The 54,856-nt window shown below is 71.2% G+C and carries 59 protein-coding genes and 4 pseudogenes (1 of these 63 cut by a window edge); 46 read left to right on the top strand and 17 right to left on the bottom strand.

Going from position 1 to position 54,856, the window contains the following annotated elements:
* From ACFVT2_RS24545 to ACFVT2_RS24525, 5 genes are all read left to right on the top strand, one after another.
* Positions 1-73, top strand: partial view of a nitroreductase gene (locus tag ACFVT2_RS24545; protein WP_390021433.1) — the final stretch only. Its footprint begins 629 nt before the window's first position; the window shows 73 of its 702 coding nt (coding positions 630-702); the start codon falls outside the window, past its left edge; its stop codon occupies positions 71-73.
* 419 nt (positions 74-492) lie between these two features.
* Positions 493-1,077: a TMEM165/GDT1 family protein gene (locus ACFVT2_RS24540; RefSeq protein ID WP_390021366.1), complete on the top strand. Its 585-nt coding sequence runs from the start codon at positions 493-495 to the stop codon at positions 1,075-1,077.
* A gap of 333 nt (positions 1,078-1,410) precedes the next feature.
* A complete protein-coding gene (locus ACFVT2_RS24535; RefSeq protein WP_390021431.1) occupies positions 1,411-1,776 on the top strand; it encodes a glyoxalase in 366 nt (121 codons plus the stop codon).
* 175 nt (positions 1,777-1,951) lie between these two features.
* Entirely contained in the window at positions 1,952-2,467 is a 516-nt protein-coding gene (locus ACFVT2_RS24530) for a sigma-70 family RNA polymerase sigma factor (RefSeq protein ID WP_390021365.1), read from the top strand.
* A 45-nt stretch (positions 2,468-2,512) separates the two neighbouring features.
* Positions 2,513-2,812 (top strand): anti-sigma factor, encoded by a 300-nt coding sequence (locus tag ACFVT2_RS24525; protein WP_390021363.1) that lies wholly within the window; start codon positions 2,513-2,515, stop codon positions 2,810-2,812.
* Between the two features lie 85 nt (positions 2,813-2,897).
* Here ACFVT2_RS24525 and ACFVT2_RS24520 read toward each other — a convergent pair whose 3' ends face one another.
* Positions 2,898-3,338 carry a nitroreductase/quinone reductase family protein gene (locus ACFVT2_RS24520; RefSeq protein WP_390021362.1) on the bottom strand — a complete coding sequence of 147 codons (441 nt, stop codon included), beginning with the start codon at positions 3,336-3,338 and terminating at the stop codon, positions 2,898-2,900.
* A 311-nt stretch (positions 3,339-3,649) separates the two neighbouring features.
* Here ACFVT2_RS24520 and ACFVT2_RS24515 point away from each other — a divergent pair, with 311 nt between their 5' ends.
* Complete coding sequence (locus ACFVT2_RS24515; RefSeq protein ID WP_390021361.1) at positions 3,650-4,489, top strand: TetR/AcrR family transcriptional regulator; 840 nt, start codon at positions 3,650-3,652, stop codon at positions 4,487-4,489.
* Positions 4,490-4,880: 391 nt separating this feature from the next.
* Here ACFVT2_RS24515 and ACFVT2_RS24510 read toward each other — a convergent pair whose 3' ends face one another.
* Both ACFVT2_RS24510 and ACFVT2_RS24505 read right to left on the bottom strand, forming a co-directional pair.
* Entirely contained in the window at positions 4,881-5,390 is a 510-nt protein-coding gene (locus ACFVT2_RS24510) for a DUF1269 domain-containing protein (protein ID WP_390021359.1), read from the bottom strand.
* A gap of 568 nt (positions 5,391-5,958) precedes the next feature.
* Positions 5,959-6,753 (bottom strand): TSUP family transporter, encoded by a 795-nt coding sequence (locus ACFVT2_RS24505; protein WP_390021358.1) that lies wholly within the window; start codon positions 6,751-6,753, stop codon positions 5,959-5,961.
* 108 nt (positions 6,754-6,861) lie between these two features.
* Between ACFVT2_RS24505 and ACFVT2_RS24500 the strand changes: the two genes are divergently transcribed.
* Positions 6,862-7,665 carry an AraC family transcriptional regulator gene (locus ACFVT2_RS24500; RefSeq protein ID WP_390021356.1) on the top strand — a complete coding sequence of 268 codons (804 nt, stop codon included), beginning with the start codon at positions 6,862-6,864 and terminating at the stop codon, positions 7,663-7,665.
* 33 nt (positions 7,666-7,698) lie between these two features.
* Here the strand turns inward: ACFVT2_RS24500 and ACFVT2_RS24495 are convergent, their stop codons facing one another.
* On the bottom strand, positions 7,699-7,995 hold the full coding sequence (locus ACFVT2_RS24495) for a hypothetical protein (RefSeq protein WP_390021354.1): 297 nt from the start codon (positions 7,993-7,995) through the stop codon (positions 7,699-7,701).
* A gap of 386 nt (positions 7,996-8,381) precedes the next feature.
* Between ACFVT2_RS24495 and ACFVT2_RS24490 the strand changes: the two genes are divergently transcribed.
* Positions 8,382-8,615, top strand: coding sequence for a hypothetical protein (locus ACFVT2_RS24490; RefSeq protein WP_390021353.1), 234 nt, complete (start codon positions 8,382-8,384; stop codon positions 8,613-8,615).
* 88 nt (positions 8,616-8,703) lie between these two features.
* Here ACFVT2_RS24490 and ACFVT2_RS24485 read toward each other — a convergent pair whose 3' ends face one another.
* Positions 8,704-10,095 (bottom strand): MFS transporter, encoded by a 1,392-nt coding sequence (locus tag ACFVT2_RS24485; RefSeq protein ID WP_390021352.1) that lies wholly within the window; start codon positions 10,093-10,095, stop codon positions 8,704-8,706.
* A gap of 198 nt (positions 10,096-10,293) precedes the next feature.
* Between ACFVT2_RS24485 and ACFVT2_RS24480 the strand changes: the two genes are divergently transcribed.
* The 11 genes from ACFVT2_RS24480 to ACFVT2_RS24430 all read left to right on the top strand — a co-directional run bounded on the left by ACFVT2_RS24480 (position 10,294) and on the right by ACFVT2_RS24430 (position 20,358).
* Positions 10,294-11,778 carry an aldehyde dehydrogenase gene (locus ACFVT2_RS24480; RefSeq protein ID WP_390021350.1) on the top strand — a complete coding sequence of 495 codons (1,485 nt, stop codon included), beginning with the start codon at positions 10,294-10,296 and terminating at the stop codon, positions 11,776-11,778.
* Positions 11,779-11,844: 66 nt separating this feature from the next.
* Positions 11,845-12,777: a VOC family protein gene (locus ACFVT2_RS24475; RefSeq protein ID WP_390021349.1), complete on the top strand. Its 933-nt coding sequence runs from the start codon at positions 11,845-11,847 to the stop codon at positions 12,775-12,777.
* Entirely contained in the window at positions 12,774-13,583 is an 810-nt protein-coding gene (locus ACFVT2_RS24470) for an aspartate dehydrogenase domain-containing protein (RefSeq protein WP_390021347.1), read from the top strand. The genes ACFVT2_RS24475 and ACFVT2_RS24470 overlap by 4 nt, the downstream gene beginning before the upstream one ends.
* Positions 13,580-14,362: an alpha/beta fold hydrolase gene (locus tag ACFVT2_RS24465; RefSeq protein ID WP_390021346.1), complete on the top strand. Its 783-nt coding sequence runs from the start codon at positions 13,580-13,582 to the stop codon at positions 14,360-14,362. Before ACFVT2_RS24470 ends, ACFVT2_RS24465 begins: the two co-directional genes overlap by 4 nt.
* A 9-nt stretch (positions 14,363-14,371) precedes the next feature.
* Positions 14,372-14,893: a cupin domain-containing protein gene (locus tag ACFVT2_RS24460; RefSeq protein ID WP_390021345.1), complete on the top strand. Its 522-nt coding sequence runs from the start codon at positions 14,372-14,374 to the stop codon at positions 14,891-14,893.
* Positions 14,886-15,650, top strand: coding sequence for a 3-oxoacyl-ACP reductase family protein (locus ACFVT2_RS24455; RefSeq protein WP_390021343.1), 765 nt, complete (start codon positions 14,886-14,888; stop codon positions 15,648-15,650). Before ACFVT2_RS24460 ends, ACFVT2_RS24455 begins: the two co-directional genes overlap by 8 nt.
* Positions 15,651-15,683: 33 nt before the next feature.
* Complete coding sequence (locus tag ACFVT2_RS24450; protein ID WP_390021341.1) at positions 15,684-16,466, top strand: SDR family oxidoreductase; 783 nt, start codon at positions 15,684-15,686, stop codon at positions 16,464-16,466.
* Between the two features lie 9 nt (positions 16,467-16,475).
* Entirely contained in the window at positions 16,476-18,101 is a 1,626-nt protein-coding gene (locus tag ACFVT2_RS24445; protein WP_390021340.1) for a thiamine pyrophosphate-binding protein, read from the top strand.
* A gap of 13 nt (positions 18,102-18,114) precedes the next feature.
* A complete protein-coding gene (locus ACFVT2_RS24440) occupies positions 18,115-19,050 on the top strand; it encodes a PDR/VanB family oxidoreductase (protein WP_390021339.1) in 936 nt (311 codons plus the stop codon).
* A 52-nt stretch (positions 19,051-19,102) separates the two neighbouring features.
* Positions 19,103-19,330, top strand: coding sequence for a recombinase-like helix-turn-helix domain-containing protein (locus ACFVT2_RS24435; RefSeq protein WP_390021338.1), 228 nt, complete (start codon positions 19,103-19,105; stop codon positions 19,328-19,330).
* Positions 19,331-19,332: 2 nt separating this feature from the next.
* Positions 19,333-20,358: a Rieske 2Fe-2S domain-containing protein gene (locus ACFVT2_RS24430; protein ID WP_390021336.1), complete on the top strand. Its 1,026-nt coding sequence runs from the start codon at positions 19,333-19,335 to the stop codon at positions 20,356-20,358.
* A 15-nt stretch (positions 20,359-20,373) separates the two neighbouring features.
* On the opposite strand, the gene ACFVT2_RS24425 is transcribed toward ACFVT2_RS24430, so the two are convergent.
* Positions 20,374-20,907 carry a MarR family winged helix-turn-helix transcriptional regulator gene (locus ACFVT2_RS24425; RefSeq protein WP_390021334.1) on the bottom strand — a complete coding sequence of 178 codons (534 nt, stop codon included), beginning with the start codon at positions 20,905-20,907 and terminating at the stop codon, positions 20,374-20,376.
* 611 nt (positions 20,908-21,518) lie between these two features.
* Between ACFVT2_RS24425 and crcB the strand changes: the two genes are divergently transcribed.
* The 7 genes from crcB to ACFVT2_RS24390 all read left to right on the top strand — a co-directional run bounded on the left by crcB (position 21,519) and on the right by ACFVT2_RS24390 (position 27,936).
* Positions 21,519-21,893 (top strand): fluoride efflux transporter CrcB, encoded by a 375-nt coding sequence (crcB, locus tag ACFVT2_RS24420; RefSeq protein WP_390021332.1) that lies wholly within the window; start codon positions 21,519-21,521, stop codon positions 21,891-21,893.
* A 47-nt stretch (positions 21,894-21,940) separates the two neighbouring features.
* Positions 21,941-22,384, top strand: a complete 444-nt coding sequence (locus ACFVT2_RS24415) for a helix-turn-helix transcriptional regulator (protein ID WP_390021330.1) — start codon at positions 21,941-21,943, stop codon at positions 22,382-22,384.
* A 10-nt stretch (positions 22,385-22,394) separates the two neighbouring features.
* Positions 22,395-22,805, top strand: a complete 411-nt coding sequence (locus ACFVT2_RS24410; protein WP_390021329.1) for a VOC family protein — start codon at positions 22,395-22,397, stop codon at positions 22,803-22,805.
* 214 nt (positions 22,806-23,019) lie between these two features.
* Positions 23,020-25,401, top strand: coding sequence for an ATP-binding cassette domain-containing protein (locus tag ACFVT2_RS24405; RefSeq protein WP_390021328.1), 2,382 nt, complete (start codon positions 23,020-23,022; stop codon positions 25,399-25,401).
* 149 nt (positions 25,402-25,550) lie between these two features.
* Positions 25,551-26,918 carry a rhodanese-like domain-containing protein gene (locus ACFVT2_RS24400; protein WP_390021327.1) on the top strand — a complete coding sequence of 456 codons (1,368 nt, stop codon included), beginning with the start codon at positions 25,551-25,553 and terminating at the stop codon, positions 26,916-26,918.
* A gap of 53 nt (positions 26,919-26,971) precedes the next feature.
* A complete protein-coding gene (locus ACFVT2_RS24395; RefSeq protein WP_390021326.1) occupies positions 26,972-27,193 on the top strand; it encodes a hypothetical protein in 222 nt (73 codons plus the stop codon).
* The gene (locus ACFVT2_RS24390; RefSeq protein ID WP_390021325.1) at positions 27,190-27,936 is read left to right on the top strand and encodes a sulfite exporter TauE/SafE family protein; all 747 of its coding nucleotides are present in this window, start codon (positions 27,190-27,192) and stop codon (positions 27,934-27,936) included. The genes ACFVT2_RS24395 and ACFVT2_RS24390 overlap by 4 nt, the downstream gene beginning before the upstream one ends.
* 21 nt (positions 27,937-27,957) lie before the next feature.
* Here the strand turns inward: ACFVT2_RS24390 and ACFVT2_RS24385 are convergent, their stop codons facing one another.
* Positions 27,958-28,245 carry a metal-sensitive transcriptional regulator gene (locus tag ACFVT2_RS24385; protein ID WP_390021429.1) on the bottom strand — a complete coding sequence of 96 codons (288 nt, stop codon included), beginning with the start codon at positions 28,243-28,245 and terminating at the stop codon, positions 27,958-27,960.
* Between the two features lie 80 nt (positions 28,246-28,325).
* On the opposite strand from ACFVT2_RS24385, the gene ACFVT2_RS24380 reads away from it, so the two are divergent.
* Positions 28,326-28,904, top strand: a complete 579-nt coding sequence (locus tag ACFVT2_RS24380; protein ID WP_390021323.1) for a rhodanese-like domain-containing protein — start codon at positions 28,326-28,328, stop codon at positions 28,902-28,904.
* Between the two features lie 157 nt (positions 28,905-29,061).
* Here the strand turns inward: ACFVT2_RS24380 and ACFVT2_RS24375 are convergent, their stop codons facing one another.
* Complete coding sequence (locus ACFVT2_RS24375) at positions 29,062-29,514, bottom strand: winged helix-turn-helix transcriptional regulator (RefSeq protein ID WP_390021322.1); 453 nt, start codon at positions 29,512-29,514, stop codon at positions 29,062-29,064.
* 96 nt (positions 29,515-29,610) lie between these two features.
* Here ACFVT2_RS24375 and ACFVT2_RS24370 point away from each other — a divergent pair, with 96 nt between their 5' ends.
* Positions 29,611-30,879 carry an MFS transporter gene (locus ACFVT2_RS24370; protein WP_390021321.1) on the top strand — a complete coding sequence of 423 codons (1,269 nt, stop codon included), beginning with the start codon at positions 29,611-29,613 and terminating at the stop codon, positions 30,877-30,879.
* A 367-nt stretch (positions 30,880-31,246) separates the two neighbouring features.
* On the opposite strand, the gene ACFVT2_RS24365 is transcribed toward ACFVT2_RS24370, so the two are convergent.
* Positions 31,247-32,404 carry an MFS transporter gene (locus ACFVT2_RS24365; protein ID WP_390021320.1) on the bottom strand — a complete coding sequence of 386 codons (1,158 nt, stop codon included), beginning with the start codon at positions 32,402-32,404 and terminating at the stop codon, positions 31,247-31,249.
* Positions 32,404-32,721, bottom strand: a pseudogene (locus ACFVT2_RS24360) (PT domain-containing protein); the annotation flags it as partial. The gene ACFVT2_RS24365 and the pseudogene ACFVT2_RS24360, both read right to left, overlap by 1 nt.
* A gap of 95 nt (positions 32,722-32,816) precedes the next feature.
* Here ACFVT2_RS24360 and ACFVT2_RS24355 point away from each other — a divergent pair.
* Complete coding sequence (locus ACFVT2_RS24355; protein WP_390021318.1) at positions 32,817-33,722, top strand: LysR family transcriptional regulator; 906 nt, start codon at positions 32,817-32,819, stop codon at positions 33,720-33,722.
* 425 nt (positions 33,723-34,147) lie between these two features.
* Here ACFVT2_RS24355 and ACFVT2_RS24350 read toward each other — a convergent pair whose 3' ends face one another.
* Positions 34,148-34,387, bottom strand: a complete 240-nt coding sequence (locus tag ACFVT2_RS24350) for a hypothetical protein (protein ID WP_390021316.1) — start codon at positions 34,385-34,387, stop codon at positions 34,148-34,150.
* A gap of 427 nt (positions 34,388-34,814) precedes the next feature.
* Positions 34,815-35,051 (bottom strand): WD40 repeat domain-containing protein, encoded by a 237-nt coding sequence (locus tag ACFVT2_RS24345; protein WP_390021428.1) that lies wholly within the window; start codon positions 35,049-35,051, stop codon positions 34,815-34,817.
* A gap of 231 nt (positions 35,052-35,282) precedes the next feature.
* Between ACFVT2_RS24345 and ACFVT2_RS24340 the strand changes: the two genes are divergently transcribed.
* From ACFVT2_RS24340 to ACFVT2_RS24330, 3 genes and pseudogenes are all read left to right on the top strand, one after another.
* Positions 35,283-35,591: a hypothetical protein gene (locus ACFVT2_RS24340; RefSeq protein ID WP_390021315.1), complete on the top strand. Its 309-nt coding sequence runs from the start codon at positions 35,283-35,285 to the stop codon at positions 35,589-35,591.
* A 287-nt stretch (positions 35,592-35,878) separates the two neighbouring features.
* Positions 35,879-36,325, top strand: a pseudogene (locus ACFVT2_RS24335) (family 43 glycosylhydrolase); the annotation flags it as partial.
* A gap of 160 nt (positions 36,326-36,485) precedes the next feature.
* Complete coding sequence (locus ACFVT2_RS24330; RefSeq protein ID WP_390021439.1) at positions 36,486-36,758, top strand: hypothetical protein; 273 nt, start codon at positions 36,486-36,488, stop codon at positions 36,756-36,758.
* Between the two features lie 102 nt (positions 36,759-36,860).
* Here the strand turns inward: ACFVT2_RS24330 and ACFVT2_RS24325 are convergent, their stop codons facing one another.
* Both ACFVT2_RS24325 and ACFVT2_RS24320 read right to left on the bottom strand, forming a co-directional pair.
* Positions 36,861-37,055 (bottom strand): hypothetical protein, encoded by a 195-nt coding sequence (locus tag ACFVT2_RS24325; protein ID WP_390021314.1) that lies wholly within the window; start codon positions 37,053-37,055, stop codon positions 36,861-36,863.
* 296 nt (positions 37,056-37,351) lie between these two features.
* Positions 37,352-37,555, bottom strand: a pseudogene (locus ACFVT2_RS24320) (chlorophyllase); the annotation flags it as partial.
* Here ACFVT2_RS24320 and ACFVT2_RS24315 point away from each other — a divergent pair.
* The 12 genes and pseudogenes from ACFVT2_RS24315 to ACFVT2_RS24260 all read left to right on the top strand — a co-directional run.
* A pseudogene (locus ACFVT2_RS24315) lies at positions 37,543-37,839 on the top strand (TetR family transcriptional regulator); the annotation flags it as partial. The pseudogenes ACFVT2_RS24320 and ACFVT2_RS24315 overlap by 13 nt on opposite strands.
* A 550-nt stretch (positions 37,840-38,389) precedes the next feature.
* Positions 38,390-38,782: a hypothetical protein gene (locus ACFVT2_RS24310; RefSeq protein WP_390021312.1), complete on the top strand. Its 393-nt coding sequence runs from the start codon at positions 38,390-38,392 to the stop codon at positions 38,780-38,782.
* A gap of 74 nt (positions 38,783-38,856) precedes the next feature.
* On the top strand, positions 38,857-39,171 hold the full coding sequence (locus ACFVT2_RS24305) for a hypothetical protein (protein ID WP_390021311.1): 315 nt from the start codon (positions 38,857-38,859) through the stop codon (positions 39,169-39,171).
* Positions 39,172-39,202: 31 nt separating this feature from the next.
* Complete coding sequence (locus tag ACFVT2_RS24300; RefSeq protein ID WP_390021310.1) at positions 39,203-41,413, top strand: DNA/RNA non-specific endonuclease; 2,211 nt, start codon at positions 39,203-39,205, stop codon at positions 41,411-41,413.
* Between the two features lie 346 nt (positions 41,414-41,759).
* A complete protein-coding gene (locus ACFVT2_RS24295; RefSeq protein WP_390021308.1) occupies positions 41,760-42,536 on the top strand; it encodes a class I SAM-dependent methyltransferase in 777 nt (258 codons plus the stop codon).
* Between the two features lie 356 nt (positions 42,537-42,892).
* Positions 42,893-43,717, top strand: a complete 825-nt coding sequence (locus ACFVT2_RS24290) for a HipA family kinase (protein WP_390021427.1) — start codon at positions 42,893-42,895, stop codon at positions 43,715-43,717.
* Positions 43,714-44,109 (top strand): DUF3037 domain-containing protein, encoded by a 396-nt coding sequence (locus ACFVT2_RS24285; protein ID WP_390021307.1) that lies wholly within the window; start codon positions 43,714-43,716, stop codon positions 44,107-44,109. Before ACFVT2_RS24290 ends, ACFVT2_RS24285 begins: the two co-directional genes overlap by 4 nt.
* A gap of 219 nt (positions 44,110-44,328) precedes the next feature.
* On the top strand, positions 44,329-45,090 hold the full coding sequence (gene fabG, locus ACFVT2_RS24280; protein WP_390021305.1) for a 3-oxoacyl-ACP reductase FabG: 762 nt from the start codon (positions 44,329-44,331) through the stop codon (positions 45,088-45,090).
* Positions 45,091-45,133: 43 nt separating this feature from the next.
* On the top strand, positions 45,134-45,904 hold the full coding sequence (locus ACFVT2_RS24275) for an SDR family oxidoreductase (protein ID WP_390021304.1): 771 nt from the start codon (positions 45,134-45,136) through the stop codon (positions 45,902-45,904).
* Positions 45,905-46,043: 139 nt separating this feature from the next.
* Positions 46,044-47,006: an aldo/keto reductase gene (locus tag ACFVT2_RS24270; RefSeq protein WP_390021302.1), complete on the top strand. Its 963-nt coding sequence runs from the start codon at positions 46,044-46,046 to the stop codon at positions 47,004-47,006.
* A gap of 79 nt (positions 47,007-47,085) precedes the next feature.
* Positions 47,086-47,799, top strand: a complete 714-nt coding sequence (locus tag ACFVT2_RS24265) for a uracil-DNA glycosylase (RefSeq protein WP_390021300.1) — start codon at positions 47,086-47,088, stop codon at positions 47,797-47,799.
* A gap of 68 nt (positions 47,800-47,867) precedes the next feature.
* Positions 47,868-48,434, top strand: coding sequence for a hypothetical protein (locus tag ACFVT2_RS24260; RefSeq protein ID WP_390021299.1), 567 nt, complete (start codon positions 47,868-47,870; stop codon positions 48,432-48,434).
* A gap of 79 nt (positions 48,435-48,513) precedes the next feature.
* Here the strand turns inward: ACFVT2_RS24260 and ACFVT2_RS24255 are convergent, their stop codons facing one another.
* Positions 48,514-49,134: a TetR/AcrR family transcriptional regulator gene (locus ACFVT2_RS24255; protein ID WP_390021298.1), complete on the bottom strand. Its 621-nt coding sequence runs from the start codon at positions 49,132-49,134 to the stop codon at positions 48,514-48,516.
* Between the two features lie 159 nt (positions 49,135-49,293).
* Here ACFVT2_RS24255 and ACFVT2_RS24250 point away from each other — a divergent pair, with 159 nt between their 5' ends.
* A complete protein-coding gene (locus ACFVT2_RS24250) occupies positions 49,294-50,505 on the top strand; it encodes an FAD-dependent monooxygenase (protein WP_390021297.1) in 1,212 nt (403 codons plus the stop codon).
* 73 nt (positions 50,506-50,578) lie between these two features.
* A complete protein-coding gene (locus ACFVT2_RS24245; protein WP_390021295.1) occupies positions 50,579-51,502 on the top strand; it encodes a Gfo/Idh/MocA family protein in 924 nt (307 codons plus the stop codon).
* Positions 51,503-51,599: 97 nt separating this feature from the next.
* On the opposite strand, the gene ACFVT2_RS24240 is transcribed toward ACFVT2_RS24245, so the two are convergent.
* Entirely contained in the window at positions 51,600-52,808 is a 1,209-nt protein-coding gene (locus ACFVT2_RS24240) for a PP2C family protein-serine/threonine phosphatase (protein ID WP_390021294.1), read from the bottom strand.
* 254 nt (positions 52,809-53,062) lie between these two features.
* Positions 53,063-54,640 carry an apolipoprotein N-acyltransferase gene (gene lnt / locus ACFVT2_RS24235; RefSeq protein WP_390021292.1) on the bottom strand — a complete coding sequence of 526 codons (1,578 nt, stop codon included), beginning with the start codon at positions 54,638-54,640 and terminating at the stop codon, positions 53,063-53,065.
* Between the last annotated feature and the right edge of the window lie 216 nt (positions 54,641-54,856).

Below are 54,856 nucleotides of genomic sequence, written 5' to 3'. Positions count from 1 at the left end.
CGCCGCCGCGCCGGTGAACCAGGTCATCGCCGAACGCGCCGCACTGGAGGCGACCACGACATTCCACGGCTAGGCCGTGTTACTGGGGGCCGGCCGGTCGCCGGGGGCGTGGCTGCGTGCCGGCCGCGTCGGGTCGTCCTGCCCACCGGATCGCCTTCGCTGCCCTGCGCCCGGAGGATCGTCCGGACCCGGAGTGACGGGGGCCACCCGGCACTCGCTTTATCTCCCCAATGCCTACCGTTTACCCTGGTCGGCGGCGAAGGGGAGTAGTCCCGAAACACCGCTGGTCGACACACTGGACGCTCCACGGGGCATCCCGGCCACCGGGCCGGCCGCAGATAACGGGTCGGTGGACGAGACCTTCGGCCACGGCATGACCTGGCCCGCACAGACGGTGCGGGCTGCACCATCATGCCGGGCCGGAAGGGTTCTCCCGTCACCTCGCTGGGTGCCGTACGAGCCGACGGCCCGGCCCCAGCAGAAAGCACCCGGATGACTCTCGACCCCCTGGCGATCGTCACCGCCTTCGGGCTGATCTTCCTCGCCGAACTCCCCGACAAGACCATGTTCGCCTCGCTGGCCATGGGCACCCGCATGCGTCCGCTGTACGTGTGGTTCGGCACCTCCACCGCGTTCATCGTGCACGTCGCCATCGCCGTCGGCGCCGGCAGCCTGATCGGGCTGCTGCCCACCGTCGCGGTCAAGCTCGTCTCCGCCGCCCTGTTCGCCTTCGGTGCCTTTGTCCTGCTGCGCAGCGGAGGCGACGACGATGATGACGAAGCGGGCACCAAGACCGTCACGGGGTTCTGGCCCGTGTACACCACCGCCTTCATGGCCGTCTTCATCAGCGAGTGGGGCGACCTCACGCAGATCACCACCGCCAACCTCGCCGCCGCCAACGGTTGGCTGCCCACCGCCATCGGCTCTGCCGCCGCCCTGATGTCCGTCTCCGCGCTCGCGCTGCTCGTGGGTCGGTTCATCGCCAAGCGCGTCCCGCTGAAGACCGTGCAGCGCGTCGGCGGTGTCTGTATGGCCGCCCTGGCGATCTGGACCCTCGTCGAAGCCTTCACCAGCTGATGTGAGACGAACCGGGGGAGGGCTCCAGTCCGTGCCCAACGGCCTGCTCCCCCGGGCGCAGCGCTGATGCGGTGCGGTGGTGTGGTGTGGGTGGTGTGGTGCGTTGATGGGGTGGTGCGGTGGTGCGGTGACCTTGGTGGTGGTTGGGGCTTGGTGAGGGTGGTGCGGATGGCCGCCGTGATCCGGGTCGTGTCGTGTCGTGTCGTGTCCGTGCGGGATGTCGCGCGTTCCTGTGCCAGGTCGACGCCCTTGCCAGGTCCAACCGACCTCATTATCTTGACGTCAAGATTTCGTGGAGGGGGAGACGTGGCTCAGGAGAATCTCGGATATGCCTTGGGTGGCCTGCATCATGTGCAGCTTGCGATTCCTCCAGGCGCGGAAGGACTCTGCCGCGAGTTCTGGGGCGGCGTTCTCGGCATGACGGAGCTTGAGAAACCGCCAACGCTGGCGGCTCGCGGCGGGTGTTGGTTCCGCGGGGGCGGCCTGGAGGTCCATCTGGGAGTCGAGGAGGACTTCCGCCCGAACCGGAAGGCGCATCCCGGGATCCTCGTGACCTCGCTCCAGTCCCTCGCCAAGCGGCTGGAAGCCCACGGAGTGAGCGTCACCTGGGACGACGACTTCCCCGGGCACCATCGCTTCTACGCGTGCGACAAGTTGGGGAACCGGCTGGAGTTCCTCGAACCTGTTCGCGGGTGCTGACGGTGCAGCCGGATCGAGGCTGCCGCCCGCTCGACGGGCGTGAGGGTGCCGCGACGATCCGCAGTGCCGGGTGAGGGCGCCGTTGGTACGTGCCCCGGGCCGTGACGCGGACGGAACAGTCCGTGTGGTCCGATCCGCGGTCGTCCGCGCTCCGAATCAGGGGCTTGAGCGCACGGTGGAAGGCACTGACGTACGGGCGCTTGGCGCGTTGTGCGGCTTGGTGGCCGGCACCGTCGTGGGCCTGGTGCGGCGGGTGGTCCGGGGGCCGGCGCAGTCCGGGCAGGTTGCCCAGGAGGTCCTCATCGACATCTGGCGCTCGGCGGCCCGTTTCGGCGCCCGGCGGGGCAGCGCCCTGGGACGGATCATGACGCTCGCCCAACGGCGCGCGGTGGACCGCGTCCGCTCGGCGCAGGCGGCCGCAGACCGCGAGCGCCGGGCCGGCCTGGGGAAGTACACCGCCCCTCTCGACGAGGCCAGTGAACAGGTCGAGCGGCGTCTGGAACGCGAGCAGGTCCGCCGGTGCCTGGAACAACTGACGGAATTGAAGCGGGAGTCGGTGACCCTCGCCTACTACCGGGGATACACCTACCGGGAGACCGTCGACCTGCTCGGCGCTGCCCTCGGGACCGTCAAGACCCGGCTGCGCGACAGGCTGATCCGGCTTCCTGACTGCCTGGCGGTGGCCGCATGAGCACCGTGGATCTGCACACGCTGACCGGTGCCTACGCGCTCGGCCGTGCGGCCTTCGCCTATCACCGGTTGCCCAACTGCCCAACTGCCCAGCGGCAGGGTCTATCAGCTCTGGTACAGCCGCAACGGCTGGATGGTGCCCGCGGGACTCGTCGAGACCGGCCGGGCTTCCGGCGCGATGCTGCTGACCGGTGGCGTGGGCGGCGCGGACGGCGTAGGGGTGACGGCCGAACCCCACGGCGGTTCCACCCGGCCGACCAGCGCCTCGCTGGCGCTGCTCTCCGTCCAGGGCTTGTCCGACCGTGATCCACCGGGCCGGCCCTGGGTGAGGGCGCCAGGGCATTGAGGCGCCGGGGCGTTGAGCATCGCGCGGTGTTGCCGAAGGGGAGCCCGTGCTCGGTCAGTTGCCTGGTCGATTGCCCGGTCAGTGCTCAGGACTCGGTGATCCGGAAGACGGGGTGGCGGGGGGCTGCGGCGATGAACTCCTCGTTGGTGGAGTCCGCGGTGAGGCCGCCGAAGTACGACTTCACCTCCCAGCCCCAGCGATCGAGGTAGGTGCGCAGCAACTCCGGGGTCTCGGCGGGCGGCAGCTCGACCGCGATGAAGGGGCGGGAGCGGCGGCCGACACGGAGTTCGCCGCCGCCGGCCGCCCGCATGTTGCGCACCCACTCGGATTCGCCGCGCGTCGAGACGAGGTAGCGGGAGCCCTCGTACGCCATGGGGTTGACCGGTACGCGGCGCCATTCGCCGCTCTTGCGGCCGCGGACGGCGAGGTCGGCGGAGCCGGCGAGGCTGATACCGCGACGGGCGAGCCAGCCGATCGTGCCGTTGAGTCGGGCGGCGAGACGGCGCGGCTTCAGGTAGTGGGACATGGGGGCCTCGGTTTCGGTGTGGTGGTGGGCGGGGTTGCCGCGGGGCGGGGCTGGGCTGGTGTCGTGCACGGCGCGGTGACCGGTGAGTGCTCGGCAGGGGTTGCATGTGGTGCTGCCAGCCGGACTGCGGACCGGCGGACCGGCGGACCGGCGGACCTGTGGATCTACGGACCTGAGGACCTGCGGGATCGGTGTTCTGGGTCGAGAGCGATGCTCTCGCTTAGGAGCAGTGTGCACGTGGATGGCGAACAAAAGCAAGAGCAGTGCTCTCGTTTTTGTTCGGCGCTCTGCGGGCTGTCACACTGCTCTTCATGACAGTGATTCGAGGAGCCAGGGAACGGGCCCGCAGTGAAATCACCGAGGCCATCAAGGACGAGGCGCGCAAACAGCTCGCTGCCGAGGGGGCCGCCAAGCTCTCCCTTCGGGCCGTCGCACGAGCGCTCGGCATGGCCTCATCCGCGCTCTATCGCTACTTCCCCAGCCGAGATGACCTGCTCACCGCCTTGATCGTCGACGCCTACAACGCGCTCGGCGCGGCCGCCGAGCATGCCCGTGACGCCCACCCCGCACCCGCCGCCGCGCCGCCCGCCGCCACCCTCCGGACCGAGAGCCGGACCGAGAGCCAGCCCGAGAGTCGGCGTGAGAGCCGGACCGCGGGCACCGGACACAGCGCTGCCCGCGCTCGCGCCGCCGAGCGTGCCACCGCCCAGTGGTGCGCCATCTGCACGGCGGTGCGCGACTGGGCCCTGGCTCATCCGCACGAGTACGCGCTGATTTACGGATCGCCCGTCCCCGGCTATCACGCGCCGCGCACGACGACGGAGCCCGCCGCCCGAGTCGGGCTCACGCTCATCGGTGTCGCCCGGGACGCGTACGCAGCCGGCCTGCTGAAGGAGCCCGCGGAGCCGTTGCCCGATGCAGTGGTGGCCGATGCGCTGACGCTCGGCGCGGAACTGGGCGTCGAGCTGCCGCCCGCCGTAGTGGCCCGTCTGGTCGGGGCTTGGGCGCAGCTCTTCGGCTTGCTGAGTTTCGAGCTCTTCGGCCAGTTCAACCGGGTCGTCGAGGCCCGCAGCGCCTTCTTCGAGCAGGCCGTACTCCAACTCGCCAGCAGCGTCGGCCTCACCGCCCCAGGCCGCGACACCTCGGCCTGAACCATCGTCACCCACCGACTGGCGACCACCGTCGGCCGAGGGCACTTTGGCGGCGCAGCGCCGGCTTTCTTGCTGGTTCGGTGCTGACTGAGAGTCCAGAGTCCACGTCCTCGCGTTGGACCCGTCCGTCCGCCACGGGCGCCGAGTGCGTCCCGGCCGTCATACGTCATGCCGCAGCGGGCTCGATGGCTCCGGGTGCCGGCTGCGACCCGGGCGGACGGTGTCCTCCTCGACTGGTTCGAGGGGCGTCGATCTGGAGTCGATCGCCGAGGCGACCGGGGGTGAGCCCCATGCGGACGTGGCGATTGTGGCGATCGTGCTGCCTGTTCGGACGGCGGAGTGCCGTGGAGTGTTGTGCCTGGGAGCGGAGTGCCTGGGAGTGCAGTGCCTGTCAGGCTGCCTGCGGGCTCCGCCCGACGAGTTGCTGCGTCAGTTCGTGTTCGTCGGATTGCGACAGTGACGTCTTCAGTACCGTTCCGCCCAACGGCTTGAGGGCGGCGGCGAACTGGTCCTCCCTGAGCTTTGTGGTCATGACGACGACGGCGGCCTTGCCCGGTTCGAGCAACTCATGGGCGCGGTCGCGGAACCGCTTGTCGAGACCGGACTGGCTCAGCTTGCCTGCCAGTCCGCCCAGAGCGGCGCCCAGCAGCCCGATGGCCGGCATGAGGAACAGCATGCCGATGACCAGTCCCCACAGTGCTCCCGCGGTGGCCGAGGTGGCGACGGCTCGGCGCGGGATGTCGTCGTGCGTGTCGACGTATGTGTGTCCGTTGGCGTCGGAGGTGACCACGGCCAAGCCGGTGAGGGTGACGACGTGCTGGCGTTCGAGGTCCTGGATGCGTCTTTCGGCCTGCCTGGCCTTCTCCGCGTTCTCGTACCCGATGATGATCAAGTCTGACATGGGTGCCTCCCTCGCCTCAGAAGGCGACCGGCTCACGAGTGACCGGACACGTCATGCGGTGTCGGTGCCTGGCGTCTACGGTCGGGCGTGCTCGCCTCCTCCCTCTTCAAGCTAGACCCCGCGTACCACCGTGTGCACTTCATGCGCGAGGCGTAGACCGCCGAGAACCATCTGTGTCGGCCTCGCCTTGCGGTTCTTCCGTGGAGTAGGGAATACCGATTCGTCGAGTCAGCCGGGAGAGGGTGCGTTCGATAGCCCGACGGTGCCGTCCCCATCGCGGCGAACCCTCACCACAGCAGCGAACCCGCACCACATAGGAAAGCCAACCCCTCACCACATAGGGCGTGGTCTTAGGACGCAGATGCTCGAAGAGCGGGCCATCGAGTTGTACAAGCTGGTCAGCCTGCTCCCCGTACCTGAGCGGGTGAGTGGGTGAGCAGGCCGACCACGTTGGCCGTGCCGCTGGTTGGTCCGCCTCCCGAGCGGTGTCGGCGGGCCGCTCCCAGGCGGCCTATCGGATCGGACAGGTCGTGCTTGGGCGCGTAAACAACCCTGCGGGTCAATCCATCTAGCCCGACAGCAGCATTGCCACCCCCACCAAGGCGAGCAGTCCGACGTAGGTGCGGGCGTAGATCCGGTCGGGGATTCGTGGTGGGCGCCGTCGTAGTACCGCGATCACCGGCAAGGCCCCCACGAGCAGGGCCGCGGCGGCGCCGAGGTCGATGAGACCCATCAGGTGCACGTGCGCGTCGCCGGCGGTCGGGAGCGCGGCGCCGCCCAGGGAGACCACGGTGGCCGGGAGCGCGATGGCCAGGGTGAGGGGGTTGGCCAGCGCGGTTGCCACCTGCATCGGGTGCCCGGCCCGCCGTACCGCGGGCACGGTCATGACGCTGCCGCCGACGCCGAGGAAGGCCGCGACCGCCCCGATGGGTGCGCCGAGCAGGGCCGGTAGCGGCCGCGGTACGGCGGGGGCTGCCTCGGCCTGTGCGCGCGGGCGCAGGAAACCGGGGCGTACGAGCAGGTCGACGACGGTGAGTGCCACGTACCCGATGAACGCCCAGCGGACCAGGGCGGCCGGGGCGAGGCGGGTGGCGAGCGCGCCGGCCGCGGCGCCGGCCGCCAGGAGGAGGAGCAGCCGGCCGCTGCCGCGGAGGGCGGCGAGCACCCGCCGCGGTGTGACGGCCGTGGCGAACCCCGCGTTCACCACCATCACCAGGGCCGAGGTGGCCGTCGCCACCCGCATCGCGTCCGTGCCGAGCGCGGCGTCCGCCCACACCACCACCGGGACCGCGACGAATCCGCCGCCGAACCCGAACAACACGGTGGTCACCCCGGTGAGGAGTCCGATTCCGATCAATGCCATAACGTCCACGGGACCACCCCACCAGCTCCACCGGCCTTCTCGCATGCGAAGGTCGGCACCAAACCTTCGAGTCTCGGCCACTGTGCATCCGGCCATTACCGTGGCCGGGTGAAGAACGTCTCCTTGGACGCCGTCGACCACGTCGACCGGGCGGTCCTCCCGATCGGCACCGACTACCCATCCGGCCACGTACTGGACTGGCACGAGCACCGACGCGCGCAGTTCCTGTACGGCGCCACCGGTGTCATGGTCGTCGACACCGCGGAGGGCACCTGGACCGTTCCGCCCGAGCGTGCCGTGCTGATTCCGGCCGCCACTCAGCACCGGGTCCGCATGTTGGGGGTGAGCACCCGGAGCCTGTACATCGAGCCGGACGCCGTCCCCTGGTGGCCCGCCACCTGCACGGTCGTGGACGTGCCGGCACTGCTGCGGGAACTGCTCCTGAGCGCCGTCGAGTTCGAGGTCGACTACGCCCTGTCCGGGCGGGAGGGGTGCATCGCCACGCTCCTCCTGCACGAGATCGCCGCGCGTACCCCCCTCCCGTTCCACGTCGCGATCCCTTCCTCCGCCGATCTGGCGGCGCTCTGCCGCGGCTACCTGGCCGCCCCGGACGTCGGCGTCACCAACGCGGTGTGGGCCGGCCGGGTGGCCATGAGCGAACGGGCCTTCACCCGTCGCTTCCGTGCGGAGACCGGCGAGAGTCCCGCCGTCTGGCGTGGCCGCGCCCGCCTGCTCGCGGCCGTTCCGCTGCTGCGCACCGCGTCCGTCAGCGAGGTCGCCGGCCGCCTCGGCTACGCCTCTCCGGCCGCGTTCACCGCCGCCTTCACCCGCGCGTTCGGCCTGCCGCCGTCCCGCTTCACCGCGGCCCACCGGGACGGCGATCCCAGCCGCACCCGCCGTCCCGCGCCCTGACCCCCGGACGTCGCGCGGTTCCCGTGCCCGGTGTCACACCAGTGCCAGCGCGGTCACGAACGGCACCGGAAGCAATCCGGCCGCGCCGAGCCACCACCCCAACCGCCCGCCCCGCCGCAGCGGCAACAGCACATCCACGACCGCCACCAGCACCAGCAGGAGCAGCCCCGACACCGCCAGCAGGAACATCACCACATCCGCGTGATCGATGGTGCTGTAGTTGCAGTTGGCGAGCCCGGGCCGGGCTGCCTCGGCCACCGTCCGGCAGTCCATCGGCAGGTACTCGATCACCAGCCACCGCGCCAGGAAGAGCGGGACCATCACAGGCACTCCGAGGAGCAGATTCACCAGGGCCGGCCACCACAGGCCACCCCGCACCTTCCGGCCCTCACCGCTTCGCACATCCGTCCCCGCCACAGTCACCGCCGCCCCTCCATGCCTGGCACTCCCTCCAGTGGATCATCCTGCATTCCGCCCGCGCACCTGACCACCAGCCAACCCATCGGCCCGGCGCGCGGCCTGTTCGCCTGCTTGCCGGAACGACGCCACGCGCACGCCAGACCGGCCGATCGCGACGAACTCCGCCGTCGGATCGACCAGTTGGTGGCCAGGCACCACAAGGACTGGGACGCGGAGGTGCCGCAGGGGGTGCAGGCCCTGGGGCGCCGGTACGGCTTCGCCACTACGGTCGGCGTCGAAACCACGGTCGGCGTCGAATGGATCGAAGGGGCCTCCGCGCCCTGGTGGGCTTCGAGCAGCTCGCCACACTCGACCTCCGGTACAACCGGATCGGCGCGGACGGAGCCGGGGCCCTGCTCGCTGCCCCGTTCACCGGTTCGCTCAAGCGCCTGCTGCTGTACCGCGAGGACGTATCCGACGGCGGCGTACGGAAGTTGGCGCACGCCGCCCACCTGCCCACCGCCCTGCGCGGCTTCTGGAGGAGCGTGTGAGCACAGCACTCCGCGACCGGTTCGTCGCCCTGTCGACCGGCGTGGTTCAGGCGTTGAGATCCAGGCGTTGAGGTTCAGCCGTTGAGGTTCAGGCGTTGAGTTCTTCCAGGGTTCTGCCCTTCGTTTCGACGGCGAACAGGGCGATCACCGCGCCCACCGCGGCCAGGCACGCCAGCTGGGCGAAGACCAGCGTCAGGCTGCCGCCGGCCCCCAGGATCGTGCCGACGACGATCGGTCCGAGGATGACGCCGGCCCGGTTCCAGAGTCCGCCGAAGGCGGCGCCCTTGGCGCGGTTGCGCGTCGGGTACAGCTCGGGGGAGTAGAGGTAGAGGCCGGCGTTGATCGCGTAGACGAAGAACGTCGTGCCGGACGCGAACACCGCGACCTGAGCGCCGGAGACGGCTCCGGCCAGTGCGAGGGTCGCCAGTGCCAGTGCGGTGCCGCCGAACGCGGCGACCAGGGCCGGGCGCCGGCCGATGCGGTCGATCACGAGCGCGACCACCAGCGTGCCGAGCAGGCCGGTGACATTGCTGAGCAGCGTGTAGACCAGCGCGGTGGTCAGGTCCAGGCCGAAGTTCTTGGTGTAGAGGGACGGCAGCCAGGTGGAGATACCGTGATTGACGTAGTAGGCGGCGAACCAGAGGCCCGAGACGACTACGGTGCGGCGCAGGTAGCGCCCCTGGAACAGTTCGCGTAGGCGCCCCTGGCCGACCTCGCCGGTGGTGGCCGCGGCCGCCGGGGTGGCGGTGGCCGGTTCCGGCAGGGGTGCGGCGGTGGCCCGTGCCACCTCCGCCTCGATCCGGACGAGGACCTCTTCGGCCTCTGCCGTCCGCCCGCGCGCCAGGAGCCAGCGCGGGGATTCGGCGACCTGCCGGGGGAGGACGCCGGCGAGCAGTGCCGGCAGTGCGCCGATCACGAACATCGCCCGCCAGCCGAGGTGCGGCACCACCCACACGGCGACCAGGGATGCGGCGGCCAGGCCGGCCGGGAAGATCATCTCGTAGAGCAGGACGAAGCGGCCGCGCCGGTCCGAGCGTGCGATCTCGTTGATGTAGGTGGCGGCGACGGGGACGACGCCGCCGATGCCCAGGCCCTGGACGAACCGGAAGAGCGCGAACGTCCCGATGCCGTGGGCGAGGGCGACGGCGAGGCTGGCGAGTGCGGTGACGGCGACGCCCAGTGCGACGGTCCGCACCCGGCCGATCCGGTCGCCCAGCGAGCCGGCCGCCAGGGCGCCCAGGAGCATGCCGATCGAGCCGGCGGTCACGGCGAAGGTGGCCTGGCCGGTGGTCAGGTGCCAGTCCCGTACCAGGACGGGGAGTGCGGAGGCGGCCATCAGCTGGTCGAACGCCTCGAAGAAGGTGACGGCGCCGATCAGGCAGCGGACCTTGACGTGCCAGCGGGAGTGGGGCAGTCGTTCGAGCCGTGCGGCGATTGATCCCGCTGGTCCCGCGGCGGGCCGGCCGGCCACAGTCGTCATGGAGGGGTTCCTTCCGCGAACAGAGAAGTTGCGGAGACAGTAGGAACAGTTGCCTAAGCGGTCAATGGTTAAGCGCAAAGTTATTTTCCGGTGCCGTGGGTCTTGCCCGCGAGATATTTAAGCCCTTAGGTTTCTAGCGCTCGGAGTCGCCAGCGCTCGGAGCGACACCCATCCGCCGACCGGTCCGGGAGGTCCGTCGTGCCGCGTTTCTCCACCGACATCCTGATCGGAGGGCAGTGGCGCCCCGGTGCGGGCGCCCCGCTGACGACCGTGGACCCGGCCACCGGCCAGGTCCTCGCCGTCCTCCGCGCGGCCTCGGTGGAGGAGGTGGACGAAGCCGCCCGGGCCGGTGCGAGCGCCGCCGCCGACCCGGCCTGGCGCGCCCTCCTGCCCCACCGGCGCGCCCGACTGCTGCACCGCATCGCCGAGTTGATCGAGGAGGCGGCGGACGAACTGTCCGAGGTCCAGACCGCCGACACCGGCAAGACCCGCACCGAGACCCGGGCCCTCGCCCTGAGTGCCGCCGCCACCTTCCGCTACACCGCGGCCGCGCTGGAGACGGCACAGGACGCACTCACCCCGTCGCGCGGCGCGTACCTCACGATGAGCGTGTACGAGCCGATCGGCGTGGTCGCGGCGATCAACCCGTGGAACTCGCCGGTCGCCAGCGACGCACAGAAGATCGCCCCCGCGCTCGCCGCCGGCAACGCGGTCCTCCTCAAGCCCGCCGCCTGGACGCCGCTGGTCTCCCTCGCCCTCGGCCGCCTGATCACCCGCGCACTGGACGAACTGGGGCTGCCGGCAGCGCTGTTGTCGGTACTGCCGGGCAGCGGCCGGGTGGTCGGCGAGGCGCTCGTCAGGCACCCCCTGGTCGGCCGGATCGGCTTCACCGGCGGGACGGACACCGGCCGGGCCATCGCGGCGGTCGCGGCCGCCAAGCTGATCCCCGCCTCGCTCGAACTGGGCGGCAAGTCACCCACCGTCGTCCGGGCCGACGCGGACCTCGAACAGGCCCTGGCCGGGGTGATGTTCGGGATCTTCTCATCCAGTGGCCAGTCGTGCATCGCCGGGTCGCGACTGTTCGTGGCGCGGGACGTCTACGACGCGTTCGTCGACGAACTCGTGGAGCGGGTACGGAAGTTGCGCGTCGGGCCCGGTACCGACCCCGGCACCCAGGTCGGTCCGCTCGTCCACCACCGGCACCGGGACGCCGTCGCCCGGTACGTGGATCTCGCGCGTGCGGAGGGCGGCCGGGTGCGGTGCGGCGGCGCCGTGCCCGAGGGCGACGCGTACCGGGACGGTGCCTACTACCTGCCGACGGTCATCGACCGACTCCCCAACTCCGCCCGGGCGTGCCAGGAGGAGATCTTCGGCCCGGTGCTGATCGCCCTGCCCTACGAGGATGAGGACGACCTGGTCCGCCAGGCCAACGACTCGGTGTACGGACTGGCGTGCGGCATCTGGACCCGTGATCACCGGGCCGCCTGGCGCCTGGCGCGCCGCATCGACGCCGGCACCGTCTGGATCAACACCTACAAGCAGTTCAGCATCTCCACCCCCTTCAGCGGAATGAAGGACAGCGGCCTGGGCACCGAGAAGGGCCGCGACGCGATCCGCGCCTACCAGCGGCAGAAGTCCCTGTACTGGGGCACCTCCGACGCGCCCCTGCCCTGGGCCGGCTGACCCTCACCGCGGCCCTCTGCTCGTCCCCAACTCCCCAGCCCCTGACGCCAGTTGCCGGAGAAGCCAATGCCCCAACCCCCCGTTGCCCGACTGCGCGCCCTGCGCTCGGTCGAACTGCTCACCCCCACCCTCGGCGAGGCCGCCGACTTCTACGCCGAGGCGTGGGGGCTCGCGGTCGTCGAGTCCGAGCGCGACGCCGTGTGGCTGCGCGGCACCGGCGAGGAGCACCACGCGCTCCACCTGACCCGCTCCCACCGCCTCGGCCTCGGCCGGATCTCCTTCGCGGTCGGCACCCCCGCCGAGGTGGACGAGGCGGCCCGCCGCCTGCTCGCCCGCGGCATCACACCGGTCGCCGGGCCCGGCCGCCTCGACCAGGTCGGCGGCGGCTACGGCCTGCGCTTCACCGACCACGAGGGACGCCTGGTCGAACTGTCCGCCGAGACCTGGGCCGTCCGGCCCGGCGGCCGGGACGAGGCGGTCCCGGTCGGGGTCACCCACGCCGTGTTGAACACCACCGACATCGACGCGTCCGTCGCCTTCTACTGCGACGTCCTCGGCCTGCGCGTCTCCGACTGGTCCGAACACCAGATGGCCTTCCTGCGCTGCAACGCGGACCACCACTGCATCGCCTTCAACCAGGCCGAGTGGGCCTCGCTCAACCACGTCGCCTACGAGATGCGGTCGGTCGACCACTTCATGCGGGGCCTGGGCCGCCTGCGCCACCACGGCATCACCCCCCAGTGGGGGCCCGGCCGGCACGGCCCCGGCGACAACACCTTCTCCTACTTCACCGACCCGACCGGCCTGGTCTGCGAGTACACCTCCGAGGTCGCGCAGGTGGTGGAGGACCGCTGGATCGCCAAGGTGTGGCGGCGCACCCCCGAACTCTCCGACCTGTGGGGCACGGCAGGCCCACCCTCCCCGGAGATCCGCTGCCACATGGCGGGCACCCTCGACCCCGGCCCGCTCGCCGCATCCGCCGAGGAGACAACCGCATGACCCCCCGCACCCCTCGGACCCGCCAGGTCGGCCTGGTCGGCTGGGGCGCCATCGGCCGCGTCGTCGGCACGGCCCTCGCCGCACACCGCATCCCCGGCGCCGCGTTGGCGTGCCTGGTCGACAACCGCCCCCTCGGCGACAGCGCACCCGCGCCGCAAGTCACCTTCGAGGAGGCCCTGCAACGCTGCGACCTGATCGTGGAAGCGGCCGGACAGGGCGTCGTCCGTGCCTGGGGCGAGCAGGTCCTCACCTCCGGCACCGACCTGCTGATCGCCTCCACCGGCGCACTGACCGACGAGGACCTGGCCGAGCGGCTGCTCGCGGCCGGACCGGGCCGGGTGTACTTCACCGGCGGCGCCGTCGGCGGCCTCGACCTCCTCCAGGCCGTACGCGCCCTCGGCCCGCTGCACGAGGTGCGGCTCACCACCACCAAACTGCCCACCACCCTCGAACAGCCGTGGATGGACCAGGAGTTGCTGACCCGACTGCGCACCGCGACCGGGCCGGTCGAGGTCATGACGGGCACCGCCCGCGACATCCCGGTGAAGTTCCCCAAGTCGACGAACGTCGCCGCCTCGGTCGCCCTGGCCGTCGGTGACCTGGACACCGTGCGAGTCCGGGTCGTCGCCGACCCCGGCGCCCACCACACCCGGCACGTCATCGAGGCGTCCGGGCCGCACGGGACGTACCGCTTCGACGTCGCGCACCTGCCCGACCCGGGCAACCCGGCGACCAGCCAGGTCGTGCCCCATGCCGTGCTGCGCAGCCTCGCCGCCCTGGCCGGACGGACGGGACAGATCCTGTGACCGCCGCCGTCCACCTCGACGAGGCCGGCGACCGGGGACCGCTGCTGCTGTGCCTGCACGGCATCGGCTCCTCGTCGGCCGCGTTCGCCCCACAGCTCGCCGAACTGGGACGGTACGCCCGGGTCGTCGCCTGGGACGCCCCCGGATACGGCAAGTCGCCCGACCCCGAAGGCCCGTTGACCCTCGACGACTACGCCGACACGGCAGCCGGCCTGATCCGTGCGCGGGGCGGGAACGCCCACGTCCTGGGGGTGTCCTGGGGCGGGGTGATCGCACTGCGGCTCGCCGTCCGCCATCCCGAACTCGTCGCGTCCCTCATCGTCGCCGACTCCAGCCCAGGCTCCGGGACGGACCCGGCGAAGGCCGCCGCCATGCGGGCCCGGGCCACGGAGCTGGCCGAGGTAGGGCCCCGGGCGTTCGCCGAACGACGCGCACCCCGCCTGATCTCCGCCCAGGCACCCGCCGCACTAGTCCGGCGGGTGACCGACACCATGGCGGAAGCCGTCCGCCTGCCCGGCTACAGGTCCGCCGCCGCGTCGATGGCCGCCGCCGACCTGCGCGGCGAACTCGCCCGGATCACCGCGCCCACCCTCGTCCTCTGCGGCGACCAGGACCGCGTCACCGGCCCCGACGCCTCCCAGGCGATCGCCGGTGCCGTCCACAAGACCGCCTACGTGATCGTCAAGGACGCCGGTCACCTGGCCAACCAGGAGCAACCCGCGCGCTTCAACGCCTGGGTGCTCTCCCACCTCCGCATCACCGCCCGCATCCCCGATTAGGAGCGCACCATGCCGCTGACCAGCACCGACTACGACAACGGCGGAGACCTCGCCGCGTACACCGACTCGCTCATCGCGACCAAGGACTCCCGCGACCCCGACTGGAACACCCTCGCCTTCCAGGCCAAGGCCGGGGACCAGTACCGCCGCGCCCAGATCCGCTACGTCGGCTCCGGCGCCACCGGCAACCACGAGGGCGACAACCGGATCCTCCCGTCCGGCGGGTTCACCTTCTCCAACATGCTGCTGCCGCCCGGGGCCGAGGGCCCCGAGCACACCCACCACGACGTCGAGGAAGCCTTCTTCGTCCTGGAGGGCCGGGTGCGGGTCGGCATCCACCGCGGCACGGACGAGGTGGAGTACCGCACCCTCGGCTACCGCGACATGATCGTCGTCCCGGCGGGGGTGGCCCGTTCCCTGAAGAACGAGGGCGATACCGACGCGCTGTTCTGCGTCGTCATCGGCACCCGGAAGCCGCAGGTGCCGACCTACCCCGAGCACTCGCCGATGCACGGCGTCACCCGTGACTGAGCGGCGCGCGACCGGCGGCCGGACCGTCGTCGTCACGGGGGCGGGCCGCGGCCTGGGACTGGCCATGGCCCGCCGGGCCGGGCAGGACGGCTTCCGGGTCGCCCTCGCCGAGGTGGACGAGGAGCGGGGCCGGGCCGCGCAGGCGTCGCTGCGCGACGAGGGCATCGATGCCCACTTCACGCACTGCGACGTCGCGGACCCGGACTCGGTGCGGCAACTCGCCGCATTCACCGGCCGGTTGGGGCCGCTGTACGGACTGGTCAACAATGCGGCGCTCGCCAACGGCGTGGGCGGCAAGGAGTTCTGGGACATCGACGTCGCGGACTGGGACCGGCTGATGACGGTCAACGCACGCGGCCCCTGGTTGGTGGCCAAGGCCCTGCTGCCGCAGCTCCTCGCCCACGGCGGACCGGGCCGGATCGTCAACCTCGCCTCCGACGCGGCCCTGTACGGCTCCCCGCGCCTGGCCCACTACATCGCCTCCAAGGGCGCCGTGATCGCACTGACCCGGGCCATGGCCCGCGAACTCGGCGACAAGGGCATCACCGTCAACGCGGTCGCCCCCGGCCTGACCGAGTGCGAGGCCACCGAGACCGTGCCCACCGAACGGCACGACCTCTACCGCGCCAACCGGGCGATCTCCCGCCCCCAGCGGCCCGACGACCTCATCGGCACGGTCGCCTTCCTCCTGGGCGAGGAGTCCCGCTATCTGACCGGACAGGTGATCGCCGTCAACGGCGGCTTCACCATGCACTGACCACGGTGCACCGAGCAACAGGAGACAACTGACATGGATCTGGGCCTCGCCGACCGCACCATCGTGGTCACCGGCGGCAGCTCGGGCGTCGGCCTGGCCACGGTCCGCGCCCTCCTCGACGAAGGCGCGCGGGTCGCCACCTGCGGGCGCGACGCCGACCGCCTCGCCCGGGCGGCGGCCGACCTCGACGGCGACCGACTGCTGACGGCCGTCTGCGACGTCCGGGACCCGGACGCGGTACGCGAGTTCACCGAGCACGCCGCCGGTGCGTTCGGCGGCATCGACGGCCTCGTCAACAACGCCGGCCAGTCCCGGATGACGGGCCTGGACGAGTCCACCGCCGACGACTGGCGCGACGAACTGGAGCTGAAGTTCTTCGGCGTCCTCAACCCGCTGCACGCGGCCCGCCCGCACCTGACGGCGGCGCCCGCACCGAGCGTCGTCAACGTCAACGCCGTCCTCGCCAAACAGCCCGAGCCCGGTCTGATCACCACCAGCGCCGCCCGGGCCGGCATCCTCAACCTCTCCAAGTCCCTGTCCGTCGAACTCGCCGCCGACGGCATCCGGGTCAACTCCGTGTGCCTGGGCCTGATCGACACCGGCCAGTGGACCCGCCGCCACGCCGCGGCGGACTCGGGCCGGAGCTACTCGGACTGGCAGGCGCAACTCGCCGCCGACCGCGGGATCGCGCTCGGCCGGCTCGGCCGCGCCGAGGAGGTCGCCTACGCGATCGTCACGCTGCTGTCGCCCCGCGCCTCGTACATCACCGGCACCAGCATCGACGTCTGCGGCGGCGTCGGCCGCTCCATCCTCTGAGGAGACCCCATGCGTTACGACAACGGAGGCGATCTCCTCGTCGCCGTCCTACGGGAACTCGACATCGACACCGTCTTCGGCATCGTCAGCGTGCACAACCTGCCGCTGGTCGAAGCCGTCGACCGGGAACTGCGGTTCGTCCCGGTGCGCCACGAGGCGACCGCGGTGAACGCCGCCGACGCCTACGGGCGGGCCCGCGGCGGCATCGGCTGCGCCCTCACCTCCACCGGCACCGGCGCGGGCAACGCCGCCGGATCGCTGATCGAGGCGCTCAGCGCGGGCACCGCCGTGCTGCACGTCACCGGACAGGTGGAGAGCCGGTACCTGGGCGGCGGCCGCGGCTACATCCACGAGACCAAGGACCAACTGGGCATGCTGACGGCGGTCTCCGCGTACGCCGCCACCGTGCCGTCCGCCGCCGACGCGGGCCGGATCCTGCGCCGGGCGGCGCACACCGCACGCACCGCACCCGGCGGACCCGCGAGCGTCGAGTGGCCGATCGACCTCCAGTACGCGGCCCAGACCGACGCCGCGGTGGAGCGGACCGCACCCGCCGTGCGGACTCCCGCACCGGACCAACTGGCTGCCGCCAGCGCCCTGTTGGCCTCGGCGCGCCGACCCCTGATCTGGGCCGGCGGCGGAGCGACCCGGGCCAGGACCGCACTCGCCGACCTGCTGGCCGCGACCGGCGCGGGACTGCTCACCTCGAACTCCGGACGCGGCACGGTGCCCGAGGACCACCCCCAGGTCATCGGCAACTTCGCCACCACCCCGCCGGTGCGCGCCCTGCTCGCCGACGCCGATCTGCTGCTGACCATCGGCACCCACTTCCGCTCCAACGAGACCGCCGACTACGCACTCGAACTCCCCGCCGCCCACGTCCAGATCGACCTCGATGCCGCCGCGCTGGGCCGGGCGTACCCGACCCGGCACCCGCTGAACGGCGACGCGGCCGACGTCCTCGCGGCGCTGCTGCCGCACGCGGCACCGGCCGAGCCGGCCTGGACGGACCGGATCACCGCGGTCCGCGCACAGGTGCGAGCCACCCTCCACGACGCCATCGGCCCGCAAGCGGCGCTCTGCGACGCGCTCCGCGCCGCACTGCCCCGCGCGGCCGTCGTCGCCCGCGACGTCACCATCCCGTCCAGCAGCTGGGGCAACCGACTGCTGGAGCTCTACGACCCGCGCGACAACGTCTTCCCGCGCGGCGGCGGCATCGGCCAGGGCCTCGGCATGGGCATCGGCGCCGCCCTCGCCCGACCGGAGACCCCCACCGTCGTCCTCGCCGGCGACGGCGGCCTCGCCGTCCACCTCGGCGAACTCCTCACCCTCGCCCAGGAACGCCCCCGGCTCACCCTGCTGGTCTTCAACGACGGTGGCTACGGTGTCCTGCGGAACATGCAGGACGCGCACCGCGAACGCCGCTGCGGGGTGGACCTCACCACCCCCGACTTCGAACGGCTGGCCGGCGCCTGCGGGCTGCCGTACCTGCGGATCGCCGCCGAGGAGCACGCCGCGCCCGTGCTGGCCGAGGCCGTCGGGTCGGACGGGCCGGTGCTCGTCGAGGTCGACCTGACGGCGCTGGGCCCGATGAAGAACCCGTTCACCCCGCCCGTGAAGATCCCGGGTCAGTGAGGAGCCAGCCGAGATGAGCGAGACGCCCGTGCACCTGATCGTGCGCCGGATGACCTGGGAGGCCGACGGGGTCCTCTCCGTCGAACTGGCACACCCCGACGGCAAACCCCTCCCCGCCTGGACCCCCGGCGCCCACATCGACGTCGAGGTCGGCGGCCGGATCCGCCAGTACAGCCTGTGCGGCGACCCGCGCTCCGCCACGACGTACCGGATCGGCGTGCTCGACGAACCCGCCTCCCGCGGCGGTTCGCGCCACGTCCACACCCGGCTGCGCCCCGGCCAGACCGTCCCGGTCTCCCCGCCCCGCAACCACTTCGCCCTGGAGGACGCCCCCGGCTACGTGTTCGTCGCCGGCGGCATCGGCATCACCCCGCTGCTGGCCATGGCCCGCGAGGCCGCCCGGCGCGGCACCGCCTGGCGGATGGTCTACGGCGGCCGCAGCCGCGCCTCGATGGCCTTCACCGACGAACTGGCCGCACTGGGCGGCGAGGTGGCGATCGTCCCGCAGGACGAACACGGACACCTCGACCTGGCGGCCGCGCTCACCGACCTGCCCGCCGGCACCCTCGTCTACTGCTGCGGACCGGAACCGCTGCTGGCCGCGATCGAGCGGCTGTGCCCCGCCGACCGCCTGCGGGTGGAACGCTTCGCGGCACCCGTGGTGCAGCGCACCGGCGCGGACCAGGCGTTCGAAGTCGAGTGCCGCGCCTCCGGCCGCACCCTCACCGTCGGCGCCGACACCTCTGTCTTGCAGGCCGTGGAGGACGCGGGCATCCTCGTCAACAGCTCCTGCCGGGACGGCATTTGCGGCTCCTGCGAGACCCGGGTGCTCGCAGGCACCCCCGACCACCGCGACTCCCTGCTGAGCGAGGCCGAGCACACCGCGAACGCGACCATGATGATCTGCGTCTCGCGCTGCGCGACCGACCGCCTCGTCCTCGATCTGTGACCCGACGACAACTGTGACCCGACGACCCGTGCCCAGACCGTTGGAGGCCCCGATGACCACCACCCCCCGGCCGTACCTGGACCCCCACCAGTCCCGTACACGCGAACCCACCCCCTACGAGTACAAACTGGCCGCCACCCTCGAAGAGGTCTTCACCAAGGACGGCCACGAACTCGCCGACGTCATCCGTGGACTGAATGCCCGTCAGATCCACGCCCCGGACGGCACCCCCTGGACCGAGGAGTCCTTCCGCGCCGAGATGCACCGCTTGGGAGCCTGACCATGACCCTGTCGACCACCGACACCGCCGAGCACATCTACGCCAACGGCCTGCGCAACCAGTGGCACCCCGTCGTCCCGTCGTCGTTCGTCGCCCCCGGCGCGATGCGCAAGGTGACCGCACTCGGCGAACAATGGCTGCTGTTCCGCCGCTCCGACGGCACTCTCGCCCTGCTCGCCGACCGCTGCCCGCACCGCGGCGCCCCGCTGTCCCTGGGCAAGCACCTCGGGGACCGGGTCGCCTGCTGGTACCACGGCGTCGAGGTCGCGCCGGACGGCACCGTCGTGTCCGTACCCGGCCTGCCCGGGTGCGCCCTCGAAGGGAAGAAGCTCGTCACCTCGCTGCCGGTCCGCGAGGTCGCCGGCGCGGTCCTCGCCTACTTCGGGGACGACCGGCACCCCGAACCGGCCGAACTGACCCTCCCCGACCCCCTCGACGACCCCGACGTCGAGCCGATCCTCTGCTACGCCGAGTGGGAGGTCCCCTGGCGGTACGCCATGGAGAACCTCCTCGACCCGATGCACGGCGCGTTCCTGCACCGCGAGTCGCACACCATGTACGACGGGGACACCACGGCCAAGTTCCGCATCCGCGAAACCGATCGGGGCTACTTCTTCGAGAAGACCGACCAGCGGGGCGTCAACTTCGACTGGGTCGAGCTGTGCCGCACCGGTGTCGACTGGGTGGACCTGTCCATTCCCTACCCGCCCTCCGCGGGCCCCGGCGGCGCCTTCGGGATCGTCGGCATGGCCTGCCCGGTGGACACCGGACGCACCGGCGTCTTCTTCTGGCGCTACCGCCGCGTACAGGGCTGGCAGCGCGACACCTGGCGGTTCCTCTACAAGACCCTCATCGAGGAGCGGCACTGGGAGGTACTGGAACAGGACCGCGTCATGCTGGAGGCCATGCCGGCCGACGCCGACCAGCGCGAGAACCTCTACCAGCACGACCTGGGCGTGGTGCGGCTCCGCCGCCTGCTCCGCTCCCAGGCCGAGCAGCAGACCACGGCGACCACCCCCGTGGGGTGATCGGACCCCGCGACCTCAGCCGGCGGGCTCCTCGTCCGACGCGAGGATCGAGTGCTCCAGCTTGCCCAACAGCCGTGCGAGCTGGCGGCACTCGGCCGGGGACATCCCGCCGAGCATCCGACGCTCGTTGTCGAGGTGCTCGGCGAACACCTCGTCCACCTTGGCCAGCCCCTCGTCGGTGAGCCGCGAGTACACCACCCGGCGGTCCTCGGCGTCCCGCTCCCGCACGATCAGCCCGTCCTTCTCCAACCGGTCGATCCGCAGGGTGACCCCGGCGGACGAGACCAGCCCCGAGTCGGCGAGCTGCCCTGCGGTCAGTCGGTACGGCCGACCGGACCGCCGCAGTGCGGTCAGCACGTCGAAACCGGCCACCGAGAGGCCGTGGCGCTCGATGGACGCCGTCAGGCGGGTGCTGTAACGCAGGAACGAGCGGTGCAGTCGGGCCAGGACCTCCAGCGGAGTGGTGTCCAGCTCGGGCCGCTCCCGCGCCCAGTCCTCGATGACCATCGCCACCGCGTCCCGCTCCGCCGTCGCCCTGCGCTCCGCCATCCCCGTCCCCTCGTCAGACCCGCAGGACCGCGCCGTCGCAGGTCAGCCGGCGATGCGCAGGTCCCTCAGCCCTGAAAATCCTACCCCTGAGGCGCTGGACCCGTCAGTGGCGGTGACGGGTCCACATCAACAGGGAGGCCGTGTACGCTGTCGCGACAGCGGCCGTCGCTTTCGGACATCTGGTTCCGGACACCCGGACGGTCGCGCGGCGGTGGGGCCCGCCGTACCCGAACCGCGGCAGTCCGTGCCGCCAACGGTCCCTACTTGCGATGTGGCGTACCCGCCTCCGGGCGGGCGTCCGGCGAGTAGGAGACGTGTACCGATTGAAGACCCCGAAGGCGCCGGCCGTGGTGGAACCCACCGATCCGGATGTCGAACTCCCCCTGTCCGCCCGGCACCCGGCTCCCCGGCACTCGCACCTGCCCGTCATGGCGGTGGTCGCGTGCGGCGGAATGCTGGGCGCGTCCGCCCGCTACTGGGGGGCTTCACCACGTTCTCGACCTACTCCGTCGACGTCGAGCGCCTACCGACCGGCGGCCGGGCCCGTGCCGGACCAAGCAACCCACGAGTTGCACCAAGGAACCCATGAACCGCGACAAGGAACCCACGAAGTGAACTGGCTGCTCGTCATAGCCGGCGCCGCCGTCGGCGCGCCCCTGCGCTACCTGACCGACCGCGCCGTCCAGAAACGGCACGACACCGTGTTCCCCTGGGGGACCTTCACCGTCAACGTCGTCGGCTGCTTCGTGCTGGGCGTCCTGACCGGCGCCGTCACCCGCGGCGCCGCCCCGCACTCCTTCCAACTGCTCCTGGGCACCGGCCTGTGCGGGGCGCTGACCACGTACTCCACGTTCTCCTACGAGACGATGCGCCTGGTCGAGTCCGGGGCGGGGCGCTACGCCACCGCCAACGTCGTCGGCAGCATCGTCGCGGGGCTCGGCGCGGCATTCGCCGGTGGCGCACTGGTGGCGGCGCTCGGGCACTGACCCGGGCGTTCGACCGCCGTTCCGGGGCGTGTGGCACGATTTTCCAGGTGACCGGCAACCCGCCCTCGGCGCAGCACCTGCGCGACCTCGCACTGCTGCGACGCGTCCGCGACCGGATCGACCGGGATTACGCGCAGCCGCTGGACGTCGAGGCGCTCGCCCGTGGCGTGCACATGTCGGCCGGGCACCTCAGCCGACAGTTCCGGCTGGCCTACGGCGAGTCGCCGTACAGCTACCTGATGACCCGACGCATCGAGCGCGCCATGGCGCTGCTGCGCCGCGGCGACCTCAGCGTCACCGAGGTCTGCTTCGCGGTCGGCTGCGCGTCCCTGGGCACCTTCAGCACCCGCTTCACCGAACTGGTCGGCATGCCGCCCAGCGCCTACCGGCGACTGGCGGCGCAGGCGACCGCGGGCATCCCGTCCTGCGTGGCGAAGCAGGTGACCAGACCGATCAGGAATCGAGAAGCGCCGCCCCCGGGCCGCGGCTAGCGTTTCGGCCATGGACATCACCATTCACCTCAGCTCCCTCCCGCACGACGACCCGGACGCCTCCCTGGCCTTCTACCGCGACATCCTCGGCTTCGAGGTCCGCAACGATGTCGGCCAGGGCAAGATGCGCTGGATCACCGTCGGCCCCGCCGGCCAGCCCGACACCTCCATCCTCCTGGCGCCGCCGGCCGCCGACCCCGGCATCACCGACGACGAGCGCCGCACCATCGCCGAGATGATGGCCAAGGGCACCTACGGCTGGATCCTGCTGGCCACCCGGAACCTCGACGACACCTTCGAGAAGGTGCAGGCCAGCGACGCCGAGGTCGTCCAGGAGCCGACCGAGCAGCCGTACGGCGTCCGCGACTGCGCCTTCCGTGACCCGGCCGGCAATCTGATCCGGATCCAGGAACTGAGCTGAGCCGTCCCGCGATCACGGCGATGACCTGACCCTCCGCCGCGCACACCGGCCGAGGCCCGGATGCGCCGGCCACGCCGACCCGCTGGTTCCGTAGTCACCTCGCACCGCCGCCAGGCCCGGCGCGAGGTGAACCAGCCGCCCGACCGGTCCCTGCCACGCCCCCGGAGACCGCGCGGGCGGCCCCGCGCAACGCACAGATGGAGAGACGAAGAGCATGGCCAAGAGGACGGACCCGCGGACGCCCGCGCGGCACGCTGCTGACAGCCACGATCTGATCCGCGTGCACGGTGCGCGCGAGAACAACCTCAAGGACGTCAGCATCGAGCTCCCCAAGCGCCGGCTGTCGGTGTTCACCGGAGTCTCCGGCTCGGGCAAGAGCTCGCTGGTGTTCGACACGATCGCCGCGGAGTCGCAGCGGCTGATCAACGAGACCTACAGCGCCTTCGTGCAGGGCTTCATGCCGACCCTGGCGCGGCCCGAGGTCGACGTCCTCGAAGGACTGACCACCGTGATCAGCGTCGACCAGCAGCGGATGGGTGCCGACCCCCGCTCGACGGTCGGCACCGCCACCGATGCCAACGCCATGCTGCGCATCCTCTTCAGCCGGCTCGGGAAGCCGCACATCGGCCCGCCCAGCGCGTACGCCTTCAACGTCCCCTCGGTCCGGGCGGCCGGCGCGATCACCGTCGAGCGCGGAAACAAGAAGGCGGTCAAGGCGACCTTCAACCGCACCGGCGGCATGTGCCCGCGCTGCGAGGGCCGCGGCTCGGTCACCGATCTCGACCTCACTCAGCTCTACGACGACGCCAAGTCGCTCGCCGAGGGCGCGCTCACCATCCCCGGCTACAAGGCGGGCGGCTGGAACTACCGGCTCTACAGCGAATCGGGCTTCTTCGACCCGGACAAGCCGATCCGCAAGTACACCAAGAAGGAACTGCACGACTTCCTCCACCGCGAGCCGACCAGGATGAAGATCGCGGGCATCAACATGACCTACGAGGGTCTGGTCCCGCGGATCCAGAAGTCGATGCTCGCCAAGGACAAGGAGGCGATGCAGCCGCACATCCGGGTGTTCGTGGAGCGGGCGGTCGCCTTCACCACCTGCCCCGAGTGCGAAGGCACCCGGCTCAGCGAGGGCGCCCGGGCCTCGAAGATCAAGCGGATCAGCATCGCGGACGCCTGCGCGATGGAGATCAGGGACCTGGCCGCCTGGGTCCGCGGCCTCAAGGAGCCGTCGGCGGCGTCGCTGCTCACGGCGCTCCAGCACACCCTGGAGTCGTTCGTGGAGATCGGCCTCGGCTATCTCTCGCTCGACCGGCCCGCGGGCACGCTGTCCGGTGGCGAGGCGCAGCGCGTCAAGATGATCCGCCACCTCGGCTCCTCGCTCACCGACACCACGTACGTCTTCGACGAGCCGACCACCGGCCTGCACCCGCACGACATCCAGCGGATGAACGACCTGCTGCTGCGGCTGCGCGACAAGGGCAACACCGTGCTCGTCGTGGAGCACAAGCCGGAGACCATCACGATCGCCGACCACGTCGTCGACCTCGGCCCCGGCGCCGGTTCGGGCGGCGGCAGCGTCTGCTTCGAGGGCACCGTCGAGGCGCTGCGGAAGAGCGACACCGTCACCGGCCGCCACTTCGACGACCGCGCCACCCTCAAGGAGACGGTGCGCACGCCCACCGGCACGTTGGAGATCCGCGGTGCCTCGGCGCACAACCTGCGCAACGTCGACGTCGATATCCCGCTCGGGGTGCTCGCCGTCGTCACGGGCGTCGCCGGCTCCGGCAAGAGCTCGCTCGTGCACGGTTCGATCCCGGCCGGCGAGGGGGTCGTCTCGGTCGACCAGAGCCCCATCCGCGGCTCCCGGCGCAGCAACCCGGCGACGTACACCGGACTGCTCGACCCGATCCGCAAGGCGTTCGCCAAGGCGAACGACGTGAAGCCGGCCCTGTTCAGCGCCAACTCCGAGGGTGCCTGCCCGACGTGCAACGGCGCCGGGGTCATCTACACCGACCTGGCGATGATGGCCGGGGTCGCCACCACCTGCGAGGACTGCGAGGGCAAGCGGTTCGACGCGTCGGTCCTCGAATACCACCTTGGCGGCCGCGACATCAGCGAGGTGTTGGAGATGTCGGTGGCCGAGGCCGAGGAGTTCTTCGGCGACGGTGCGGCGCGCACCCCGGCCGCGCACAGGATCGTCGAGCGGCTCGCCGACGTCGGGCTCGGCTACCTCAAGCTCGGTCAGCCGCTCACCACACTGTCCGGCGGCGAGCGGCAGCGCCTGAAGCTGGCCACACACATGGCCGAGAAGGGCGGCGTATACGTCCTCGACGAGCCGACCGCCGGCCTGCACCTCGCCGACGTCGAGCACCTGCTCGGCCTGCTCGACCGGCTCGTCGACGCCGGCAAGTCGGTGATCGTGGTCGAGCACCACCAGGCGGTCATGGCACACGCCGACTGGATCATCGACCTCGGCCCCGGCCCAGGCCACGACGGCGGCACGGTCGTTTTCGAGGGCACGCCCACGGACCTCGTCACCGCCCGCTCGACCCTCACCGGCGAGCACCTCGCGGAGTACGTGGGCGCCTGACACCAGGTACTCCTCCAGCTAGTCCACTCTCGTCCAGTCCTCTCGTGTCTCTCGTGCGGCTTCCCTGCCTCGAAAAATACCCCCCCGGGTACTCGTGCTACCTTCGAAACATACCCCGGGGGGTAATTTTCCACGAATGGGAGCAGCGCATGTTCTTCGTCGACACGATCGAGGTGGCCGGGCTCGGCAACCGCAGCTATCTGGCCGGGGGCCAGCGGACCGCGGTGGCGGTCGACCCGCCCCGTGACATCGACCGGGTGATAGCGGCGGCGGCACGGCGCGGGGTGCGGATATCCCACGTGGTCGAGACGCACGTCCACAACGACTACGTCACGGGCGGCCTGGCGCTGGCCCGCATCACGGGCGCCGCCTACCTCGTCCCCGCCGCGGCCCGGGTCTCCTACGAGCGCGTGCCCGTGCACGACGGCGACCGCCGCGAGGTCGACACCACGGCCGGCCTGACCCTGCGTGCACTGGCGACACCCGGCCACACCCCGCACCACACCTCCTACGCACTGGAGGAGAACGGCACGGCCGTCGCGGTGTTCACCGGCGGCTCGCTGCTGATCGGCACCGTAGGCCGGCCCGACCTGGTCGAACCACGGCTGACGGAAGAACTGGCCCGGGCCCAGCACGCCTCCGCACACCGTCTGGCCGACGAACTGCCGGACGATACGGCGGTGCTGCCCACGCACGGATTCGGCAGCTTCTGCTCGTCCGGCCAGGCGCAGGGCGAGTCCACCACGATCGGCAAGGAGAAGACCTCCAACGAGGCGCTCACCCGTGACGTCGACGGCTTCGTCGCCGCCCTGCTGGCCGTCCTGGACGACGTTCCCGCGTACTACGCGCACATGAGTCCCGCCAACGCGGCGGGACCCGCGCCGGTCGACCTGAGCCCGCCCACCGTCGCGGACGCCGAGGAGATCGCCGCCCGGCTGGCCGCCGGGGAATGGGTGGTGGACCTGCGCAACCGGGTCGCCTTCGCCGAAGGGCACGTGGCGGGTTCGTTCAACTTCGAGGCCGAGGGGCAGCTCGCCACCTACCTGGCCTGGCTGATCCCGTGGGGCAAGCCGGTGACCCTGCTCGCCGAGTCGCCTGAGCAACTCGCCGCAGCCCAGCGGGAGTTGGTACGGGTCGGCATCGACCGTCCGGCCGCCGCGGCCACCGGGGAGCCGTCGGACTGGGCACGCAGGGGCGAGGCCCTCGCCTCCTTCCCGCGCGCCACGTTCGCCGATCTCGCGAAGCACCACAAGGACGGCGTGGTCGTCCTCGATGTGCGTCGGGACGCCGAACGGGCGGCGTCGGGCCACGTGGAGGGCTCGGTTCACCTCCCCGTCCACCTGCTGCACCGCCGCCTCCACGAGGTTCCCCGAGGACAGGTGTGGGTGCACTGCGCCGGCGGCATGCGGGCCGCCATCGCCGCCTCCCTGCTGGATGCGGCGGGGCGCGACGTCGTCGCCGTCGACGACGGTTTCGACTCGGCCGAGAAGGCCGGGCTTCCCATCCGCAGGCACTGATGGCAGCCGCCGCAGATCACCGACCGGGAAAGCGAACAGGAACGAGAATCACCATGAGCCTGTCCGGACGTAGCCGAGGCGGCGCGGCGCGGGTGACCGCGCAGGAGGCCGCCGCCCGCACCGGGCCCACGCACGCCGCCGACAACACCGTGTCCGCTGAGCTGCTCGATGTGCGCGAGCCCTACCGGGCTGACGTGTTGGGCGGCAGGTGGCCGAGGGCCTGGGCGGGGTTGCCGGTCGTGGACTGGCGGGGCGGGAACGGGGCCGTCGCGTGAGCGCAGCGATACTCGCCCTGATCACCGGCGCCGTCATCGGTCTGGCGCTCGGAGCGCTCGGGGGCGGTGGGAGCGTGCTGGCCGTCCCCGCCCTGATCTACCTGCTCGGCTTCCCGCCCGTCGCCGCCGCCACCGCCAGCCTGGTCATCGTCACCGTCACGTCCGCCACCGCCCTGTTCGCGCACGCCCGCGACGGGCACGTCGTCTGGCGTACGGGGCTGCTGTTCGCGGCCACCGGAATCGTTCCGGCGATGCTGGGCGGCGCACTCGCCGGGCGCCTCCCGCCAGCCGTGCTGACCGTGGCCTTCGCCGCGGTCGCGGCCGCTGCCGCGATCCGCATGCTCAAGCCCCGCAACTCCTCGGCGGGCACCGTTCGGGTACGGCCGGGCCGCGCGGCGGCGGCCGGCGTCGGACTGGGCGCGGTCACCGGCGTCCTCGGCGTCGGCGGGGGCTTCCTCGCCGTTCCCGCGCTGGTCAACGTCCTCGGCATGCGGATGCGGGCGGCCGTGGGCACCAGCCTGCTGGTGATCACCGTCAACTCGCTGGCAGCGCTGGCGATGCGTACCGGTGCGGCCGACAGCCTGGACTGGGCCGTCATAGGGCCGTTCGCCGGGGCGGCGATCCTGGGTGCCTGGGACGGCAAACGCCTGGCGGCGAAACTGTCCGGGCACACCCTTCAACGGGTGTTCGCCCTGGTCTTGTTGGCGGTGGCCGGGGGCATGTTGCTGGACGCGGTGGTGTGATGACCACACGCTGGGAATGCCTTACGCCAGCGACAGGAACAGTTTCTCCAACCGCGCGCGCATCGCCTCGCTGTCCTCACCGTTCTTACGGCCCGATTCGATGTCGGCCACGCACTGCTGTAGACCGGTGGCGATGATCGCGAAACCGGCCCGGTCGAGTGCCCGCGAGGCGGCGGCCAGCTGTGTGACGACGTCCTCGCAGTCCCGTCCTTCCTCGATCATCCGGATCACGCCGGAGATCTGCCCCTGCGCGCGCCGCAGCCGGTTCAGCACGGCCTTCAGGGACGCGCCTTCAAGATCCAGTTCCACGATCACTCCTCGAAAATACCCCTAGGGGTACTGTACGTCCCGGTTCGGGACGGCGGCGACAAACAAGGATCACATCTGCCATGACCACTCCCCTCACCTTCGACATCGACCAGGCCCACGCCCGGCTGCACGACCTCACCATCATCGACGTACGCACTCCCGGCGAATACGCCTCCGGCCATCTGCCCGGCGCCCTCAACATCCCCCTGGGCCAGATCCACCAGGCGTTGCCCGAAATGCGGCACGCGGCCGACCGTGGCGACGTCCTCGTGGTGTGCGCCTCCGGCGCCCGCTCGGAGAAGGTCTGCAAGCTCCTCGCGGAGCAGGGCATCCCGACCGCCACCCTCGGCGGCGGCACCCACGCGTGGGCGGCCGAAGGGCACGACCTGCACGAGCCCGTCGCGTGCGACACCCGCGCCGGCTGGAGCATGGAGCGTCAGGTGCGTTTCGCCGCAGGCACGCTCGTACTCCTGGGACTGCTCCTGGGGCTGCTCGTGCACCCGGCCTTCCAGATCCTCTCCGCAGCCATCGCGGGCGGCCTCGTCTTCTCCGCGCTCACCGACACCTGCGGTATGGCCGTCATGCTGGCCAAGCTGCCGCACAACCGTCCCCGCCCGGCCGACCTCGCCATGACGCTCGCCACTTTGCGCCGCAGCTGACCACCGCCCTGACGGGTGCCCGGTCGACGTCGATCTCCGCTGGCCGGGCGGGTATCCGTTCCGGCCTCCGGCGCCGCGACGCCGTCCATCCCACCCGGCCTCGGAATCATCGGCATAGCGGCATAGCGGCATAGCGGCACCGGGGCGCCGGCTCGGATCACTGGGTGGAGAGCTTGTGGACGGTGGTGTCGTCGGGGGTCAGCGGTCGCCCGTCCGCGGACAGCACTTCCAGTGCGCGGAGGCGATGGCCTTGTCGGCGGTCGACCAACTGTGAGTGCGGTTCGCCGGGGGCGAAGAAGTTCTGTTCGCCCCACTGCCGCAGCGCCACGATGACGGGGAAGAGCGCCTTGCCCTTCGGAGTCAGTACGTACTCGCGGTAGGCGCTGCCGTCCGAGGCGGGGACGGATTCGAGGACACCGCCGGCGACCAGGGTGCGCAGGCGCGCAGTGAGGATGTTCTTCGCCACGCCGAGGCTGCGCTGGAACTCCCCGAAGCGCCGGCTTCCGTCGAAGGCGTCCCGCACGATCAGCAGGGACCACCAGTCGCCGATCGCGTCCACCGACCGGGCGACGGGGCATTCGCTGTCGTCGAAGCGCGTCCTGGTCACCATGGCGTCCCTCACTCTCACAACGGTTGCAACATGCTACCAAAAAAGTTAGCGTCGCTGCTGGTAGCAAGATGAAACCAGATATACGGAGGAGTGCTGATGCCCAGCAACGGTGAGGCTGCGACAACACGACGGACCGGGGCCCGAAGCAGGGAAGGTTCCGCGTTCGCCCTGTCCCGCGGCGTCGTCATCCTGTTCGCCGTCGCCTGCGGAGCCGCGGTGGCCAACGTCTACTTCTCCCAGCCGCTCCTGGTGACCATGGGGCACGACCTCGCCATGAGCCCGGCCCTGGTCGGCAGCGTGGTCACCCTCACGCACGTCGGATACGGACTGGGGCTCTTCTTCCTCGTGCCGCTGGGCGACGTGGTGGACCGCCGACGGCTCATCGTGGCCCAGTTACTGCTCCTGGTGGTGGCGCTGGTCGCGGTGGCCGCCGCCCACACCGCGGCGATCCTGCTCGCGAGCATGGCCGCGACGGGGCTGCTCGCGGTCGTCACGCAGACGCTGGTGGCCTTCGCCGCGTCACTGGCCCCGCCCGCCGGGCGCGGACGGGTCGTCGGCCTGGTCACCAGCGGCGTGGTCATCGGAATCCTGCTCGCCCGCACCGCGTCCGGCCTCATGGCCGACCTCGCGGGCTGGCGCTCCGTCTACCTCGCCTCGGCGTCGCTCACCGCTCTGCTCGCCCTGGTCCTGTACCGAGTGCTGCCGCGCCACAGTCACGCTGCGCCGACAACCCTGCGCTACGGACAGCTCCTGCGCTCCACGATCACCCTGTTCGCACGGGAACGACTGCTGCGGCTCAGGGCCCTGTTCGGTCTGCTGATCTTCGCCGCCTTCAGCACCCTGTGGAGCAGCATCGCGCTACCGCTCAGCGAGGCCCCGTACTTCCTGCCCCACAGCGCGATCGGGGCGCTGGGGCTGATCGGTGTCGCCGGCGCCCTGGCCGCGACCTTGGCGGGCCGCCTGAACGACCGCGGACTCTCCCGGCGGACCACCGGCATCGCCCTGGCGCTGCTCGCCGTCTCGTGGTTGCCCTTGGCCTTCACCCGCAGCTCGCTCTGGGCCCTGGTCGTCGGGGTGATCCTCCTCGACCTCGCCGTGCAGGCGGTCCACGTCACCAACCAGACCCTGATCTACGCGCTGCACCCGGACGCGGGCAGCCGACTGATCGGCGGATACATGGTCTTCTACTCGATCGGCAGCGCCACCGGCGCCATCGCCGCGACCTCCCTCTACACGGTGGCCGGCTGGGGCGCCGTATGTGCACTGGGCGCCGCGTTCAGCTGCCTGGGGCTCGTACTGTGGGCGTTCACTCGACACAGCAACCCGGACCCCACCACCCAGCCCCCCACCACCGGCCTTCGATGACGAACGCTCGACCTTCACAGCGAGAGGTCACCAGGCCACCGACCGAGGTTGTTCCGTGGCTATTGCGGTTCCCTGCCGTACGGGGCGCTCTCGTCGGGTACCTCCGCGTCTCAACGCAGGGACAGTTGCTCGACTGCCAGATCCACCCGATGTCCAACTCATGCTCGGTCACGTGCAGTTGACCACGACACAGCTTTACCGAACGCGTCGTGAGGAGGTGGTGATCCGGCGGCTGCCGGCCCACCATGCCGGGCAGTCACGGCAGGCAGACGCCCGTATCGCACCGCCTCCGGCAGTCGACCACCGGCCGGAAAGTCTCGATGTGCTGTTCGGAACCGGCGCCCGGTGACCATCACCTCGTCGGCTGTCAGGGGGTGGTTGGAAGATTCAGGGCTCTTCCAGCCGCTCGTGTGCTGGCCGCCCAGACGAGGCAGAGCAGGAGGGCCAGGGCGGCACCCACCGTGCACACCCCGTTCCAGCCGGCGTAGGCATGGGCCGCTCCGGCCAGCGCGGAACCGACTGCGCCTCCGATGAAGTAGCACGTCATGTAGGCGGAGGTGATGCGGCCGCGTGCGTCAGGGCGCAGCGCGTAGATCAGTGACTGGTTGGTGATGTGCACCCCTTGGTGGGCGAGGTCCAGCACCACGATCCCGATGATCAGCGCGGCGAGGAGATGTGCGCCGAGGACGAGGGCCAACCATGAGCCGAGCAGGAGCAGCGCGCTGGTGACCGTGGTCAGTGTGGTGCGGCCGCGGTCGGCCAGACGTCCGGCTGCCTGGGCGGCGATCGCGCCTGCCGCGCCGGCCAGTCCCAGCAGGCCGATCTCGCTGTCCGACCAGCGATAGCCGGGCCCGGACAGGAGAAAGGCCAGGGAGGTCCACAGCACGCTGAAGCAGGCGAATGCCAGCATGCCGATGGCCGAGCGGGTGCGGAGTACCGGTTCCTCGATCAGCAAGCGGCCGGTGGAGCGGAGTAGTTGCCCGTAGCGCAGGCCGGCGCCGCCCCGGTATTGCGGGAGTACCCGGTGCAGCGTTGCGGTCAGGACGAGCATCACGGACGCGGCGACCCAGTACACGGTGCGCCATCCGCCGAAGGAGGCGAGTGCTCCCGAGGCGGTGCGGGCCAGCAGCATGCCGAGGACCAGTCCGCTCATTACCGTGCCCACGGTCCGGCCGCGTTGTTCCGGCAGGGCCAGGTCCGCGGCGAACGGCACCAGGATCTGAGCGGTGACCGACAGGAGGCCGGTCAAGGTGGTGCCGGCCAGCAGGAGTGCCGTGTTGGGTGCGCTCGCCGTCAGCGCGAGGGAGAACGCCGTGGTCAGGGTCAGCGCGCACACCAACCGGCGTCGTTCGAGTAGATCGCCCAGCGGCAGCACGAGGACCAATCCGAGGACGTATCCCACCTGGGCGGCGGTGACCACGAGCGATGCGGATGCCGACGACAGGTGCAGATCGTGGGCGATGGTGTCCAGCAGCGGCTGGGCGTAGTAGTTGCTGGCGACGCACAGTCCGACGGCCACGGACATCACCAGGAGGGTGCGGCGCCCTGGAGTACTCCCGCTGCTGGCGCCAACCTCCTTATTGGACGCGGTAGTTCCATCAGGTGGGGGAGCGGGGGAGGAGTGGTGCGGGCTTGCGGAGGACGAGGATGCCACGGGCGGGGCTCTCCCTTCCAGCAGTCTCGCCCGCGGGCCTTGATGCAGTCCCGATCGAGCCGCTGATCGCAGCTGAGGCGGCAGGCAAGTTGGCAGGCGAGTTGGCAGGTGGGTTGAAAGGTGGGTTGGCATGTGGGTTGGCATGTGGGTTGGCATGTGGGTTGGTGAGTGGGTCGGGGAGTGGGTCGGGGAGTGGGTTCTGTGCCCGTTCATGCTGTCCACCCTGGCGGAATGAGTCCAACAGATAGTTGTCATGCGGGACATCTCGAATCAAGATGCCTGGATGGAACTCCGCCAGCTCACCTACGCCGTTGCGGTCGCCGACACCGGCAGCTTCACGCGCGCCGCGCACCGCTGTTTCGTCGTGCAGTCCGCGCTCAGTCACCAAATCGCCCGGCTTGAGGAGGAGTTGGGCACCCGTCTGTTTGAGCGCAGCAGTCGTGGGGTCCAGGTCACGGCGGCCGGTGAGGTGTTCCTGGAACCGGCCCGCGAAGCCTTGGCCGCGGTGGAACGGGCCCACAGCGAAGTGGTCGCGCTCGGGAGCCAACTCCGCGGCACGCTGAACATCGGCACCATCACTCCACTCACCGCAGTGGACCTGCCCGACCTGCTGGCCACCTACCAGGAGCGGCATCCGGCGGTACGTGTCACCTTGCGCACCCGACTGGTCAGCGACCTGCTGGAACAGGTTCGTGACCACACCTGCGACCTCGTGTTCGTCGACGTCGACGCGCCGGAACCCCCGCGCGGACTGGCCGCACGTCCCCTCGCGCACGAGGACCTGGTCGCCATCGTTGCGGCCGACCATCCCTTGGCCGGGGCCGCCGAGGTCGCCCCGACCCAACTGGCCGACGGCAACATGGTCGACATGCCGGCGGGTTCGGGAATCCGCCGCCACAACGACGCCGCGTTCGCCGCGGCCGGCGTCACCCGCAAGGTCGCCTTCGAGGCCGACGCCATGACACTGCTGGAACCCCTCGTGGCCCGCGGCCTGGGCACCGCGCTGGTTTCCGCCGCCTCCGCCGCGCGCATGCCCACCGTGCGCAGCGTGCGCCTGACTGGCGTGCCTCCCCGCGTGATTCAGGCACTGTGGAAGACCTCCGGGGCCTCACCGGCTGCCCGGGCCTTCGTTGGCCTTCTCCACGAACGGACACCGACTGTCGTTGCTGGGCAGGGCGGCCATCCTTGAGTGGGCGCCGGCGGGGCGTGCGCAGCTCTCTGTGCGTCAAGGGGGAGGAAAGGCCCTGAGCGAGCTCGTCCTCGGCTGCATGTGAGGCGGCAGGAGCCTGACCTCTTCACCGCACCGGTGCGTCGCCGCAGGGTGTCTGGGACACCGGCCGATGAGTTGGGGAGGCTGCTTCGGTCGGGAACGGAACGCGTTCGCCAGGCGCCTGGACGGTGGGTCCGGTGTAGCTGCTCCCGTCACGCTGATCTGGGACGATGTTGACTTCGCGCGCCGATGTTGACTTCGCGAGCCGGACACTGGCGGGTGCGGGAGCTGAGTCGAGAGCGGCCGGCGACGCCGCGGGCGCCGAACCTTGCATGGTGCCGAGGTGCTTGGTTGCGGGAGAAGCACGATGTCCCCGCCGGTGCCGGCATGGCATCGACGGGGACTCAGGGCGCGAGGCCGAGACCCGTGGGTGTGCGGTGCGGGTCGGGTGCTGCCGGCGCGGGTGCTGTGGAGACCGGTTGAGGGGCTTGTTGCTGCGGCGCGGTCCCGTGGACGTGGGTGCCGATCCAGTAGCCGACCAGCAGGCCGAGAACGAGCAGGACCTTGTGCCGGTTGGCCTTCCAGCCGGTGGGTCGAGCGGGCTGTGTGAGCACGCCCAGGACGGTCGGGGTCTGTTTCGCCAAAGTCATCTCCTGTCGGTTGGTGGTGGGTTGGCTGGGCAGCCTGTCCTGCCCTCGGAATTGGCTGGTGCGGTTTGTCGGGAGCGAGGGGGAGGCCAGTGCTGTGGCGGTTGGGCTTACTTCGGAGGTGCGGCGGGCCCGGGGTGGGGCGGTGGCCCACCCTGCGACGGAGGCGGGGCATCCCACGCGGCCCGGATCGTGCGGGCGTCGGCGCTGTGGGAGAAGCTGCCGATGAGGCCAATGAGGTGGGTGAGGCCGACGAGGCGGGTGATGTGTCAGTGGGAGCAGACGGTGGGGCCGCTGACGGCGCGAAGTCGTACGTGGGCAGTGAGATAGGTGCGGATCGACTGGTCGATGACGGCCCAGAGGTCGGTGGTGCGTTAGGTGCCAATGCCAATCTGCACGCGGGTGACGGTCGTGGACAACTGGTTTATGGCTGGGAGGAGGTCTTCGGCGGCATTGAGGATGAGGTCTTCGGCGGCACCGTTCGCAGCATGCGGACGGGGCCAGTTGCTCCGGGCCGGGGGTGTGCGGTCGAGCGGAGGTGCGCGGCCAGGACGGGTTGGCCCACGGCCTGCGCGCGGGCCGAGTTGGTAACGTCCCACAATCGGACCGTGCTGTCGCCGCCGCCGCTGGCCAGGGTGTGTCCGACGGGGCTGAAGGCCACCCGGCGCAGCCGGGCCTGGTCCACGTCGACGGCTCGCTCATAGCCGCAGGTGTCCCGCCCCACGGCGACCCGAACGGGCAGGACACTCAGAAGTCACGCGGCCCACCACTCACACCTGCTTCGGGTGGAACGTCGCGTGTGCGACGCATGCCGCGCCGGATCATTTAGTGATCGTTTATCGGGGCTCGGCAGGATGTGAAGTGTCGAGAAGGATCCTTCACAGGGGACGGTATGGCCAAGCTGTATCTGGAGAAGCTCAAGTGCGTCACGACTGAGGGCTGGAGCGGCTTCGATGAGCCGAGGCTTGTTGTCCAGGATCGCGGCACCGTGTGGAATGGCACGGTGCGGGGAGATCGGATGTTCACCGTCAAGTACGACTGCGACTTCACGGGGACGATCGCTGTCTCTCTCGGGGAGTCCGGCGTCTCGGATGGGGACGGCAGGCTCGGGGAGCAGTGGATTACGGATACGCCTGGTGAGCGCAGTCTGCGCTTCAGGGCGGATGGTGCTGAGTACAGGCTGCTGTATGCGGTGGAGTAGGCAGCTCGACCGGTAGCAGGGTGACGCCCGCCGACCCCGGATGGAGTCCTGGCGCGCAGAACGCAAGAAGCCCCCGTCCGGGGCTTCTTCGCCTCCGGCCCCGGTCGGGAGCTTCTGCGCGGGCACGCCTCCAGTGTCTTCTCCATCGCGTTGCCTTTGGCTGGAGTAACCCGCAGGTGGTACTGCCGTTTCACGGCGAACTGCCGGGCCACGTAGGTGCGATCGAAGCCTTTGTTGGCTGGGAGCCAGGAAGCGGCGTCCTTGCCGCCCTTGCCCAAGTTCGCCGGGCCGCAGACGCGGTGGCCCTCAAGGCCGCCGGGGGCTGCCCGGAGGTCCGTGAGGGCCCCGAGTTCCTCAACCGCAACGGCCGTACGTGGCTGACGTACTCGACCTGCGACACCGGTAAGCCGGACTACCAGCTGTGGATGCTGTCCCTGCCGGACAACGCCGACCCCCTGACGCCCGGCGACTGGCAGCAGCACCCGGGCCCGGTCTTCGGCCGCGACGACGCCAAGGGGGTCTACGGCCCCGGCCACCACGCCTTCTTCCGGTCGCCCGACGGTACGCAGGACTGGATCGTCCACCACGCCAAGTCGACCGCGGGTTACACCTACGACCTCCGCACGTCCCGGGCCCAGCCGATCGGCTGGCATGCGGACGGCAGCCCGGACCTGGGCCGGCCGTTCGCCCTGGGCGCGACGCAGGACCTGCCTGCGGGCGACCCGGGCAACGGAGCGTTGGCTGAGCATGCCCCACGCAAGGCAGTGCGGAGAGGCTTCGGGCTGGGACTGACACCGGGCGACTTCACTGTGATGGCCCGCGCCGACCGGCGGAACCGTCCGATCCGTGGTGAGGATGAGCGGGACAAGAGGGGGGAAGCGAAAGGGTCTGATCATGTTCCGTTCGATTTCTACGGTGCTGGCCGCTACCGCCCTCACCGGTCTACTGAGTACCGGCATAGCCAGTGCCGCGCCCGACCAGTCCCAGGCCCGTGCGGCCGTCACCCCGCAAGCGCAAGGCGGCCACGGAGGCGACGGCGTCGGCGGCGTTGGCGACGGCGGCCGTGACGTCGGCGTCGGTGTCGGCGGCGTCGATGCCCGTGCCACCGTCGGTGTCGGCGGCGTCGGCTCCAACGGAAACGAAGGCGTCGGCGTCGGCGGCCTGTGAGGTTCTCGCTGCTGTTCCTTCCCGGCACCCGCCTCGTGCGGGGGCCGGGATGGTTCGGCCGATGGCAGGTACAAAGTGAGTGACTCCCCGTGGTTCCCCGCCTCACCAGGTCGGCTCGTGTTGTCCGTCCCCGGAGCGGCCGTTGGCGTGGCCGGGGAAGAACCCGGGGCGGTCTCCGGTGCCGCTGAAGGTGATGACCCGTGCGCGCTCGATGACGTCGGGCGGCGGAGCCGCGTTCTCGACGACGACCACCTGTCCCGGGAAGTCGAGGAACGAGCGGTAGAGGTGGTCGATCACGTTAGGGGGATGCGATCGGCGTAGCAGTCCGGTTCTTCGTGGGTCACCAGAGGTGGGTCCATGACAGGGAATCCGAGGTGCGGGATCCGTCAGAAGTCCAGCGGCGACGGCCCGCCCGGCGCGGACGGCTACGGCCAGGCGGCCTGACCACCCATGCCGGTAGGACCACGATGACCGACTCCGCACCCTGACCCGTCCGGCCTGTGTCTGTATGGCGCCAGCCGCACGTGAGAACACCCATTCAGTCGATGACGGGGTGACTTCGACCGCACGCGACGGGTCCTGGTGAGGGTCGCCTACTTGCTCTGTAGTTTCCCCAGCGGGTCGGGGTTTTCCTCCAGTGCGGTGGCCGCCGCCTTCCAACTGGTGTCCTCGGGGTAGAGGGCGCTGCGCAGGAAGGCCGTGGTGAGTCGCTGGAGCAGGGCGACGCGGGCGGGACTCTCATCCGTCGTCTCGGCGACCTCGTATCCGGGGATCCCTCCGAGCGCGGTGGGCCGACCACTTCGTCGACTTCCTGGTCACCAAGCACGGCCTGGCCGCCGCGATGCAGGGGGACGGCACCGGCTTCGAGACGCTGCACGCCTACTTCCTCGACCGCCTCCTGCCGGTGTGCGCCCAACTCCTCGACGCTGCCGCCGCCTCCGGCGAGATCCGCTCCGACCTCGACGCCTACCAACTCATGCGCGGCATCGGAAACCTCTGCATCGGCGCCGACAGCGACCCCCGCTACGATGCACGCCGGCTGGTCGCGCTCCTCGTCGCAGGACTCCGCGAACCGCACTGACCGTGGCGCTCACCAATGACAGAGCCCTCGCCAATGACAGGGCCCTCGCATAAACGGTCCTTTGCCCGAGCGAGATTCAGGTTTCCTTTCTCCTCGCCACGTGCTTTGCCAACGCGGTGGCCGTCAATACGGGGAACACCTACGCATGGAAGCCGGTTGGCCAAGGCCGACGTCATTCCGCCGAGTCCCAAGTAGGGAAGTCGTGGCAGTGGCCGTGGCAGGCGGCGCCGAGACCCCGCCCCACCGGCGCTGATCCGCCCGCGCAAACGGCTCGAACATCTCCGCCGCGAAGTCCTCCAGATCACACCGGACCGCGGCCAACTCCCCACCCATCACGCCCGGTCAACGGCACGCCCGGTCAACGACACACCCGATCAAACGGACAGGCCACCGGCACATGTACCTGGCCAACCACCGCTAGGTGCGACACAACAGCGCAGCGTCGGGTCGAGTTGGTGCAGGCCGCGGGGTCCGTTCCTCCAGGTGGGCGGCATGGGGTGGTCCGGAACCGTTGACTTCCGGTTGGTTTCGTCACCGTTCCGCAACAGGCATGAACCGCATGAACTGCCCTGGCAGGTGCCCCGTACAGCCGGGTATGTGCGGCCGAGCGGCCGCGGCGATCCGAGACGAGAGAAGGAATCGACATGGCCGGCGGCAACATCAAGATCAGCCCGGACGAGATGCGGGAGGCGTCGACCTGGCTGCAGAACCAGAAGGAACTGATGCAGCAGAGCCTCCACGAGGCCAACACCAAGATGGACGAGATGGTCGAGGCCGCCTACGCCACCCCGGCTCCGAGACCAAGTTCCGTCCGTTCTGGGAGGAGTACAAGAACGGCACCGAGAAGGCGATCGAGGGCCTTCAGGGCGTCAGCGAGTTCATCAAGCAGGTCGCCGACGCGTTCGTCGACACCGACGACCAGACGGCCGGCTCCATCGGCTGAAGCGCCCCGCACCGTCCGGCCCCGCTCTCCCTGTGAGGGCGGGGCCGGACGCCGGAGCAGGAGAGGAGACATCGATGGGGCGCATCAGTGTTCCCGTGCAGGATCTGAAGGACACGGTCAAGGAGCTCCAGAACATCGGGGATCTGCTCGGGGACTCCGCGACGCTCTTCCACGCCGCGGGCGGCCGGAAGGACTTCAAGAGCTTCGCCGGCGACAGCAAACTCGCGCACGCCCTCGACGAGTTCGACAGGGCGTGGGGGGAGGGTCACGAGCGGGTTCGCGACAACGTGAAGACGTTCTCGGAGAACGTGGACACGATCTCCGAGAACTTCACGAAGACGGACGAGGACAGCGTCAACGCGCTGGAGAAATCGAAGAAGGACGCGTGACAGGAGACGTCGCGCGGAAGGGAAAGGCGTCATGACGCAACCGGTCACGGAGCGGCCCGAGGCCGCGCCCGACGGCCGGCGCGAGCAGCTGACCTGGGACGGCGAGGGCAACTGCCTGACCAGCACCGACGCCACAGGTGCCACCACCAGCTTCGAGTACACCCACTTCGATCAGACGGCGGCTCAGACCACGCCCGACGGTGTCCGCCACGCCTTCGCCTACGACGCCGAGCTCCGCCGCACCCAGGTCACCAACCCGCAAGGTCTGACCTGGGACTACACCTATGACGGCGCAGGCAACGTCATAGCGGAGTCCGACTTCGACGGGCGCGAAATCACCTACGAGCTGGACGGGTTGGGCCGGATCGCCTCCCACACCACTGCGCTGGGCCAGGAGATCACCTTCCGGTACAACTCCGTCGGCGAGCTGGTGGAGAAGAACACGGCCGGGGCGAGGACGTCGTACACCTACGACTCGGCCGGAGCACTCGTCCGAGCCGCCTCCCCCACCTCGACGGTGGAGCTCGAACGGGACCTCATGGGGCGGATCGTGGCCGAGACCGTCGACGGACGCACCACCCGCTTCACGTACGACATCCTCGGCCGCCGCACCTCCCGCACCACCCCTACCGGCGCTGTCACCGAACTCACCTACGACGGGAACGGCAACCGCGACGCCCTCACCGCCGACGGACACCGGCTGGACTTCACCCACGACGTCCTCGGGCGCGAACTGGCCCGCGTATGGGGCACAGCGACCTCCCGCGTGAGCGCGACGACCGCTTGGGACATGGCCGGCCGTTCGGTCGCCCACGCTCTCGTCACTCCGGGGCGCACCCTGCGCGAACGGTCCTACACCTACCGGGCCGACAACCACCTGATCGCCGTCGCGGACCGTGCGACGGGCAGGCGCCAGGACATGGAACTCGATCCGGTCGGCCGCCCGCTGTCGGTCACAAGCGACGGCTGGACCGAGTCCTACGCCTACGACCAGGCCGGCAACCAGACCGAGGCCACCTGGCCCGACAAGGCACGCCGGGCCGAGGCCCGCGGCTCCCGCACCTACACCGGCACGCGCATCCAGGCAGCGGGGGAGGTGCGCTACGAGCACGACGACGCGGGCCGCATGGTGCTGCGCCAGAAGCGCCGCCTGTCGAAGAAGCCCGACACCTGGCGCTACGAATGGGACGCGGAGGACCGCCTCACCGCCTGCACGTCCCCCGACGGCAACCGCTGGCACTACACGTACGACCCGATGGGGCGTCGCACCGCGAAGTACCGCATGGCCGAGGACGGCCGGACCACCGTCGAGGCCGTCCACTTCACCTGGGACGGTACCGCCCTCGCCGAACAGACCGACACCACCACCGGCGTCACCCTCACCTGGGACCACGACGGTCACCGCCCCCTCACCCAGCTCGAACGCAAGCCGAAGGGCCAGGGCGAAGCCGACTCCCGTTTCTTCGCCATCGTCACGGACCTCGTCGGCACCCCCACCGAACTCGTCGACGAACACGGCGACATCGCCTGGCGCTCCCGCACCACCATGTGGGGCACCACCGCACATCACCGCGACGCCACCGCCCTGACACCCTTCCGTTTCCCAGGGCAGTACGAAGACCGCGAAACCGGCCTCCATTACAACTACTTCCGTCACTACGACCCGGAGAGCGGCCGGTACACGGCACGCGATCCCCTGGGTCTGGCGCCCGCCCCCAACCCTGTGACGTACGTCGACAATCCGCAGGGTTGGAGCGACCCGCTGGGGCTGGCCCCCTGCAATGAAGCGGACATCACCTGGAACGGGAAGGTCAATTACGCAAAACTCGACACGCAGAAGCGCCCGAGGGGAGTAATTGCCAAAATCGACCAGGGCATGACGGGCGGCAAGACCAGGCCCAGGCCCGCGTCCGAACCGCCGGGCTGGCAGTCCGGAAAGAATCTCAATCGTGGCCATCTGCTCGGCGCCCAGATCGGCGGCTCGAACAAGAGCGTGCTGAACTTCGTCACCCTGCACCGTAATGCGAACGCGCCGGTCCATGTGCACTACGAAAACGCGATACGCAAGGCTGTCGACGCCGGAGAAAAGATCGAATACAAGGTGACACCCATATACAAGGGCAATAACCCCGTCCCGACGGGATTGGGCCTGACCGCCCGCGGGAACAACGGATTCCAGTTCACCCACCACAAGACCGGGGCTCTCGTGAACAAGGTGATCATCCCCAACAAACCCAAATAGCGCTTCCCGCTGCGTGGACGGCTGTCTTTGAGGATCGTGCCGGGTTGTGCAGCGGATTCTTCCCACGCGCTCCCTGGCGGATCGGATACTCCCCGGATTCTCCCCGGCCACCTCCACGATTACGGCCGGAATTGATCGGGGTGAGGGAGTGGGCGCGTACCGACTGCTGGGGGTCGGCCACGTCCCGGGGGTTACTGGATTCCTGGAGTTGGCGGCCGACCGGAAGCCGTCCGCGTAGCCGGCCTTCCTCACGAAGTGCGCGGGCGGCGGGTCGGCTTCTGCGCGGAACTGCGCTGGGTTTGGGTAATCACGATCGCCCACTTACCGCGCGGCATAAGGTGACCGCATGGAACAGGACGAACGGCTTCTCCACAGTTTGTCGTTCGGCGTGGCGGCGGCCGCATATGCCGAGCACCGCCCGGACTACGCGCAGGCCGCGGTGGGCTGGGCGCTCGGGCCCGTGCCCGGCCTGCGGGTGCTCGACCTCGGCGCCGGAACCGGCAAGCTGACCGCCACGCTGGTCGCGTCGGGCGCCGAAGTCATCGCTGTCGAGCCCGACCCGGAGATGCTGACCGAGCTGCGCCGCGCGCTGCCGGCTGTCCGTGCCCTGCCGGGTAGTGCCGAGGCGGTACCGCTGCCGGACGGGTCCGTCGATGCCGTGCTGGCCGGTAACGCCATGCACTGGTTCGACATGGCCGTGGCGGGACCCGAGATGGCCAGGGTCCTCGCACCCGGCGGCGTCCTGGCGGGCCTGTGGAACGTCGTCGACGACCGGGTCGACTGGGTCGCCGGACTGGAGCGGGTCGGCGGGAGCGCGGCCATCGGCCCGCGCGACACGCTCAGCAGCTGGCGCGCCGCGACAGCGGATATGCACCTTCCGAACATCGGCGTCGCCCGGTTCGGCTCGCCGGAGCAGGACGAGTTCCCGCACGGGCAGCGCCGCACGGCCGACTCCCTCGTCGCGACACTTGCGACGCGTGCGGGCATGCTGGTCATGCCGGAGCAGGAACAACAGGCCGTGCTCGGCCGGATCCGCGCTTTCCTCACGAGCAGACCGGAGACCGCCCGAGGCGAGTTCACCCTCCCGATGCTGACCGGCGTGCTGCGCGTCCGGCGGCTGTGAAAAAGACGTCACGGTTCTGTTCGAGCGCGGACGCGAGGAATGCCTTGGCGGCGTTGCGCCGTCGTACTCGGCCTGGTGCGCGGCCCGCGTCAGGGGGAGTCCGTGGTGACTGTCGTGCGGTGGCTCGGGCACTCATCTCCGGTCATCACGCTCGGTTACTATGCTCACTTCATGCCGGAGGCCGGAAGCAAAGGGCGAACCGCCGTTGACGGACTGCTCGGGCGCGAGGGGGGATCTGTATGCCGGTCGATTCTCCCCGGATTCTCCCCAGGGCTGATCGCGGGCGATTCCCGGGCATGCACCTCTTTGAGGCTGGCCGTGAAATCTAAGGAAGAAGACCCGTGGGGCCTGCGAAAGTGTTGAGGGAGGTCGTTGCGACCCGCTATGTCACGCCCTTGCGTGAGGGTGGGTCGCTCCCGGGGATCGTCGAGGGGGACGATCTCGGTACCTACATCATGAAGTTCACCGGCGCCGGGCAGGGGCGTAAGACGCTGGTTGCGGAGGTCGTCTGCGGGGAGCTGGGGCGACGGCTCGGGCTGCGGGTGCCGGAGCTGGTGCAGATGCAGCTCGATCCGGTCATCGGGCTGAGCGAGCCGGACCAGGAGGTCCAGGCGCTGCTGAAGGGCAGCGGGGGGCTGAACCTGGGCATGGACTACCTCCCGGGGTCGCTGGGGTTCGATCCGCTCGCCTTCGAGGTGGGTGCGCGCGAGGCGGGCCGGGTGGTGTGGTTCGACGCGCTGATCAATAACGTGGACCGGTCCTGGCGCAATCCCAATCTGCTGGTGTGGCACGGTGAGTTGTGGCTGATCGACCACGGTGCGGCGATGATCTGGCACCACAACTGGCCGACCGCGGAAAGGTCTTCGGCCCGGCCGTACGACGCTTCCGATCACGCGTTGGCGACGTTCGGTCCGGATGTCGCGGCGGCGGCCGAGGAGTTCGCCCCGCGGATCACCGAGGAGCTGCTGACCGAGATCGCCGCGGCCGTTCCCGATGAGTGGTTGGACGGTGAGCCCGGTTTCGACTCGCCGGACGAACTCCGCCGGGCGTACGTGCGCACGCTGCTGGCCCGGGCGCGGACCATCAGCGACCACATCACCGTCGGGGAACCGACAAAGGACAAGCCGTCGCAGGCACCGAAGTGGCTGGCGGGAAAGTTGCCGCGGAGGGCTGTGAAGTGAGCGGACTGCACAACGGGCGCGACGTCTTCGAGTACGCGCTGCTGAAGGTCGTCCCGCGGGTCGAGCGCGGGGAGATGATCAACGCGGGAGTGGTGGTGTACTGCCGTGCGCGGCGGTTCGTCGAGGCCCGTACGCACCTGGACGAGGCCCGGCTGCTGGCGCTGGACCCCACGGTGGACGTGGCCGGTGTACGGGCCGCGCTGTGCGCCGTGGAGGGCATCTGCGAGGGCGGCGCGCGGGCCGGGCAGGCGGCGGGGGAGGACCCGGGACAGCGCTTCCGCTGGCTGATCGCGCCGCGCAGCACCATCGTGCAGCCGGGCCCGGTGCACACCGGGCTTACCGCCGATCCCACGGTGGAGGCGGAGCGGCTGCTGGAGTTGCTGGTGCGGTGAGCGTGGGATGAGCACGCGGTGCGCGGGGCGGGTTTCCTGAGGGGGCCCGCCCCGCGCGCTGTTTGCGGCCGGTGTGCGGTGGTGGGGCGTTGACAGGGGGTGGCCGGGCTTCTAGCGTCAGCTCTGCTGAGGCTACTAAGCGGTTGCTCACCCGGATCGGGGGCCGACCGCCGGTCCAGGCGTTCGAGGTTTCGACGATCGAGGGTGAGGAGAACCCCCATGTCCACCACCGAGCAGCGTGTTGCCATCGTGACGGGCGCGGCCCGTGGCATCGGCGCGGCCACCGCCGTCCGCCTGGCCACCGAGGGCCGTGCCGTTGCCGTACTCGACCTCGACGAGGCGGCCTGCAAGGACACCGTCGAAAAGATCACCGCGGCCGGCGGCAAGGCCCTCGCGGTCGGCTGTGACGTCTCGGACAGCGACCAGGTGGCGGCCGCGGTCGAGCGGGTCGCGGCGGAGCTCGGCGCACCCACCGTCCTCGTCAACAACGCGGGCGTGCTCCGCGACAACCTGCTGTTCAAGATGAGCGACAGCGACTGGGACACCGTCATGAACGTGCACCTGCGCGGCGCGTTCCTGATGTCGCGGGCCTGTCAGAAGCACATGGTGGACGCCACGTTCGGGCGGATCGTCAACCTCTCCTCCAGCTCGGCGCTCGGCAACCGCGGCCAGGTCAACTACTCGGCGGCCAAGGCCGGTCTCCAGGGCTTCACCAAGACCCTCGCCATCGAGCTCGGCAAGTTCGGCGTCACCGCGAACGCCGTCGCCCCCGGCTTCATCGCCACCGACATGACCGCCGCCACCGCCGAGCGGGTCGGGATGGAGTTCGAGGACTTCAAGACCGCGGCCGCCTCCCAGATCCCGGTGCAGCGCGTCGGCAACCCCGACGACATCGCCAACGCCGTCGCCTTCTTCACCGGAGAGGCGGCCGGGTTCGTCTCCGGCCAGGTCCTGTACGTCGCCGGCGGCCCGCTCTGCTGACCGCCGGACCGACCGTAGGAGCACAGGAGCAGGAGAACTCGATATGACAGTGCAGGACAGCGGGCTCCCCGAGCCCTCCGGCAAGGTGGCCCTGATCACCGGGGCCAGCCGCGGCATCGGGTACGGCATCGCCGAGGCCCTCATCGCCCGCGGCGACCGGGTCGTGATCACCGGACGCAACGAGGACGCCCTCAAGGAGGCCGCCGGGAAGCTGGGCGCCGACCGGGTGCTCACCGTCGCCGGCAAGGCACACGACGAGGCGCACCAGGCCGTCGCCGTCGAGCAGGCCATGGAGACCTTCGGCCGGATCGACTACCTGGTCAACAACGCCGGGACGAACCCGGTGTTCGGCCCGATCGCCGACCTCGACCTCAACGTGGCGCGCAAGGTCTTCGAGACCAACGTCGTCTCGGCGCTGGGCTTCGCGCAGCGCACCTGGCACGCCTGGCAGAAGGACCACGGCGGCGCGATCGTCAACATCGCGTCGATCGCCGGCGTCAGCCCCTCGCCGTTCATCGGCGCCTACGGGATCAGCAAGGCGGCGATGGTGAACCTGTCGCTCCAACTGGCCCACGAATTCGCCCCGGTGGTACGCGTCAACTCCATCGCCCCCGCGGTGATCAAGACCAAGTTCGCCGCGGCCCTCTACGAGGACCGCGAGGAGGAGGCGGCGGCCGGCTACCCGATGGGGCGGCTGGGCGTCCCGGAGGACATCGGCGGGGCCGCGGCCTTCCTGCTGTCCGACACGGCCGGCTGGGTCACCGGGCAGACGCTCGTCGTGGACGGCGGGCTGTTCCTGAACGCCGGGGTCTGACCGCCCGCGGGGCCGCCGGGTCGGGCGGCCCCTGACCGGGCTTGCCTTCGTGTGCGCTCCAAGAGGCAGAGTCCGTGGTGCCGGTCCCTTCAAGGAGCCGGCACCACTCGTATCGGCGGACCTGCCAGGGAGACATGCCATGCACTACCGCACGCTCGGCGGCGACGGGCCGCGGATCAGCGCCGTCTGCCTGGGCGCGATGCCGTTCGGCACCACTGTGGACGAGCGCACCTCGTTCGCCATCCTGGACCGCTTCGCCGAGGCCGGCGGGACGTTCGTCGACACCGCGAACAACTACGCCTGCTGGGTGCCCGGCGCGACCGGCGACGAGAGCGAGACCGTGCTCGGACGCTGGCTGCGCAGCCGCCGCGCGGGCGGCCGCACGGTGCTCGCCACCAAGGCCGGCGCCCGGCCCGACCCGGCCCGCGGCCCCCAGTGGCCCGCCAACGCCGAGGGCCTGGCCGCCGGCGCGCTGCGCACCGCCCTCGACGGCAGCCTGCGCCGCCTGGGCACCGACCGGGTGGACCTCTACTACGTACACGTCGAGGACCGCACCGTCCCGCTCGCCGAGACCGTCGAGGCGCTGGCCGGGCTCGTCCGGGACGGCCGGGTCGGCACCCTGGGGGCCAGCAACCACGCGACCTGGCGGCTCGCCGAGGCCCGGCAGCACGCCGCCGCGCACGGGCTGCCCGGCTTCCGCGCCGTACAGCAGCGGCACACCTACCTGCGGCCGCGTCCCGAGCCGTCGGCCGGCCTCCAGCGGGAGACCGACGAGGAACTCCTCGACTACGCGGCCGCGCACCCCGATCTGACCCTGCTCGGCTACTCGCCCCTGATGGAGGGCGCCTACACCCGCGCCGACAAGCCGCTCCCGGAGCGCTACGACCACCACGGGACGGTGGTCCGGATGCGGGTGCTGGCGGAGGTGGCGGCGGAGTGCGGGGCCACCGCGAACCAGGTGGTGCTGGCGTGGTTGATGGGCGGCCCGGTGCCGGTGGTGCCGGTGCTCGGGGTCAGCTCGGTGGCACAGCTGGACGAGTGTCTGGCCGCGCTGGACCTCACCCTGGACCCGTACCAGCGGGCCCGGCTGGACACCGCCTGAGGCGCCGGGGGATCCTGCCGTGCGCCCCGGCGGGCGGCCCGTGGCGGGGACTGTCAGTGGTCGCCGGTAGGTTCTTGCGATGAGAACGGAACGCACACCGGAGGTTGTTGACGTGGTCACCGACATGCTGCCCGAGTCCTGGCGCGAGGTCCTGGGCGAGGAGTTGGAGAAGCCCTACTTCAAGGAGCTGATCGACTTCGTCGAGCAGGAGCGGGCCGCCGGACCCGTCTACCCGCCCCGCGAGCAGGTCTTCGCGGCGCTGGACGCCACGCCCTACGACCAGGTCAAGGTGCTCATCCTCGGCCAGGACCCGTACCACGGCGCCGGCCAGGGCCACGGGCTGTGCTTCTCGGTGCAGCCCGGCGTCAAGACCCCGCCGTCGCTGCGGAACATCTACAAGGAGATGAAGGAGGAGCTCGGCCACCCGATTCCGGACAACGGCTATCTGATGCCCTGGGCCCAGCAGGGCGTCCTCCTGCTGAACGCCGTGCTCACGGTCCGCGGGGGCGAGGCCAACTCGCACAAGGGCAAGGGCTGGGAGAAGGTCACCGACGCGGTGATCCGCGCGGTCGCCTCCCGCCCGGACCCGGCCGTCTTCGTCCTCTGGGGCAACTACGCCAAGAAGAAGCTCCCGCTGATCGACGAGGAGCGGCACGCGGTGGTCCAGGGCGCGCACCCCTCCCCGCTCTCCGCGAAGAAGTTCTTCGGCTCCCACCCCTTCACCCAGATCAACGAAGCGATCGCCGCCCAGGGCCACGCCCCGATCGACTGGCGCGTCCCCGACCTGGGCTGACCGGACGCCCGGCGGGTCGCGCACACCGCGCGGAGCGTCCCCCCGGCGGTTAGCGTCGGGGGGAGCCGGTGGTGGCGAGCGAGGACGGGAAGTGCGCGGTGGCGGAGCAGCGGCGGGCGGCGGAGCCCGAGGACGGCGTGCCGACCCGACTCGGCCAGGCGATCATGCTGCACCGCGCCGGCGACCGCGAAGAGGCCCGCAACCGCCTCGCCGCGCTCTGGCAGGAGATCGGCCCGCGCGGCGACGCCTTCCACCGCTGCGCCCTCGCGCACTACATGGCCGACACCCAGGACGACCCCCGGGACGAACTGGACTGGGACCTGCGCGCCCTGGAGGCGGCGGAGGGCTTCGTCACGGAGCGGCCCGTACGCGCCCAGTCCACCGGCACCGGACCGGCCGGTGGCGCCGGCCACCGGCACCCGCTCGCCGCGCTCCGGGCGTTCTTCCCCGCACTCCACGTCAACCTCGCGGCCGACTACGCCGGACTCGACCGCCCGGCCGACGCCCGCGCCCAGCTGCGGCGGGCCCGCGCCTCGGTGCGTGCCCTCGCCGACGGCGAATACCGCCGGCGGCTCACGGACGCGATCGTCCGCCTGGAACTGCGGATCGAGGGCGCCGCGGGCTCCTCCCGGTAGGGGCGGTGCCGCACGGCCGCCGCCCCGCGGCTGGTCCGGGCCTCTCCGGCCGATCAGAGGCTGACAGCGGCTGACAGTGCTAGCTCCTCGGCAGCATCCCGTCGAGCAGTTCCGCGCAGGAGGCCCGTAGCGCGTCGCGGGTGGGCGGCGTGGCGTGGAACTGCCCCGCGACGCAGGAGAACAGCACCCCGTCGCACCAGGCCACCAGGCTCAACGCATGGCGTTCCGGCGCGGCGGAGCCGGCCGCCGTCAACAGCGCCACCACCGGCTCCAGGAAGGCCCGGCCGGCCCGGTCGTACACCTCTCGCAACTCCGGCCGGCGGGTGGCCTCCAGCGCCAGCTCGTAGCGGGCGATCAGCAGTGCGCGGTGGTGCGAGAGGTAGCGGTGCAGGGCGAGCGCGAGGGCGGCCGCCAGCGCCGCCGGGGCGGCGGCCGCCGGGTCCGTGACGCCCGGCATCTCACGCGGGGCGAGCACCGCCGCCTCGCGTTCGGCCAGCCGCCGCACCGCGGCCTCCAGGAGCGCCGCCCGGGTCCGCGCGAGGTTCGACGTCGAGCCCTGCGGCAGCCCGGCCGCCTCGTCGACGGCCCGGTGCGTCAGCCCGCGCATCCCGCGCTCGGCGAGTAGCTCCAGCGCGGTGTCGGCGATCAGCCGGTGCCGGGGGAGAGGGGCGGGGGACGCGGCGGCCTTTCGGGCGTTCATGCAGGTGAGCGTAGCGGGACCGGGCACTGGTGACTACGGCCGTAGTGCCGTGCACGGCCGTGCAACTACAGGTGTAGTCTCAGGTCGGGTCATCGGGAACTACAGGTGTAGTCACGTCTTGGGTGCACCGGCACCCGGCGGTGACAGGAGGGCGGCGACATGCAGCAGCGCACCGCGATCGTGATCGGCGGCGGGATCGGCGGGCTCACCGCCGCCGTGGCCCTGGACCGACGGGGCTGGCAGGTCACCGTCCTGGAACGGGCCGCCGCCCTGGAACCGGTGGGCGCGGGCATCGGGCTGGCCCCCAACGCCCAGCGCGCACTGGACACCATCGGCGTGGGCGACGCGGCCCGCGCCATGGCCTCCTGGCAACTGGCCGGCGAGATCCGCCGGCCCGACGGGCGGCTGCTGGCCCGTTCCGACAACGCGGCGGCCGTCCGGCGGTTCGGCGGACCGGTGGTGATCGCCCACCGCGCCGATCTGATCGCCCTGCTCGCCGACCGGCTGCCGGACACCGCGGTCCGCACCGGCGCCCCGGCCGCCCTCGTGGACCCCGGCGATCCGCTGCGCGCCGACCGGCCCGCCCGGGTACGGACCACTGCCCCGGACGGCGCGCCGACGGAGCTGACCGCGGACCTCGTGGTCGCCGCCGACGGCATCCACTCCGCCGTCCGCCGGACACTCTTCCCCGCCCACCCGGCGCCCCGCTACGCCGGCTTCACCACCTGGCGCTTCGTGGTGTCCGCCGCCGATGCCGCCGGACTCGCCGACCCCGGTACCGCGCACGAGACCTGGGGACCCGGTGGGCTGTGGGGCACCCTGCCGCTGCACGACGGGCGGATCTACGCGTACGCCACCGCGGCCGTTCCGCCCGGCGGTGGGCGGGACGGCGCCGACCAGCGTGCTGAGCTGCGGCGCCGGTTCGGCAGCTGGCACCGGCCCGTTCCGGAGCTGCTGGCCGCCGTCGACCCGGCCGCCGTCCTCCGCAACGACGTGCACGCCGCGGCCGCTCCGCCGCCCGCCTTCCACCGCGGCCGGGTCGCGCTGCTCGGCGACGCGGTGCACCCGATGACCCCCAACCTCGGGCAGGGCGGCTGCCAAGCCGTCGAGGACGCGGTGGTCCTCGCCCACGAGGCCGCGCCGGACGCCGCCCTGGCCACCGCGCTCGCCGCGTACACCCGGCAGCGGCTGCCCCGCACGATGGCCGTGGTCCGCCGGTCGGGGCGGATCGGTCGGCTCACCACCTGGCGGTCCCGCCCCGCCTGCGCCCTGCGCGGCGCCCTGGTCGCGGCCACCGCCCGGCTGGCCCCCGATCTGGCCCTGCGCGGTCTGGACGGGATCGCCGACTGGCGCCCGCCGGTCGCGCCGTAAGCTGCGGTGACCGGGGGCCCGGACGCCCCTGAGGGCCCGGGCACCGGGACCGCGGAACCAAGGGAGAAGTTGAGTGAAGGTCGGCTGTATCGGACTCGGAGACATCGCACGGAAGGCGTACCTCCCCGTGCTGGGCACGCAGCCCGGGATCGAGCTGCACCTGGCGACCCGCAACCCGGTCGCCCTGCAACAGGCCGGCGACACCTACCGGCTGACCGCACCGCAGCTCCACGCCGACCTGGACTCGTTGCTCGCCGCCGCCCCGGACGCCGTCTTCGTGCACGCCGCGACGGTCGCCCACCCGGAGATCGTGACCCGGCTGATCGAGGCCGGGGTGCCGACCTACGTGGACAAGCCGATCGCCTACGAGATCGCCGACACCCGGCGGATCATCGCCCTCGCCGAGCAGCGCGGGGTGGGCCTGGCCGTCGGCTTCAACCGCCGCTTCGCCCCCGGCTACGCGCAGTGCCGCGAGCACCCCCGCGAGCTGATCCTGCTGCAGAAGAACCGCACCGGGATGCCCGAGGACCCGCGCACGCTGGTCCTGGACGACTTCATCCACGTCGTCGACACCCTGCGGTTCCTCGCGCCGGGCGAGATCGAGCACATCGACGTCCGGGCCCGGATCCGGGACGGGCTGATGGACCAGGTGGTGCTTCAGCTGTCCGGCGACGGTTGCTCTCAAGCACGCAACGGGTTCACGGCGATCGGGATCATGAACCGCCGGAGCGGGTCGGCCGAAGAACGCCTCGAAGTGTCCGGACAGGACACCAAGCGCGAGGTCCTGAACCTCGCAGAGGTCATCGACCACAAGGGACAGCCCACCATCCGACGCCGCGGCGACTGGGAGCCGGTCGCCCGGCAGCGCGGCATCGAGCAAATCGTGCTCGCGTTCCTCGAATCGGTGCGGGCCGGCCAGGTGGTGAGCGCTGTTGACGCCCTGGAGACCCATGAACTCTGCGAGCACATCGTGCGCGAGGTGACGCAGGACGGCTGAGTGCCGGTGCCCCCGCCCGTCTTGGGAAGCGCTGGCCGAGCACCCGACCCGGACGAAGACGGCGTACGGGCACAGTGAGGCTCGGTGCAATACCGCGTCACCGGTACTGCGGGCGCCATTCGAAGAGCAGGATGGTCGCGTCGTCCCGCAGCTGGTTGCGCTGGTAGTCGAGGATGGCGTGGGTGAGCAGCCGCAGCACCTCGGCCGGGAGTTGGCCGGCGGCGGAGGAGCGGATGATGAATTCGGTGAACCGGTCGAGGCCGAACTCCGCACCGTCCGCGTCGCGAGCCTCCACGACACCGTCGGTGTAGAGCAGGACGCAGTCGCCCGGTTCCAGTGTTGTCTCGTGGACCTGCCGGGCTGCCGGGGCGAGGTGGCCGACCAGGCCGATCGGCGGCTGCGGGGGGCTGTCCAGCACGCCGTCGAGCACCCGCTTGGCACGGATCAGCAGCGGCGGCGGGTGACCGCAGTTGACCCATTGCAGCACCCCGGTGACGGCGTCGAGCCGGCACAGCACGCCGGTGCAGAAGTGGTCGGGCAGCCACTGGGCGAGCGCCTGGTCGACGGAGCCGACGACGTCGGCCAGGTCGCCGCCGCCGCGGCGGGCGTTCCGGGCCGCCGCCATGGCGACCGAGGTGGTCAGGCCGGAGACCAGATCGTGTCCCATGGAGTCGAGGATCATGGTGTGCAGCACGTTCTTGACCACCGAGTGGTCGTAGGCGTCGCCGGCGACGTCGTACGCCGGTTCCAGGACCGCGGTGGAGACGCATCTGCTGCTGCCGACGGTGTGGGGTGGCAGGAAGGCCCGCAGCATCTCGGTGGGCAACCGCATGGTGGCGGTGCGGGCGAGGCCGGCGAGCCAGTCGCTGTAGGCGCGCTTGGAGGTGATCAGCATGGCGAACAGATGGGCCAGCATCCGGCTGCGGCGCATCCGCGCCCCGTCGAGCGAGGCGGTCCGCAGCGCCAGCACGCCCAGCCGCTCCGCACCGTCGACCAGAGGCAGCCAGACGATCACGCCGTCGTCGGCCTCGGCCACCCGCGAGGAGACCGTGCGGTACGCCCAGCCGGCCGGCGAGCGGTCCACCGGCAGCGGTTCCGAGGATTCGTCGAGCGGGATGAGCAGCCGTTGTTGCAGGTCGACGAGGTAGATCAGCGCAGTGTCCAGGCCGAGGGCCGAGGCGCAGCGATTCGCCAGGGCGGGCAGTTCGAACGGCAGGGCCGTCTGCGCCTCGATGATCAGCGCTTCCAGCCGATTCTCGTCGACGGCCGTGTCGGGACCAGCGGACGCCTGCGGTAGGTCCGACACGGGGATCACCCCTTCCGTGCCCAGTCTCACACCGATCCCAACCTCTCACGCCAGGCATGATCGCGCCGGGCGCGGGCCGCTGCGACGGCGAGAGCGGCGGCCGGGGCGGTGAGCCGAGCTCGACCGGGCACACCTCGTGCCCCGGCCACCATCAGGGCCTGTCCGATGAGCGAGGCGTGGGGCCCCCGCGTTGGGGTGTGGTGGTGTGGAACGCGCCCGCTCGGACGGCACGCACCGGAAGCCGGGACCGCTGGTCACCGACGCCCTCGCGCAGGCCGCCGTCCGGTGCCGGCACCGGCTCCACCGGAGCGGCCGACACCGCGCCTCCTGCCGGCCCGCCCCGCTCCGGCCAGCCCGTAGGCGAGCAGCGCGGCGATCGCCCCGTAGAGCGTCCAGTCGCCCCACCGGGTGTACGGGCTGGTGCCGCGGGCCAGCGGCACCTCGTAGACGGCGGCCGCGCTGCGGTCGGTGCCCAGCCGTTCGCCGATCCGCTCGCCCCGCGGGCCGTACACCGCGCTGACTCCGGTGAGCGTGGCGTGCACCATGGGGCGCCAGGTCTCCGCGGCGCGCAGTGCGCCCAGGGAGGCGTGTTGGGCGGGCGCCCAGCTGTCCTGGAACGTCGCGGTCGAGGACTGGGCGACCAGCAGCTGTGCCCCGTCGGCGGCCAGATGACGGCTCATGTCCGGGAACGCCGTCTCGAAGCACACCAGCGGACCGACCCGCAGACCGGCCGCGGCGGGGATCGCCATCACCACCTGATGAGTGCCGCGCCGCCGGTCGCTGGTGGCGGCCTTGCCCACCTTCGTCGCCCAGCCCAGCACGGACCGGGCCGGTATGTACTCGCCGAACGGCACCAACCGCATCTTGGCGTAGCGGTCCCCGGTCGGGCCCTGCGGGCCGATGAGCACCGCGCTCTTGGAGATGCCCCTCCGGCCGGAGTCCGGTGCGTCGGCGTTCACCAGGAGGTCGGCGCCGGTGCGGCGGGACAGTGCGGCCAGTCGGGCGGCGAGCGCCGGATGGTCCGCCGGGTCCTGGTAGAGGCTGCTCTCGCCCCAGACGACCAGCCGCACCCCGCGGCCGGCCAACGCACCGGTGAGCGCCGCACTGCGGGCCAGCCGCTGGGTGGGTGTGCCGCCCGGGCCCGGCTGGACGACCGCGATCCGTACCGTCCCCGCGGGCCGGGGGACCGGCGCCCACAGCCAGGCCGCGGTGCCGCCCAGCACGCACACCAGCAGCCCGGCCACGGCGGGCAGCCGGGCCGGCGGGACGGCGATCAGCCCGGCCAGCGCGGTGTTCACCGCAACGATCAGCAGGCTCAGCAGCCACACCCCGCCGAGCGACGCCAGCCGCAGCGCGGGCGGCACCTGCCACTGGCTGGCGCCCAGCAGCCCCCACGGCCCGCCCAAGTACTCCCAGGACCGCACCAGTTCGACCATCAGCCAGCCGGACGGCACCAGCACCAGCGCGGCGGCGGCCCGCCCCGGACCCGGCGCCCCGCCCAGCAGCGCCCGCACCAACACCCCCCAAGGCGCCCACAGCGCACCCAGGAGCAGTGCCAGGACCAGGATGAAGACGTGCAGGCTCGGCAGCAGCCAGTGGTGCACCGCCAGCATGAACCCGGCGCCGCCCAGCCAGCCGTACAGCGCCGCCCGCCGGGTGGTCCGCGCCGACCGGACCAGCAGCAGCCACGGCACCAGTGCCACGTACGCCAGCCACCACCAGGACGGCGCGGGGAAGGTGAGGGCGGGCAGCGCACCGGCGAGCGCGGCGGCCGGGCCGCGCGTCCAGAGCGAGTCGGACCAGCGCGTCCGGTGGCCGAGCGGTATGTCCATACGGGCTCCCTGTCGCCGCGCCTGTCCCCTCGTCCGCCGAGGTGTCCCGTCGATATCTCTTGCCACGTTCAAGGGTTGTCAGGCGTCCCCGGCTCCCGCCACTTCTCGTGCACCCGTCCTGCCGTCCCACGGGCACCGGCCCCCGCCCTGCTGCGCGAACCGGAGGCGCTCGCCGTCCGGGCCCTCACCGCCCAGGGCGTGACACCGGAGGCCCTC

The organism is Streptomyces sp. NPDC058000 (assembly GCF_042886435.1).
Classification (GTDB): domain Bacteria; phylum Actinomycetota; class Actinomycetes; order Streptomycetales; family Streptomycetaceae; genus Streptomyces.
The sequence above is the reverse complement of the archived record's forward strand: the minus strand, read 5'-3'. Positions and strand labels throughout refer to the sequence as shown.

What these genes read in the sequence shown, in the direction of transcription:
- ACFVT2_RS24310 (WP_390021312.1), top strand. Translation starts at nt 38,390, where the DNA reads ATGAACCGCATGAACTGCCCTGGCAGGTGCCCCGTACAGCCGGGTATG.
- ACFVT2_RS24540 (WP_390021366.1), top strand. Translation starts at nt 493, where the DNA reads ATGACTCTCGACCCCCTGGCGATCGTCACCGCCTTCGGGCTGATCTTC.
- ACFVT2_RS24430 (WP_390021336.1), top strand. Translation starts at nt 19,333, where the DNA reads ATGACCCTGTCGACCACCGACACCGCCGAGCACATCTACGCCAACGGC.
- ACFVT2_RS24330 (WP_390021439.1), top strand. Translation starts at nt 36,486, where the DNA reads ATGTTCCGTTCGATTTCTACGGTGCTGGCCGCTACCGCCCTCACCGGT.
- ACFVT2_RS24445 (WP_390021340.1), top strand. Translation starts at nt 16,476, where the DNA reads ATGCGTTACGACAACGGAGGCGATCTCCTCGTCGCCGTCCTACGGGAA.
- ACFVT2_RS24475 (WP_390021349.1), top strand. Translation starts at nt 11,845, where the DNA reads ATGCCCCAACCCCCCGTTGCCCGACTGCGCGCCCTGCGCTCGGTCGAA.
- ACFVT2_RS24440 (WP_390021339.1), top strand. Translation starts at nt 18,115, where the DNA reads ATGAGCGAGACGCCCGTGCACCTGATCGTGCGCCGGATGACCTGGGAG.
- ACFVT2_RS24300 (WP_390021310.1), top strand. Translation starts at nt 39,203, where the DNA reads ATGACGCAACCGGTCACGGAGCGGCCCGAGGCCGCGCCCGACGGCCGG.
- ACFVT2_RS24275 (WP_390021304.1), top strand. Translation starts at nt 45,134, where the DNA reads ATGACAGTGCAGGACAGCGGGCTCCCCGAGCCCTCCGGCAAGGTGGCC.
- ACFVT2_RS24375 (WP_390021322.1), bottom strand. Translation starts at nt 29,514, where the DNA reads ATGGTGACCAGGACGCGCTTCGACGACAGCGAATGCCCCGTCGCCCGG.
- ACFVT2_RS24460 (WP_390021345.1), top strand. Translation starts at nt 14,372, where the DNA reads ATGCCGCTGACCAGCACCGACTACGACAACGGCGGAGACCTCGCCGCG.
- ACFVT2_RS24400 (WP_390021327.1), top strand. Translation starts at nt 25,551, where the DNA reads ATGTTCTTCGTCGACACGATCGAGGTGGCCGGGCTCGGCAACCGCAGC.
- ACFVT2_RS24255 (WP_390021298.1), bottom strand. Translation starts at nt 49,134, where the DNA reads ATGAACGCCCGAAAGGCCGCCGCGTCCCCCGCCCCTCTCCCCCGGCAC.
- ACFVT2_RS24305 (WP_390021311.1), top strand. Translation starts at nt 38,857, where the DNA reads ATGGGGCGCATCAGTGTTCCCGTGCAGGATCTGAAGGACACGGTCAAG.
- ACFVT2_RS24505 (WP_390021358.1), bottom strand. Translation starts at nt 6,753, where the DNA reads ATGGCATTGATCGGAATCGGACTCCTCACCGGGGTGACCACCGTGTTG.
- ACFVT2_RS24510 (WP_390021359.1), bottom strand. Translation starts at nt 5,390, where the DNA reads ATGTCAGACTTGATCATCATCGGGTACGAGAACGCGGAGAAGGCCAGG.
- ACFVT2_RS24410 (WP_390021329.1), top strand. Translation starts at nt 22,395, where the DNA reads ATGGACATCACCATTCACCTCAGCTCCCTCCCGCACGACGACCCGGAC.
- ACFVT2_RS24270 (WP_390021302.1), top strand. Translation starts at nt 46,044, where the DNA reads ATGCACTACCGCACGCTCGGCGGCGACGGGCCGCGGATCAGCGCCGTC.
- ACFVT2_RS24295 (WP_390021308.1), top strand. Translation starts at nt 41,760, where the DNA reads ATGGAACAGGACGAACGGCTTCTCCACAGTTTGTCGTTCGGCGTGGCG.
- ACFVT2_RS24365 (WP_390021320.1), bottom strand. Translation starts at nt 32,404, where the DNA reads ATGTCCGTGGCCGTCGGACTGTGCGTCGCCAGCAACTACTACGCCCAG.
- ACFVT2_RS24265 (WP_390021300.1), top strand. Translation starts at nt 47,086, where the DNA reads ATGAGAACGGAACGCACACCGGAGGTTGTTGACGTGGTCACCGACATG.
- ACFVT2_RS24405 (WP_390021328.1), top strand. Translation starts at nt 23,020, where the DNA reads ATGGCCAAGAGGACGGACCCGCGGACGCCCGCGCGGCACGCTGCTGAC.
- ACFVT2_RS24490 (WP_390021353.1), top strand. Translation starts at nt 8,382, where the DNA reads ATGGATCGAAGGGGCCTCCGCGCCCTGGTGGGCTTCGAGCAGCTCGCC.
- ACFVT2_RS24515 (WP_390021361.1), top strand. Translation starts at nt 3,650, where the DNA reads ATGACAGTGATTCGAGGAGCCAGGGAACGGGCCCGCAGTGAAATCACC.
- ACFVT2_RS24380 (WP_390021323.1), top strand. Translation starts at nt 28,326, where the DNA reads ATGACCACTCCCCTCACCTTCGACATCGACCAGGCCCACGCCCGGCTG.
- lnt (WP_390021292.1), bottom strand. Translation starts at nt 54,640, where the DNA reads ATGGACATACCGCTCGGCCACCGGACGCGCTGGTCCGACTCGCTCTGG.
- ACFVT2_RS24370 (WP_390021321.1), top strand. Translation starts at nt 29,611, where the DNA reads ATGCCCAGCAACGGTGAGGCTGCGACAACACGACGGACCGGGGCCCGA.
- ACFVT2_RS24250 (WP_390021297.1), top strand. Translation starts at nt 49,294, where the DNA reads ATGCAGCAGCGCACCGCGATCGTGATCGGCGGCGGGATCGGCGGGCTC.
- fabG (WP_390021305.1), top strand. Translation starts at nt 44,329, where the DNA reads ATGTCCACCACCGAGCAGCGTGTTGCCATCGTGACGGGCGCGGCCCGT.
- ACFVT2_RS24470 (WP_390021347.1), top strand. Translation starts at nt 12,774, where the DNA reads ATGACCCCCCGCACCCCTCGGACCCGCCAGGTCGGCCTGGTCGGCTGG.
- ACFVT2_RS24340 (WP_390021315.1), top strand. Translation starts at nt 35,283, where the DNA reads ATGGCCAAGCTGTATCTGGAGAAGCTCAAGTGCGTCACGACTGAGGGC.
- ACFVT2_RS24355 (WP_390021318.1), top strand. Translation starts at nt 32,817, where the DNA reads ATGGAACTCCGCCAGCTCACCTACGCCGTTGCGGTCGCCGACACCGGC.
- ACFVT2_RS24435 (WP_390021338.1), top strand. Translation starts at nt 19,103, where the DNA reads ATGACCACCACCCCCCGGCCGTACCTGGACCCCCACCAGTCCCGTACA.
- ACFVT2_RS24485 (WP_390021352.1), bottom strand. Translation starts at nt 10,095, where the DNA reads ATGACGACTGTGGCCGGCCGGCCCGCCGCGGGACCAGCGGGATCAATC.
- ACFVT2_RS24520 (WP_390021362.1), bottom strand. Translation starts at nt 3,338, where the DNA reads ATGTCCCACTACCTGAAGCCGCGCCGTCTCGCCGCCCGACTCAACGGC.
- ACFVT2_RS24395 (WP_390021326.1), top strand. Translation starts at nt 26,972, where the DNA reads ATGAGCCTGTCCGGACGTAGCCGAGGCGGCGCGGCGCGGGTGACCGCG.
- ACFVT2_RS24425 (WP_390021334.1), bottom strand. Translation starts at nt 20,907, where the DNA reads ATGGCGGAGCGCAGGGCGACGGCGGAGCGGGACGCGGTGGCGATGGTC.
- ACFVT2_RS24450 (WP_390021341.1), top strand. Translation starts at nt 15,684, where the DNA reads ATGGATCTGGGCCTCGCCGACCGCACCATCGTGGTCACCGGCGGCAGC.